At 73.1% G+C, this 57,671-nt stretch carries 44 protein-coding genes and 2 pseudogenes (2 of these 46 running past the window's edge); 29 read left to right on the top strand and 17 right to left on the bottom strand.

The window, feature by feature from the left end; all coding sequences use genetic code 11:
* Window positions 1–28: the beginning of a DUF3052 domain-containing protein gene (locus ACIQU6_RS09990; protein ID WP_274915884.1), read on the bottom strand. The gene continues 395 nt to the left of window position 1, outside the view; 28 of the gene's 423 nt are visible here — the first part of the coding sequence; its start codon is at window positions 26–28; its stop codon lies off the left edge, out of view.
* 517 nt (window positions 29–545) lie between these two features.
* On the opposite strand from ACIQU6_RS09990, the gene aceE reads away from it, so the two are divergent.
* Window positions 546–3,293, top strand: a complete 2,748-nt coding sequence (aceE, locus tag ACIQU6_RS09995) for a pyruvate dehydrogenase (acetyl-transferring), homodimeric type (protein WP_403481149.1) — start codon at window positions 546–548, stop codon at window positions 3,291–3,293.
* A gap of 98 nt (window positions 3,294–3,391) precedes the next feature.
* Here aceE and ACIQU6_RS10000 read toward each other — a convergent pair whose 3' ends face one another.
* Together ACIQU6_RS10000 and ACIQU6_RS10005 are read right to left on the bottom strand one after the other, a co-directional pair.
* Window positions 3,392–3,814 carry a peptidase inhibitor family I36 protein gene (locus ACIQU6_RS10000; RefSeq protein WP_403481150.1) on the bottom strand — a complete coding sequence of 141 codons (423 nt, stop codon included), beginning with the start codon at window positions 3,812–3,814 and terminating at the stop codon, window positions 3,392–3,394.
* Between the two features lie 712 nt (window positions 3,815–4,526).
* Entirely contained in the window at window positions 4,527–6,128 is a 1,602-nt protein-coding gene (locus ACIQU6_RS10005) for an MFS transporter (RefSeq protein ID WP_403481151.1), read from the bottom strand.
* 115 nt (window positions 6,129–6,243) lie between these two features.
* Between ACIQU6_RS10005 and ACIQU6_RS10010 the strand changes: the two genes are divergently transcribed.
* From ACIQU6_RS10010 to ACIQU6_RS10040, 7 genes are all read left to right on the top strand, one after another.
* Window positions 6,244–6,945 (top strand): TetR family transcriptional regulator, encoded by a 702-nt coding sequence (locus ACIQU6_RS10010; protein ID WP_403481152.1) that lies wholly within the window; start codon window positions 6,244–6,246, stop codon window positions 6,943–6,945.
* Window positions 6,946–7,118: 173 nt separating this feature from the next.
* On the top strand, window positions 7,119–8,333 hold the full coding sequence (locus tag ACIQU6_RS10015) for an alpha/beta hydrolase (RefSeq protein ID WP_403481153.1): 1,215 nt from the start codon (window positions 7,119–7,121) through the stop codon (window positions 8,331–8,333).
* Between the two features lie 198 nt (window positions 8,334–8,531).
* Window positions 8,532–9,410: a DUF4429 domain-containing protein gene (locus ACIQU6_RS10020; protein WP_403481154.1), complete on the top strand. Its 879-nt coding sequence runs from the start codon at window positions 8,532–8,534 to the stop codon at window positions 9,408–9,410.
* A 92-nt stretch (window positions 9,411–9,502) separates the two neighbouring features.
* Complete coding sequence (locus ACIQU6_RS10025) at window positions 9,503–10,918, top strand: sensor histidine kinase (RefSeq protein ID WP_403481155.1); 1,416 nt, start codon at window positions 9,503–9,505, stop codon at window positions 10,916–10,918.
* The gene (locus ACIQU6_RS10030) at window positions 10,915–11,595 is read left to right on the top strand and encodes a response regulator (protein ID WP_403481156.1); all 681 of its coding nucleotides are present in this window, start codon (window positions 10,915–10,917) and stop codon (window positions 11,593–11,595) included. Before ACIQU6_RS10025 ends, ACIQU6_RS10030 begins: the two co-directional genes overlap by 4 nt.
* 220 nt (window positions 11,596–11,815) lie before the next feature.
* A complete protein-coding gene (locus ACIQU6_RS10035) occupies window positions 11,816–12,982 on the top strand; it encodes an alpha/beta hydrolase (RefSeq protein WP_403481157.1) in 1,167 nt (388 codons plus the stop codon).
* A 169-nt stretch (window positions 12,983–13,151) separates the two neighbouring features.
* Window positions 13,152–14,480 (top strand): acyltransferase, encoded by a 1,329-nt coding sequence (locus tag ACIQU6_RS10040; protein ID WP_403481158.1) that lies wholly within the window; start codon window positions 13,152–13,154, stop codon window positions 14,478–14,480.
* 65 nt (window positions 14,481–14,545) lie between these two features.
* Here ACIQU6_RS10040 and ACIQU6_RS10045 read toward each other — a convergent pair whose 3' ends face one another.
* Entirely contained in the window at window positions 14,546–15,568 is a 1,023-nt protein-coding gene (locus ACIQU6_RS10045; protein WP_403481159.1) for an aldo/keto reductase, read from the bottom strand.
* Between the two features lie 7 nt (window positions 15,569–15,575).
* A complete protein-coding gene (locus tag ACIQU6_RS10050; protein WP_403481160.1) occupies window positions 15,576–16,088 on the bottom strand; it encodes a MerR family transcriptional regulator in 513 nt (170 codons plus the stop codon).
* 186 nt (window positions 16,089–16,274) lie between these two features.
* Here ACIQU6_RS10050 and ACIQU6_RS10055 point away from each other — a divergent pair, with 186 nt between their 5' ends.
* Entirely contained in the window at window positions 16,275–17,096 is an 822-nt protein-coding gene (locus ACIQU6_RS10055; protein ID WP_403481161.1) for a serine hydrolase domain-containing protein, read from the top strand.
* 29 nt (window positions 17,097–17,125) lie between these two features.
* Here ACIQU6_RS10055 and ACIQU6_RS10060 read toward each other — a convergent pair whose 3' ends face one another.
* The gene (locus ACIQU6_RS10060; protein ID WP_403481162.1) at window positions 17,126–17,797 is read right to left on the bottom strand and encodes a pirin family protein; all 672 of its coding nucleotides are present in this window, start codon (window positions 17,795–17,797) and stop codon (window positions 17,126–17,128) included.
* Window positions 17,798–17,855: 58 nt separating this feature from the next.
* Between ACIQU6_RS10060 and ACIQU6_RS10065 the strand changes: the two genes are divergently transcribed.
* The 5 genes from ACIQU6_RS10065 to ACIQU6_RS10085 all read left to right on the top strand — a co-directional run bounded on the left by ACIQU6_RS10065 (window position 17,856) and on the right by ACIQU6_RS10085 (window position 22,853).
* Window positions 17,856–19,040, top strand: a complete 1,185-nt coding sequence (locus tag ACIQU6_RS10065) for a PucR family transcriptional regulator (protein ID WP_403481163.1) — start codon at window positions 17,856–17,858, stop codon at window positions 19,038–19,040.
* Between the two features lie 89 nt (window positions 19,041–19,129).
* Window positions 19,130–20,086 (top strand): ACP S-malonyltransferase, encoded by a 957-nt coding sequence (locus ACIQU6_RS10070; protein WP_403481164.1) that lies wholly within the window; start codon window positions 19,130–19,132, stop codon window positions 20,084–20,086.
* 13 nt (window positions 20,087–20,099) lie between these two features.
* A complete protein-coding gene (locus ACIQU6_RS10075; protein WP_403481165.1) occupies window positions 20,100–21,134 on the top strand; it encodes a ketoacyl-ACP synthase III in 1,035 nt (344 codons plus the stop codon).
* A 107-nt stretch (window positions 21,135–21,241) separates the two neighbouring features.
* A complete protein-coding gene (locus ACIQU6_RS10080) occupies window positions 21,242–21,490 on the top strand; it encodes an acyl carrier protein (RefSeq protein WP_030286801.1) in 249 nt (82 codons plus the stop codon).
* A 76-nt stretch (window positions 21,491–21,566) separates the two neighbouring features.
* Window positions 21,567–22,853 carry a beta-ketoacyl-[acyl-carrier-protein] synthase family protein gene (locus ACIQU6_RS10085; protein WP_403481166.1) on the top strand — a complete coding sequence of 429 codons (1,287 nt, stop codon included), beginning with the start codon at window positions 21,567–21,569 and terminating at the stop codon, window positions 22,851–22,853.
* A gap of 84 nt (window positions 22,854–22,937) precedes the next feature.
* On the opposite strand, the gene ACIQU6_RS10090 is transcribed toward ACIQU6_RS10085, so the two are convergent.
* Together ACIQU6_RS10090 and ACIQU6_RS10095 are read right to left on the bottom strand one after the other, a co-directional pair.
* Entirely contained in the window at window positions 22,938–23,828 is an 891-nt protein-coding gene (locus ACIQU6_RS10090; RefSeq protein WP_403481167.1) for an NAD(P)-dependent oxidoreductase, read from the bottom strand.
* Window positions 23,829–23,937: 109 nt separating this feature from the next.
* Complete coding sequence (locus ACIQU6_RS10095; RefSeq protein WP_403481168.1) at window positions 23,938–24,432, bottom strand: DUF3145 domain-containing protein; 495 nt, start codon at window positions 24,430–24,432, stop codon at window positions 23,938–23,940.
* 326 nt (window positions 24,433–24,758) lie between these two features.
* Here ACIQU6_RS10095 and ACIQU6_RS10100 point away from each other — a divergent pair, with 326 nt between their 5' ends.
* Window positions 24,759–25,697, top strand: a complete 939-nt coding sequence (locus ACIQU6_RS10100; protein WP_403481169.1) for an SGNH/GDSL hydrolase family protein — start codon at window positions 24,759–24,761, stop codon at window positions 25,695–25,697.
* A 197-nt stretch (window positions 25,698–25,894) separates the two neighbouring features.
* The gene (locus tag ACIQU6_RS10105) at window positions 25,895–26,596 is read left to right on the top strand and encodes a DUF4097 family beta strand repeat-containing protein (protein ID WP_403481170.1); all 702 of its coding nucleotides are present in this window, start codon (window positions 25,895–25,897) and stop codon (window positions 26,594–26,596) included.
* Here ACIQU6_RS10105 and ACIQU6_RS10110 read toward each other — a convergent pair.
* On the bottom strand, window positions 26,583–29,168 hold the full coding sequence (locus ACIQU6_RS10110) for a beta-glucosidase (RefSeq protein ID WP_403481171.1): 2,586 nt from the start codon (window positions 29,166–29,168) through the stop codon (window positions 26,583–26,585). The two genes, ACIQU6_RS10105 and ACIQU6_RS10110, sit on opposite strands and share 14 nt — an antisense overlap.
* A gap of 170 nt (window positions 29,169–29,338) precedes the next feature.
* Here ACIQU6_RS10110 and ACIQU6_RS10115 point away from each other — a divergent pair, with 170 nt between their 5' ends.
* Window positions 29,339–29,977 (top strand): TetR family transcriptional regulator, encoded by a 639-nt coding sequence (locus ACIQU6_RS10115; protein ID WP_403481172.1) that lies wholly within the window; start codon window positions 29,339–29,341, stop codon window positions 29,975–29,977.
* A gap of 427 nt (window positions 29,978–30,404) precedes the next feature.
* Window positions 30,405–31,922, top strand: a complete 1,518-nt coding sequence (locus ACIQU6_RS10120; RefSeq protein WP_403481173.1) for a nitrilase-related carbon-nitrogen hydrolase — start codon at window positions 30,405–30,407, stop codon at window positions 31,920–31,922.
* A 263-nt stretch (window positions 31,923–32,185) separates the two neighbouring features.
* Here the strand turns inward: ACIQU6_RS10120 and ACIQU6_RS10125 are convergent, their stop codons facing one another.
* The 6 genes and pseudogenes from ACIQU6_RS10125 to ACIQU6_RS10150 form a co-directional block, all read right to left on the bottom strand.
* Window positions 32,186–33,121, bottom strand: a complete 936-nt coding sequence (locus ACIQU6_RS10125; RefSeq protein ID WP_403481174.1) for a ribokinase — start codon at window positions 33,119–33,121, stop codon at window positions 32,186–32,188.
* Window positions 33,122–33,354: 233 nt separating this feature from the next.
* Window positions 33,355–35,264, bottom strand: a pseudogene (locus ACIQU6_RS10130) (substrate-binding domain-containing protein).
* Window position 35,265: 1 nt separating this feature from the next.
* Entirely contained in the window at window positions 35,266–36,948 is a 1,683-nt protein-coding gene (locus tag ACIQU6_RS10135) for a sugar ABC transporter ATP-binding protein (RefSeq protein ID WP_403481175.1), read from the bottom strand.
* Between the two features lie 211 nt (window positions 36,949–37,159).
* A complete protein-coding gene (locus tag ACIQU6_RS10140; RefSeq protein ID WP_403481176.1) occupies window positions 37,160–38,161 on the bottom strand; it encodes a LacI family DNA-binding transcriptional regulator in 1,002 nt (333 codons plus the stop codon).
* A 309-nt stretch (window positions 38,162–38,470) separates the two neighbouring features.
* A complete protein-coding gene (locus ACIQU6_RS10145; RefSeq protein WP_403481177.1) occupies window positions 38,471–38,899 on the bottom strand; it encodes an organic hydroperoxide resistance protein in 429 nt (142 codons plus the stop codon).
* A 714-nt stretch (window positions 38,900–39,613) separates the two neighbouring features.
* Window positions 39,614–40,636, bottom strand: a complete 1,023-nt coding sequence (locus tag ACIQU6_RS10150) for an NADP-dependent oxidoreductase (protein ID WP_403481178.1) — start codon at window positions 40,634–40,636, stop codon at window positions 39,614–39,616.
* Window positions 40,637–40,724: 88 nt separating this feature from the next.
* Here ACIQU6_RS10150 and ACIQU6_RS10155 point away from each other — a divergent pair, with 88 nt between their 5' ends.
* Together ACIQU6_RS10155 and ACIQU6_RS10160 are read left to right on the top strand one after the other, a co-directional pair.
* Window positions 40,725–41,207: a MarR family winged helix-turn-helix transcriptional regulator gene (locus ACIQU6_RS10155; protein ID WP_403481179.1), complete on the top strand. Its 483-nt coding sequence runs from the start codon at window positions 40,725–40,727 to the stop codon at window positions 41,205–41,207.
* 179 nt (window positions 41,208–41,386) lie between these two features.
* Window positions 41,387–42,010 (top strand): disulfide bond formation protein DsbA, encoded by a 624-nt coding sequence (locus ACIQU6_RS10160; RefSeq protein WP_403481180.1) that lies wholly within the window; start codon window positions 41,387–41,389, stop codon window positions 42,008–42,010.
* Between the two features lie 15 nt (window positions 42,011–42,025).
* Here the strand turns inward: ACIQU6_RS10160 and ACIQU6_RS10165 are convergent, their stop codons facing one another.
* Together ACIQU6_RS10165 and ACIQU6_RS10170 are read right to left on the bottom strand one after the other, a co-directional pair.
* Window positions 42,026–43,222, bottom strand: coding sequence for a helix-turn-helix domain-containing protein (locus ACIQU6_RS10165; RefSeq protein ID WP_403481181.1), 1,197 nt, complete (start codon window positions 43,220–43,222; stop codon window positions 42,026–42,028).
* A gap of 12 nt (window positions 43,223–43,234) precedes the next feature.
* Window positions 43,235–43,381: a hypothetical protein gene (locus ACIQU6_RS10170; protein ID WP_403481182.1), complete on the bottom strand. Its 147-nt coding sequence runs from the start codon at window positions 43,379–43,381 to the stop codon at window positions 43,235–43,237.
* 343 nt (window positions 43,382–43,724) lie between these two features.
* Between ACIQU6_RS10170 and ACIQU6_RS10175 the strand changes: the two genes are divergently transcribed.
* From ACIQU6_RS10175 to ACIQU6_RS10215, 9 genes and pseudogenes are all read left to right on the top strand, one after another.
* The gene (locus tag ACIQU6_RS10175) at window positions 43,725–44,876 is read left to right on the top strand and encodes a DUF3068 domain-containing protein (protein ID WP_403481183.1); all 1,152 of its coding nucleotides are present in this window, start codon (window positions 43,725–43,727) and stop codon (window positions 44,874–44,876) included.
* Window positions 44,877–45,225: 349 nt separating this feature from the next.
* Complete coding sequence (locus tag ACIQU6_RS10180) at window positions 45,226–46,533, top strand: glycosyltransferase family 4 protein (RefSeq protein WP_403481184.1); 1,308 nt, start codon at window positions 45,226–45,228, stop codon at window positions 46,531–46,533.
* Window positions 46,534–46,540: 7 nt separating this feature from the next.
* Window positions 46,541–47,266, top strand: coding sequence for a class I SAM-dependent methyltransferase (locus ACIQU6_RS10185; protein ID WP_403481185.1), 726 nt, complete (start codon window positions 46,541–46,543; stop codon window positions 47,264–47,266).
* A complete protein-coding gene (locus ACIQU6_RS10190) occupies window positions 47,263–51,813 on the top strand; it encodes an alpha-(1->3)-arabinofuranosyltransferase family protein (RefSeq protein ID WP_403481186.1) in 4,551 nt (1,516 codons plus the stop codon). The genes ACIQU6_RS10185 and ACIQU6_RS10190 overlap by 4 nt, the downstream gene beginning before the upstream one ends.
* Window positions 51,810–53,516 carry a condensation protein gene (locus ACIQU6_RS10195; RefSeq protein WP_403481187.1) on the top strand — a complete coding sequence of 569 codons (1,707 nt, stop codon included), beginning with the start codon at window positions 51,810–51,812 and terminating at the stop codon, window positions 53,514–53,516. The genes ACIQU6_RS10190 and ACIQU6_RS10195 overlap by 4 nt, the downstream gene beginning before the upstream one ends.
* Complete coding sequence (locus tag ACIQU6_RS10200; protein WP_403481188.1) at window positions 53,513–54,256, top strand: class I SAM-dependent methyltransferase; 744 nt, start codon at window positions 53,513–53,515, stop codon at window positions 54,254–54,256. The genes ACIQU6_RS10195 and ACIQU6_RS10200 overlap by 4 nt, the downstream gene beginning before the upstream one ends.
* A gap of 347 nt (window positions 54,257–54,603) precedes the next feature.
* Complete coding sequence (locus ACIQU6_RS10205) at window positions 54,604–55,995, top strand: DMT family transporter (RefSeq protein WP_403481189.1); 1,392 nt, start codon at window positions 54,604–54,606, stop codon at window positions 55,993–55,995.
* Window positions 55,996–56,564: 569 nt separating this feature from the next.
* Window positions 56,565–56,759 (top strand): annotated as a pseudogene (locus ACIQU6_RS10210) (Trm112 family protein); the annotation flags it as partial.
* 161 nt (window positions 56,760–56,920) lie between these two features.
* Window positions 56,921–57,671, top strand: the 5' portion of a protein-coding gene (locus tag ACIQU6_RS10215) for an FkbM family methyltransferase (RefSeq protein ID WP_403481190.1). It continues 89 nt past the right edge of the window; only the first 751 of its 840 coding nucleotides appear in the window; its start codon is at window positions 56,921–56,923; its stop codon lies off the right edge, out of view.

A 57,671-nucleotide genomic window follows, 5' to 3' on the forward strand; every position in this document is an offset into this window, starting at 1 on the left:
CCTCCGCGTGGTCCGCGGTCGCGCTCACGGATTGCCTCCTGTCATGTTTCGGAAAGTACTCAGGGACTCCGCGCGTGCGCGGAGCATTGGGCGTAGTCCACACGTGCCGGGCGGATCGCGCAAGTACCCGGCTATCGAGACCGCCGAAACGGTGACGATCGACGGGCCTGCGACCGCCGCCCCGCCCCCATCAGGACACCATGAAGTGATACGCACCACAGCATTGTGCCGGGTATATGGGGTAGGGGGGAAGGAATGGCCCCCGCGCAGGGTATCGGAGCGTCTCGGCTCCGCCTCCGGGAGCCGTCCGACCGCACGCCGGCGCGTTCGCAGATGGGCGTATGGTTGCGATTTGGCCGACCGCAGGAGTCGGCCCTTTCAGCGCCCTCTCCCAGCGGGTGGTTACCCATCGGTAGAGGTGACGTATCCCAGTGGCTCGGTACACGATGGAAGACGGCGCGACACAAGGCACAACCCGCATTCGTTCCCGTGCGCAGCGGCAATAGCAGGCAGAGCACGACACGAACCGAACACGAAGGAACAGCGTGGCTTCCGGATCCGATCGAAACCCGATCATCATTGGCGGCCTTCCCAGCCAGGTCCCGGACTTCGATCCCGAAGAGACCCAGGAATGGCTCGACTCGCTCGACGCGGCCGTCGACGAGCGAGGCCGGGAACGCGCCCGCTACCTCATGCTCCGCCTGATCGAGCGCGCCCGTGAACGCCGGGTCGCCGTGCCCGAGATGCGCAGCACGGACTACGTCAACACCATCGCGACCAAGGACGAGCCGTTCTTCCCGGGCAACGAGGAGATCGAGCGCAGGGTCCTCAACGCGACCCGGTGGAACGCCGCCGTGATGGTCTCCCGTGCCCAGCGCCCGGGCATCGGCGTCGGCGGCCACATCGCCACCTTCGCCTCCTCCGCCTCGCTGTACGACGTGGGCTTCAACCACTTCTTCCGCGGCAAGGACGAGGGCGACGGCGGCGACCAGATCTTCTTCCAGGGCCACGCCTCCCCCGGCATCTACGCCCGCGCCTACCTCCTGGACCGGCTCTCCGACGCGCAGTTGGACGCCTTCCGCCAGGAGAAGTCCAAGGCCCCCAACGGCCTGTCCAGCTACCCGCACCCGCGGCTGATGCCGGACTTCTGGGAGTTCCCGACCGTCTCGATGGGCCTCGGCCCGCTCGGCGCGATCTACCAGGCCCGGATGAACCGCTACATGGAGGCCCGCGGCATCGCCGACACCTCCAAGTCGCACGTGTGGGCCTTCCTCGGCGACGGCGAGATGGACGAGCCGGAGTCGCTCGGCCAGCTGTCCATCGCCGCCCGCGAGGGCCTGGACAACCTGACCTTCGTCGTCAACTGCAACCTCCAGCGGCTCGACGGCCCGGTCCGCGGCAACGGCAAGATCATGCAGGAGCTGGAGTCGCAGTTCCGCGGCGCCGGTTGGAACGTCATCAAGCTGGTGTGGGACCGGAGTTGGGACCCGCTGCTGGCGCAGGACCGCGACGGCATCCTGGTCAACAAGCTCAACAGCACCCCCGACGGCCAGTTCCAGACCTACGCCACCGAGACCGGTGCGTACATCCGCGAGCACTTCTTCGGTGACGACCACCGACTGCGCGCGATGGTCGAGAACATGACCGACGACCAGATCCTGCACCTGGGGCGCGGCGGCCACGACCACCGGAAGATCTTCGCGGCGTACGCGGCGGCCAAGGCCCACAAGGGTCAGCCGACCGTGATCCTGGCCCAGACCGTCAAGGGCTGGACCCTCGGCCCCAACTTCGAGGGCCGCAACGCCACGCACCAGATGAAGAAGCTGACGGTCGAGGACCTCAAGCGCTTCCGCGACCGGCTGCACCTGCCCATCCCGGACAAGGACCTGGAGGACGGCCTGCCGCCGTACTACCACCCGGGTCGCAACTCCGAGGAAATCCAGTACATGCACGACCGCCGCAAGGGGCTGGGCGGCTATGTGCCGACCCGGGTCGTGCGCGCCAAGCCGCTGGCACTGCCCGGCGAGAAGGCGTACGCCACCGCCAAGAAGGGCTCGGGACACCAGAAGATCGCCACGACCATGGCGTTCGTCCGGATCCTGAAGGACCTGATGCGGGACAAGGAGATCGGCAAGCGCTTCGTGCCGATCGCCCCGGACGAGTACCGGACCTTCGGCATGGACGCGTTCTTCCCGTCCGCCAAGATCTACAACCCGCTGGGCCAGGCGTACGAGTCGGTCGACCGCGAACTGCTGCTGGCCTACAAGGAGTCGCCGACCGGTCAGATGCTGCACGACGGCATCACCGAGGCCGGCTGCACCGCGTCGCTGATCGCGGCCGGCTCCGCGTACGCCACCCACAACGAGCCGCTGATCCCGGTCTACGTCTTCTACTCGATGTTCGGCTTCCAGCGGACCGGCGACCAGTTCTGGCAGATGGCCGACCAGCTCGCGCGCGGCTTCGTGCTCGGCGCGACCGCCGGCCGCACCACGCTGACCGGTGAGGGCCTCCAACACGCCGACGGCCACTCCCAGTTGCTGGCCTCCACCAACCCGGCCTGCGTCGCCTACGACCCGGCCTACGGCTACGAGATCGGGCACATCGTCAAGGACGGTCTGCGCCGGATGTACGGCGAGACCGCCGACGGCCAGCCCGGCGAGGACGTCTTCTACTACCTCACCGTCTACAACGAGCCGATCGTGCACCCGGCCGAGCCGGAGGACGTCGACGTCGAGGGCATCCTCAAGGGTCTGCACCGGATCAAGTCGGGCGAGCAGGGCGAGCACCGGGCCCAGATCCTCGCCTCGGGCGTCGCGGTGCCGTGGGCCGAGGAGGCCCAGCGGATCCTCGCCGAGGAGTGGAACGTCAAGGCCGACGTGTGGTCGGCGACGTCCTGGAACGAGCTGCGCCGCGAGGCCGTTGAGGTCGAGCGCCACAACCTGCTCCACCCGGAGGAGGAGCAGCGCGTGCCGTACGTGACGCGCAAGCTCCAGGGCGCCGAGGGCCCGAAGGTCGCGGTCTCGGACTGGATGCGGTCCGTCCCGGACCAGATCGCGCGCTGGGTGCCGGGCACCTACCAGTCGCTGGGCGCCGACGGCTTCGGCTTCGCGGACACCCGCGGCGCCGCCCGCCGCTTCTTCCACATCGACGCCCAGTCGATCGTGCTGGCGGTGCTCACCGAGCTGGCCAAGGAGGGCAAGGTCGACCGCTCGCTGCTCAAGCAGGCGCTCGACCGCTACCAGCTCCTGGACGTGACGGCCGCCGACGCGGGTGAGGCCGGCGGCGACGCCTGACCCTCCCGCGGCCGACCGCCGCACCGTCTCCCCCGCGCCCCCCGACCGGCGAAGCCCGCCGGTCGGGGGGCGCGGCGCGTGTGCCGCGGGTGATCGGTTCAGTGCTCCCACAGCTTGAACGCCCTTACCTGATAGGGGGATCGGGGCACCCAGCTACCGCCGCCCGGGTAGGTGTCGAACTCGCCGGTCTCGGCGCAGACCGCGCTCTGGTAGGTGGTGACCGGCCGGCCGGTGCGGTTGGCGAGCGAGGCGGCGGTCATGCCCTTGGGCAGGGTCACGCAGCTTTCGAGGTCGGTGTCGGACAGTTCGTGGGTCTGCCGCCGACCGCCGTACTCCGGCCGCGCCCAGAGGCAGAGTTGGCCGGCCGAGCAGTCGCCGGCCGCGGGGGCTCGGCCGCCGCCGGTCGTGCGGGCGACCGGTGCACCCAGCGCGGACGGGGTGACCAGCACGGCGGCCAGCGCGGCGAGGCCGGTGACGAGTGCGGTGCTGCGAAGCGTGCGGGACGTGGTGTGGCTGCGCATAGGAGTCTCTCCCCCGTGTCGTGCCGTGGTGAGCCGCGCGGTCCTCGCGCGGGTCACGGCGGTGGCGTTCCGCTGCGGGCGGGTGCCCACGGCGGCTTCGGGTTCGAGCGTGCGGCGGAACGATCGCCTCCGCCAAGGCCGTGGCGACGGCTCCACCCGGATCAGGTATGGGGATGACTCGCCGTGCTCCAACCCGCGTTGGGGTGCGTCCCGTTGACACGTCCCGCCGCACTCCGGACGGGGCGCAGGAACCGTTCTTCCCAAGCCCGACAAGGGAGTTGGGCAACACCGTTGCCCAGGAGGAGCGGATGCCGCACGACGGTTCCCGATTCCGGCCACCCTAATGAGGGATGAGGGTCTCCGACGGAGGCCAACTGCCGCTTGGGGGAAGGGGAACGGTGACGGGCGACGGTCCACAGCGGACGTTGACGGCGAGGGGCGGCGCAGGGGTGGCGCAACGAATGCGTTCGGGGAGGAGGGAGGGGAGGGACGGTCGTCGGTTGGTCGGCGGGCGCGAGTAGCGGGTGGTGGACGGCTCGGGGCGGCGCGCGTCACAGCACGACCAACCGCCCCACCGGCCACATCCCACCTTCCCCCACGCCTCGCCCCCTCCCCCCAACGCGGCGACGCGCGGCCGGCCGAGGGAATGCCTCGGTCGGCCGCGCGTCGTTGGGTGACCCGGTGGTGTCGCGGAACTCCGGTGTGGCAGCGGTCAGATGTGGCCGACGCCGGCGCCCGCCTCGGCGTTCGCGCCGCGCTTGGTGAACAGCGCGACCACGGCGGCGAGGATCGCCACGCCGCAGGCGACCGTGAAGGCCAGGCCCATGCCGGAGACGAAGGTGTCGTGGGCGACCGCGGTGATCTTCTCGGCGAACAGCTTCGGGGTGCCGGGCGGCACCGGGGCGATGCCCGCCGAGACCGCGTCGGACGCCTGGGACAGCTGCTCGGGCTTGAGCGGCGGGAGGCCGGCTCCCTGCCAGTTGCCCGCCAGGTCGTGGTCGACGCGGGAGGCCATCACCGCGCCGAGCACGGCCGTGCCGAGGCTGCCGCCGACCTGCATACCGGCCTGCTGGAGACCGCCGGCGACGCCGGACAGCTCCAGCGGGGCGTTGCCGACGATGACCTCGGTGGCGCCGACCATGACGGGGGCGAGGCCCAGACCGAGCAGCGCGAACCAGACGGACATCGGGCCGGTGGTGGTGCCGGCGTCCAGCCCGGACATGCCGAACATCGCGACGGCGGTGACGACCATGCCGCCGACCAGCGGGATCCGCGGGCCGAACTTGGTGATCAGCGCGCCCGCGAGCGGCGAGCCGACGATCATCATGCCGGTCAACGGGAGCAGGTGCAGACCGCTCTGGACCGGGCTCATGCCGTGGACGTTCTGGAGGTAGAACGTCACGAAGAACAGGCCGCCCATGAAGGCGAAGGCCATCAGCACCATCAGGACGGTGCCCGCGGTCAGCGGCACCGAGCGGAACATCCGCAGCGGGATCAGCGGCTCGCGGACCTTGGTCTCCAGGAAGGCGAAGAGCCCGAAGAGGACGACCGCGCCGATCAGGAAGCCCCAGGTCGTCATGGAGCCCCAGCCCCACTCCGTGGCCTTGATCAGCGGCCAGATGAGGCAGAACATCGCGCCGGACAGCAGCACGATGCCGGGGATGTCAAAGGACTTGGGGGCGTTCTCCGCGCGGTGGTCCTTGAGGATCACCAGGCCGAGGACCAGGGCCAGCAGGCCGACCGGCACGTTGATGAAGAACACGGACTGCCAGCTCACGTGCTCGACCAGCAGTCCGCCGACTATCGGGCCGCCGGCGGTGGAGGCGCCGATGACCATGCCCCAGATACCGATGGCCATGTTGAGCTTCTCGGCGGGGAAGGTGGCGCGCAGCAGGCCCAGCGCGGCGGGCATCAACAGCGCGCCGAACACGCCCTGGAGCACGCGGAAGAAGATCACCAGCGCGACCTGGCTGGAGAATCCGATGGCGGCGGAGGAGGCGGCGAAGCCGAGGATGCCGATGAGGAAGGTCTGGCGGTGGCCGAAGCGGTCACCCAGCTTGCCGGCCGTGATCAGCGAGACGGCCAGGGCGAGCATGTAGCCGTTGGTGATCCACTGCACGTCGGCGAGCGACGCGTTCAGGTCTTGCTTGATGGCCGGATTGGCGATGGCGACGATCGTGCCGTCGAGCGCCACCACCATCACGCCGATGGCGACGGAGAAGAGGGTCAGCCAGGGGTGGCCCCGCAGCCCCTTGCGAGGCTCCGGTACGGGGAGTTCCGGTGCGACGTCGGCGACCGGGGTCTGTGAGCTCATGCTTCGAGGCTAATGTCAGCCACTGACAGTTGACAAAGCAATTCATGAGTCGGTAACTGTCATTTACCTCACAGGTATCCTGATCAGCGAGAACACCACCGAAAGGCGGCGCAGGATGGCGGACCCGACGCCGCAGACACCCCCCTCCAGCGGGCTGCGCGAACGTAAGAAGCAGCGCACCCGGGACGCCCTGATCCGCGCGGCGCTGGAGCTCTTCACCGAGCAGGGCTACGAGGCCACGACGATCGACGAGATCGCCGAGGCCGTGGAGGTCTCCCAGCGCACCTTCTTCCGGTATTTCGCCAACAAGCAGGAAGTGGTCTTCGCCGTCCAGGACATGGTCGAGGCCCGCTTCCTGGAGAAGCTGCGCGCCCGCCCGGCGGACGAGCCGCCGCTGACGGCGCTGCGCAGCGCCGTGATGATCGCCTGGGACGAGATCGGCAGCGCCATCACGTCGGTGATCCCGGTGGACCTGCACATGCGCGCGTTCCGGATGATCGAGTCGACGCCGGCGCTGATCGCCGTATACCTGCGGCGCTCCACCGAACTGGAGGAGCAGATCGCCCAGTTGATCGCCCAGCGCGAGGGGGTGGACGTGGACGCCGACCCCCGCCCGCGGGTGGTGGTCGCGGCGTTCAGCGGGGTGATGCGGGTGGCCGGCAAGGTGTGGGGCGAGGGGCACGACTGCAGCGTGGCGTCGATCCGCGAGGTGACCCGGTCCTACCTGGACCACATCGGGCCGGCGATCGAGGCCGACTGGCGCCCGAGTCCGATCGCCGTCAGCGTCGACCGCACACACGCCCACGACCAGGCGTAACGGCCCCTGTACGGGGGCGTGATCGGTTACTGCGCGAACGCGATCGACCCTGCACGACCAGTCACGGGACACCTTTGCGTTATGTCCGTTTTGGCGCAAATACCCTGTCCGAAACGTGAGATGCCTCACGGGGGTCGTCGGGCACCCTTCCCCGTCTCCTAGGGTGGCCCGCGGTGAATTCTTTCCCGGGCCTCGGCCCCTCCTCCGGTTTTCTGCAGTCCACCGCATGGCGCGGCTCGCTCGCCCTGCTGGTGGTGTTCGTGATGCTCGCCCTGACGGGCTGGACGGCCATCAGAAGCACCAAGGAGGACGCCAACCCGCTGGCCACGGCGAGAGCCGCCTGGCGGCACGCCACGTTCCACGGGCGGCCGCTGCCCAACCCCGACGGCGCGCCGGCCACCCTCCGCGCGTTCTTCGCCAGCCTCGACCGGGCCGAGCGCCAGCAGTTGGCGACCCGTTATCCGCTGGTCGTCGGCAACATGGGCGGCGCCCCCGTCTCCTTGCGGTACAGCGCCAACCGATCGGCGATCGACGACGCCCGCAAGATCGAGAAACGGCGCATGGGCGACCACCGGCTCACGCCCGTCGGCCGCCAGGAGGCGGGCCGGCTGATGCACCGCATGGAATCGCTGATGAGCCCCGGCCGGCAGATCCTGGCCTTCGACCCGGCGGGCGACGGCCGGGTCGCGGAGGTCTTCGGCGACCTGACGACGGCCGACCGGGTCTCGGTGGTGGTGCCCGGCGTGGACACCAACCTGTCGACCTTCGAGCGCACCGCCAGGGCGACCGCCGCCCCCGTGGGCATGGCGAAGTCCCTCTACGGCGCCGAGCGGAGCGCCCGTCCCGGCGTCCGTACCGCGGTGATCGCGTGGGCCGACTACACCACGCCGTCCGGGCTCGGCGTCGAGGCGGTCACCGGGCAGCTCGCCGAGGCCGGCGCGGTCCGGCTGCGCGCCCTGGTGAACGCGCTGCCGTCCGGCGACTCGGTCTCGCTGTTCTGCCACAGCTACGGGTCCGTGGTCTGCGGGCTCGCGGCCCGCGAACTGCCCGACAACGTCACCGACATCGCGGTGGCCGGCAGCCCCGGCATGCGCGCCGGAAACGTGTCGGCCCTGGGCACCCGCGCCCGGGTCTGGGCGATGCGGGACGCCGACGACTGGATCCAGGACGTGCCGTACCTGGAGGTCGGTGGGCTCGGCCACGGTGCCGATCCGGTCGACCCGTCCTTCGGCTCGCGGGTCCTGTCCGCCCAGGGGGCGGACGGGCACGCCGGTTACTTCGCGCCCGGCACCCAGAGCCTGCGCAACTTCGCACTGGTCGGGGTCGGCGCCCTCGGCTCGGTGGACTGCTCGGCAACCGACCCCCGGTGCAGCGCGGACCTGGCCTGACGGCCGGTCGCACCGGAACGGTCGCCGCGGGATACGGCCCGGCGCCCGGGGACGGGCCGTGCCCCGCGGGAACCGGGGCCGGGCCGGGTGACGTGAACAGGGCAAGGGCGGCCGCCGGTCACCGGGGCGTCCCTTGGCACGGAGCACAGGTGTCCGGAAGGGGGACGGGCGGGCAACCACCCGCATACGATGAGCCACATGGGTGATGTGCTGGCCGGTTTTCACGCCGTCTGGGAGTTCGACTCGGACTCCGTACTCATCCGCTTCGAACGGGGGATCCGCAGGCCGAGGCTGTTCCAGGCACTGGGCGAGCGACGCATTCCCTACGAGGCGCTGAGATCCGTCGAGGTCTCGCCGGGCCGGCGCGGCACGGTGGTGCTGCACGCCGTGCCGCGGCAGGGCGCCGACCCCCTGATGGAGGCGGCGAACGGACAGCTCAAGGAGGACTCCGACCCCTACCGCCTGGTGCTGCCCGCCGAGCGCGAGGCGCTGGCCTCGTACTACGCCGACGAGCTGCGCAGTACTTTGGGGCCGGCCGCCAAGGAGCCCGCCGAGCGCCATCTGGTGGCCGCGCCGGATCCCCCGCTGCACTTCAAGGCGTACGACGGCAAGGCGTCCTTCGACGGCAGTTCGGTGGCCTTCCGCTGGTTCTGGACCGGCGCCTCGTCGGCGAAGTGGAAGAGCGGCGACCAGACCTTCGCGGTCGGCGGGCTGTCCGGTGTGGAGTGGCGCTCGCCCGAGGTCCTCAACGGCTATCTGCGGCTGCTGGAACGCGACGTCCCCGAGGCGCGGTCGGGCGAGGCGGACCAGGACCCGGCCGCGGTGGTCTTCGGGCTCGGCTACGGCCCGGTCCACGAGTCCCTGCCGTTCGCGGCCGCCGTCCTCCAGGCCGTGCGGGCCACCGAGGCGGCGCCGGAGGGTCCTGAGCGGGCGTCGGCGCGGCGCTCCTCCGGCACGGGCCGGGCCCCCGCCGACATCGCCGACCGGATCCGGCACCTCGGCGAGCTGCACGAGGCGGGCCTGCTGACGGACGCCGAATTCAGCGCGAAGAAGGCGGAGTTGCTGGCGGAGCTGTAGCCGGCCGCCGGCGTCATACCGTGGTACGGGAGCGAAGCCCGCACCACGGTATGACGCCGGGGTCCGGACGGTCCGCTTACATTGATCGCGCGATGTCCACACGATCTTTCACCCCCGAAGACGACCCGACCGGCGACGACGGACGCCGGTCGGGCCGCGCTCAGGCCATGCGCGTCGCCCGCCGGGTGCTGCGGATGGCGCGCCCCCCGCTGCGCATGCTCGCCGCCGAGCTCGGCACGCCGTACCGCCCCGGCGTCCCGCTGTTCGGCAGCTCCCCGCGCCGCTGGGTGCGCCTCCTGCCGTACGCGGTGGCCTTCGTGTTCGCGGTGACGCTGCTGCCGACGGGGATCAACATCCTGCACAACGACTACGGCCTGGCCGGCGGCCTGGCCGGCGCGCTGGCCACCGCGCAGAGCGTGCCGCTGCTGCTGGCGGTCACCAGACCGCTCCAGGCGTGGTGGGTGATCTTCGCCGCGGACGTCGTCTGCGCGGGCGTGCTGAGCGGGCTCGACGGCGTCGTCGGCCGCCCCTGGCCGTGGCCGCCCACGGTGATCGTCGGCTATCTCGCGCTGATGGTGGCGCTGTCGATGCGCGAGCGCCGGCGCACCCTGATCGCGGTCTGGCTGTCGACCGGGGCGGCGGGCGTCCTCTTCAAGGCGGTCGTCCCCGCCGGCAGCCAGAGCTCCTGGGTGCTGATGTTCGTGCTCGCCGGCGTGGTGCTGCTGCTCGGCGGCGCGCTGCGGGAACGGGGCGACGCCCAGCGGAGGTTGCGGGAGCAGGAGACCATCAGCGAGGCGGAGCGGGCCCGGCGCACCCTGCTGGAGGAGCGCACCCGGATCGCCCGCGAGCTGCACGACGTGGTCGCCCACCACATGTCGGTGATCACCGTCCAGGCCGACAGCGCCCCGTACCGCATCAGCGGGATACCCCAGGAGGCCCAGGAGGAGTTCGGGGCGATCGCGGCGAGCGCCCGCGAGTCGCTGGCGGAGATGCGCCGGCTGCTCGGGGTGCTGCGCAGCGAGGAGACCGAGCGACAGGGCGCCCCGGAGAAGGCCCCGCAGCCGGGCGTCGGCCAACTGCGCAAGCTGGTCGAGGCGACCGTACGGGCCGGTGTGCCGGTCGAGTTGGTGCTGCCGGACGAGCCGGTGGCGCTCGAACCGGCCGTGGACCTGTCGGCGTACCGCATCGTCCAGGAGGCGCTGGCCAACGTGGTGCGGCACGCCCCGGGCGCCCCGACCAGGGTGTCGGTGACGACGACCGGCGACGGCACCCGGCTGACGGTGCTGGTGGTCAACGAGCCGCCCGCCCCGCCCGTTTCCGCCCCGCTGGAGACCAGCGGCACCGGGCACGGCCTGGTGGGCATGCGGGAGCGGGTGCGCCTGGTGGACGGCACGCTGGACACCGGGCCGCTGCCCGACGGCGGCTTCCGGGTCGCCGCCCAACTCCCCCTGTCCGCACCGCCCGCAACGCCCACGCCCCCCTCAGCGAAGGACTCCGAAACCCCATGACGACCCGCGTGATCATCGTCGACGACCAGGCCATGGTGCGGGCGGGCTTCGCCGCGCTGCTCGCCGCGCAGAGCGACATCGATGTGGTGGGCGACGCCGCCGACGGTGTGCAGGGTGTGGAGTTGAGCCGGCGGATGCACCCCGATGTGGTGCTGATGGACGTCCGGATGCCGGAGATGGACGGGCTGGAGGCGGCCCGGCGGCTGCTCGACCCACCGGTCGGGGTCACCCACCGGCCGAAGGTGCTGATGCTCACCACCTTCGACGTCGACGACTACGTCTACGAGGCGCTGCGCGCGGGCGCGTCCGGGTTCCTGCTCAAGGACGCGCCCCCGGCCGATCTGATCGCCGCGGTCCGGGTGGTGGCGGCCGGCGAGGCGCTGCTCGCGCCGTCGGTGACCCGCCGGCTGATCGCCGACTTCGCCCGCCAGCGCCCGGCGCCCCGCACGGACCGCACCGCGCTGCGGCTCAACGGCCTCACCCCGCGCGAGACCGAGGTGTTGGAGCTGATAGCCCGGGGGCTGTCCAACCAGGAGATCGCCGAGCGGCTGGTGCTCGCCGAGCAGACGGTGAAGACCCATATCGGCCGGGTGCTGGCCAAGTTGGAGCTGCGCGACCGCGCCCAGGCCGTGATCTTCGCCTACGAGTCGGGGTTGGTCTCGCCCGGCGAGCGGTGAGCGGTACCACCCGCGTTTCGGGTTGTCCGCACCCGGCCTTCGGGATAACCCCACCGACCCTGTGAGGGCAGCCCCCGACCCGTCCTCCCCGGGTACGACGGCCGGCCGTCACCCCCTACCCCGGTATCACCCGGGAGTTGGCTCCGCGGTGTGACGCCGCCCCACCCGCCGGCTTTCTACCTTTCCCTCCGCCACACCGTTGGAAGAGGGAGAGACCATCATGACCGTGCTGCGGAACGCCGTCCGGCGCAGCAAGCGGACGCTCACCGCCGCCGTCCTCGCGCTCACCGTCGTTGCGGGGACCGGGGGTTGGGCGGCCGGTTCCGCGCAGACCGCGGTCACCGGCCCGGCCCCCGGCGCCGCCGCCTGGCGCGCCGACCACGCGCTCGGCGCCCGGCTGCCGGACCCGGCGAGCGCCTCCCCCGCCGAGGTCGCCCGGTTCTTCGCCGGCCTGACCGACGCCCAGCGGCAGGCGCTCGCCGCCCGGCACCCGCTCACCGTCGGCAACCTCGACGGGGCCCCGATCGCCCTGCGGTACGAGGCCAACGCCCGTGCGCTGCGCGTGGAACGGGACCATGAGCTGGCCCGGGCCACCGACCCGGCCGGCACCCTCCAGGACCACCAACAGGCCAGGAAGGCGGCCGCGCGCTATGCCGCGCTGCTCGCGCCGGGTCGCCGGATCCTCGCCTTCGATCCCCGCGGGCGCGGCCAAGTGGCCGAGGTCCACGGCGACTTGGCGACCGCGCAGCGGACCGCGGTGATCGTGCCGGGCTCCGACATCGACCTGGCCACGTTCGACCGCACCACCGACCCGTACGGCACGCCGACCGGGATGGCCACGTCGCTGCGCCGGCAGATGACCGCCGAGGCGCCCGGCGTCCGGACGGCGGTGATCGCCTGGGTCGGGTACACCACCCCGGTCGGCCTCGGCCCGGACGCCGCGACCGGCCGGCTCGCCGAGGCCGGCGCGCCCCGGCTGACCCGCTTCCTGGCCGGCCTGGCCGCCACCGGCACCCCCGCACCGGCCGTGCTCTGCCACAGCTACGGGTCGGTGGTGTGCGGCCTGGCCGTCCCGCACGCGGGCCGCGGTCGCCTCGCCGACCTGGTGGTCTTCGGCTCGCCCGGGATGCGCCGGGACAACGTGGCAGAGCTGCACACCACGGCCCGGGTCTGGGCGGCACGGGACGCCTCGGACTGGATCGGCAACGTCCCGAACGTCGAGCTGCTGGGGCTGGGCCACGGTGCGGACCCGACGGACCCGGCGTTCGGCGCCCGCCGGGTGCCCGCCCAGCGGGCCGAGGGCCACACCGGCTACCTCGCCCCCGGCACGGACTCCCTGCGCAACTTCGCCGCGATCGCGCTGGGGCACTACGGCGCCGTGCGGTAGGGCGCCGCCCCACCGGCGGGGCCCCGCCGACGGCGGCCGACCGCACCGCCCCACCGCTCACCCCCACCCCGAACAGTCCCCTCAGCACGCACTCTCCCCATCGGCCCCACGGGCCACACGGGCCCCAACGGCCCATCCGTGCAAGGAACTTCGGACTCAAGGACGCCCCATGACCACCGAGCACCTCGCTCCTGCCAGCAGACCCGTCAGTCCCACCAGCCCTGCCCAACCCGCCGGCCCTGACGGCACCGCGCGCCACCGCCCCCGCACCGCGCTCCGCCCCCTCCGGGCCCGAGCCGGCGCCGCCGTCCGCGCCGTCGACGCCCGCACCCCCGCGCACCGCGACCGGGCCCTCGACGGGCTGCGCGCCCTCGCCCTGCTCTCCGTCCCCACCGGGCACTGGCTGCTCGGCGGCTTCGCCCGCGACGCCGACGGCACGCTGCACAACGCCAGCCCGCTGACCGCCCTCGGCTTCCTGGCCCCGGCGAGCTGGCTGCTCCAGATGCTCGGCGTCTTCTTCCTGGTCGGCGGCCACGCCTCGGTGCGGTCCCTGCACCGGGCCCGCGCGCGGGACGACTCGACGGCCGGGTGGCTGGCCGGCCGGATCGCCCGCCTGGGTCGCCCGGTGCTGGGCGTGACCGCCGTCTGGGCCACGCTGATCCCGCTGCTGCACGGGCTGGGAGTGCCCACCGCGACGCTGCGCACCGGGGCGACGCTGGTCATCCAGCCGCTGTGGTTCGTCGGCGTCTATGCGGTGGTCACCGCGCTCACCCCGTATTGCGCCGCGGCCGCACGGCAGTTGGGCATCTGGAGCGCGGCGCCGCTGCTGGTGGCGGTCGCCGTCGTGGACTTCCTGCGCTACGGCCCGTTCGCCGCGGCCGTGCCGTCCTGGCTGGGCCTGCTCAACCTGCTGCCCGGCTGGCTGTTCGCCTATCAGCTCGGGGTCTGCTGGGGCGAGCGGCGGCTGGGCCGGCGCACCGCATGGGCCCTCCTGCTGGGCGGTGCCGCGCTCTTCGCCGCGCTGCTGCTGTTCTTCCACTACCCGGCGAGCATGGTGGGCGTCCCCGGCCAGGACCGGACCAACTCCCATCCGCCGTCGCTGCTGGTCCTGGCGCTGGCCGCGGCCCAGTCCGGCGCGGCGGTGCTGCTTAGGGACCCACTGGCCGCGCTGCTGCGCCGGCCCGCCCTGTGGGCGCCGGTGGTCGTGATCAACCTGTCCGCGATGACGATCCTGTGCTGGCACCAGACGGCGATGTTCGCGGCGGCCGTGCCGGCGTCGTTCGCGGGCGCCGTACCGGGCCTCACCACCGTGCCGGACGCGCCCGGCTGGGTCCTGGCGCGGCTGGCCTGGATACCGGTCTTCGCGGTCCTGCTCGTCCTCGTCGGGCGGGTCACCCGTCGCTTCGAGGCGCCGTGGACGGGGGCCGGGCGGGCCCTCCGGGCGTCCGCGGCGGTGCTGGCGACGGCCTTCGCGCTGTTCGCGCTGGGTTATGCCTGACGGGCGCGGGGCGCCACGGCGGGCGGTACCCGCCGCGGCGCCCCACGGTCTCCTTCGTCGCCGCCCTACTCGCGCCCGGCGGAGGTGAACGTCATGTCGGCGTAGCGGTCCCCCGCCACCTTGCCGGCGATCGGCTCCAGCTGCGCCAACTCCTCCTGGCTCAGCGTGATCCGGGTGGCGGCCGCGTTCTCCTCGACCCGGCCGGGCTTGCGGGTGCCGGGGATCGGCACCACCGCCAGCTTGCGCACCGCGGCCTGCTGCTGCACCCACGCCAGCGCGATCTGGCCGAGCGTCGCGCCGTGCGCCTGCGCGATCGCGCGGACCGGCTCCAACAGGGCGGCGTTGGCGGCCGCGTTGGCGCCGGTGAAGCGGGGCTGCTGGCGGCGGAAGTCGTCCTCGGTCAGCTCCTGGTCGGCGCGGACGAAGGAGCCGGTGAGGAAGCCGCGGCCGAGCGGCGAGTACGGGACGAGGGCCACGCCCAGTTCCGCGGCGACCGGCACCACGCCGGCCTCGATGTCGCGGCTGAACAGGGACCACTCGGACTGCACCGCGGCGATCGGGTGGACGGCCTGGGCGGTGCGCAGTTCGGCGCCGGTCACCTCGCTCAGCCCCAGGTACTTCACCTTCCCCTCGGCCACCAGCTCGGCCATCGCGCCGACCGTCTCCTCCAGGGGGACGCGCACGTCGCGGCGGTGCATGTAGTAGAGGTCGATCTGCTCGACACCCAGGCGCCGGAGGCTGCCCTCGACGGCCTCGCGGAGGTAGGGGCGGTCGTTGCGGATGACGCGCTTGGACGGGTCCTTCGGGTCGGGGCCCAGCGCGAACTTGGTGGCCAGGACGACCTCTTCGCGGTGCGCCCGGACGAAGGGCCCGATGAACTTCTCGTTCTCGCCGGAGCCGTAGACGTCGGCGGTGTCGAGGAGCGTGATGCCCAGTTCCAGCGCGCGCTCCAGGGTGGCCCGCGCCGCCTCGGGGTCCTCCGTGGGGCCGTAGGCCCAGCTCATGCCCATGCAGCCCAGGCCCTGGACGCCGACCTGCGGGCCGTCGGTGCCCAGCCGGACGGTGTCGATCTTCGTGTCGTTCGCCATGAGTTACTCAGACCCTCTCGGACGCCCGACGGGCGTCGGCGTAGATACCGATCTTGTAGTCGAGGACGTCGAGCGTGCTCTCCAGCTCGGCGATCCGCCGGCGGACGTCCTCGCGGTGCCGGGTGAGCAGCAGCTCGCGCTCGGCGAAGGTGCCCTCGCCCTCCCGCACCAGCTCCGCGTACCGGACCATGTCGGCGACCGGCATCCCGGTCAGCCGCAGTTTGCCGACCAGGTCCAGCCAGTCCAGGTCGCGGTTGGTGAAGCGGCGCTGCCCGGTGTGCGTGCGGTCCACGTGCGGCATCAGCCCGATCCGCTCGTACCAGCGCAGGGTGTGGGCGCTGAGCCCGGTGTGCTGGGCGACCTCGCTGATGGTGTACCGGTCGCGGCCGGTCGGCTGCGGGTGGGCGACGGGCGTGCTGCAGCCCAGGGCCGTGGCCGGCCGCGGCCGGGGAAGCACCGCCCCGGGCGGGCAGGTCACGATCGAGCCGCTGATCACCGGTTCGCTCTGGGTCACCGTCATGCCGCGTCTTCCCCCTACTCGTCCCCGGGGCACGCGCCACCGGACGTCGTCGCGCCGCCGGACGTCCCGCCGGCGCCTTCGACCTGCACAACGCTAGAGAGTTGGAGTGCACTCCAAGCAAGCACCGGTCTCCGGCAGCCTTGACCGGAATTTGAAGGCGTGGGGGCACACCGTAGGCTCGGGGCCATGCAGAGCCTGGGGATGATCGAGAACTGGCCGGTGCCCACCGCCGCGGCGGCCGTCGTACGGGCCGACGGCTCGGTGGCCGGAGCGCACGGCCCGTTGGAGCACCGCTTCCCACTGGCGTCGGTCACCAAGCCGCTGGCCGCCTACGCCGCGCTGCTCGCCGTCGAGGAGGGCGCCGTCGAACTGGACGAGCCCGCCGGCCCGGAGGGCGCCACGGTCCGTCATCTGCTCGCCCACACCTCGGGGCTGGCCTTCGACGAGGCGCGCCAGGTGGCCGCCCCCGGTAGCCGCCGGATCTACTCCAACGCCGGCTTCGAGGCGCTCGGCGACCACCTCGCCAAGGCCACCGACATCCCGTTCTCCCAGTACCTGCACGAGGCGGTGCTCGCCCCGTTGGGCATGACGTCGACCGAACTGGCCGGCTCGCCCGCCAAGGACGGCGTCTCCACCGTCGCCGACCTGATCCGCTTCGCGGCCGAGCTCCAGGCACCGCGGCTGCTGGCGCCGGAGACCCTCGCCGCGGCGACGCGGGTGGTCTTCCCCGGCCTGACCGGCGTGCTGCCGGGCTACGGCCACCAGAAGCCCAACGACTGGGGCCTGGGCTTCGAGATCCGCGACGGGAAGGCCCCGCACTGGACCGGCGCCGGGTCGTCGCCGCGCACCTTCGGGCACTTCGGGCAGTCCGGGACGTTCCTGTGGGTGGACCCCGTCGCCGGGGCGGCCTGTGTGGCGCTGACCGACCGGGCCTTCGGCCCCTGGGCCATCGAGGCGTGGCCGACGTTCACCGACGCGGTGCTGGCCGAACTGGCCGGAAACCACTGACCCGTTGGCACCGGAGCCGGCGCGCGCGCTCACCCGTGGACCGGCTCCGCCCCCATCTCCCACACCAGGCACTCCGCGCCCGCGGGGGCCACCAGTTCCAGCCCTTTTCCGTCGCTGATCCGGCCCGCGTCCCCGGCCGCCAACTCCTCGCCCCCGAGCCGCACCGCGCCCCGTACGACGCGGACATGGACCCGGGCGGCCTCCGGGACGGCGGTGCGCCCGCCCGCCCGGAGGCGGTGCACGCGCAGCGTGGCGCCGGCCCGCGGCAGCGCGTAGGGCGCGCCCTCGGGGAGTCCGCGCACCACCTCGTACTCCGGCTCGCCGCCCGGGGTGTGCGGCGTCAGCCACATCTGGACGAAGCGCAGCGGCGTCGCGCCGTCGTTGCGCTCGACGTGCCGCACCCCGCCTGCGGAGCTGAGCCGTTGCAGGTCGCCGGGGCGTACGGTCGTGGCATGGCCCGTCGAATCGCGGTGGGTCAACTCGCCCTCGACGACCCAGGTGACGATCTCGGTATCCCGGTGCGGGTGTGCGTCGAACCCGGCGCCCGGCGCCAGGCGCTCCTCGTTGCAGGCGATCAGCGCGCCGAACCGCAGGTTGTCCGGGTCGTAGTGGGACCCGAAGGAGAACGCATGCAGCGACTCGATCCCGGCGTCCGCGTCGCCGCCCCGATACCGTTCCTCGCCCCTGCGCACCTGAATCATCGGGCCACCGTAGCCCCACCGCTCCACCCCCTCATCCCGATAGGGCAGGCTTGGTCCCGTGTCTGAACCCGCATCGCGCGACGCGCACCCGCACTCCGCGACCCTCCGACGGCTGGAGAACTCCTCCGGCAAACTGGCGGCCGCGGCGATCTCCCGTATGGACGCCACACTGCCGTGGTACCGCGCGATGCCCCCGGAGAACCGTTCGTGGATCGGCCTGGTGGCACAGGCCGGCATCGCCGCGTTCACCGAGTGGTTCCGGCATCCCGAGACGCCGCAGGCGATCAGCACCGACGTCTTCGGGACGGCGCCGCGCGAGCTGACCCGGGCGATCACCCTGCGCCAGACCGTGGAGATGGTCCGCACCACGATCGAGGTCATGGAGGCCGCGATCGACGAGGTCGCGGCGCCGGGCGACGAGTCCGTGCTCCGCGAGGCGCTGCTGGTCTACGCCCGCGAGATCGCCTTCGCCACCGCCCAGGTCTACGCCCAGGCCGCCGAGGCGCGCGGCGCCTGGGACGCCCGCCTGGAGTCCCTGGTGGTCAACGCGGTGCTCTCCGGGGAGGCCGACGAGGGCGCGGTCTCCCGGGCCGCGGCGCTCGGCTGGAACGCGCCGGAGCACGTGTGCGTGGTGCTGGGCACCGCGCCGGACGGCGACAGCGAGTTGACCGTCGAGGCGATCCGGCGGGCCGCCCGGCACGCCAAGCTCCAGGTGCTGACCGGCGTCCTGGGCAGCCGGCTGGTGGTCATCGCGGGCGGCTCGGACGACCCGCTCAAGGCGGCCAAGGCGCTGATCGGCCCGTTCGCCGCCGGCGCCGTGGTCGCCGGCCCGGTGGTCGGCGACCTGCTCGCCGCGACCCGCTCGGCACAGGCCGCGGCCGCCGGGCTACGGGCCTGCGCGGCCTGGCCGGACGCCCCCCGCCCGGTGCTCGCCGACGATCTCCTGCCGGAGCGCGCGATGGCCTCCGACCCGGTGGCGCGCGAGCAGTTGGTGGAGGAGATCTACAGACCGCTGGAGGAGGCGGGGTCGGCGCTCCTGGAAACGCTGAGCGTCTATCTGGAGCAGGCCAGCAGCCTGGAGGGCGCCGCCCGGATGTTGTTCGTCCACCCCAACACCGTGCGCTATCGGCTCCGACGTGTGACAGACGTCACCGGCTGGTCACCGTCCGATGTGCGCTCCGCGTTTACGCTGCGTATCGCACTGATCCTGGGGCGCCTGGCTGACGGTGAGGCACAACCCTAGACTTTTGTCGGACATCAACAATTCCCCCGATGGTTCTTCGTCCCTGTCCCCACGGGCGGGCGGGACCTCCCACAAGAGAGAGTGTGAGGGTGCTCGTACTCGTCGCTCCCGGCCAAGGCGCTCAGACGCCCGGCTTCCTGATCCCCTGGCTCGACCTCCCCGGAGTCGAGGACCAGCTCCGCGAATGGTCCGAGGCCCTCGACCTGGACCTCGTCCGCTACGGCACCAAGGGCACCGAGGAGGAGATCCGCGACACCGCGGTGGCCCAGCCGCTCCTCGTGGCGGCCTCCCTGATCTCCGCGCGACAGCTCTTCCCGACCGTCGACGACGTCGCCGCCCGCACCGGCGCGGCGGCCGGCCACAGCGTCGGTGAGCTCGCCGCCGCGGCCCTGACCGGCACGCTCTCCGACGCCGAGGCGATGTCCCTGGTGCGCCGCCGCGGGCTGGCCATGGCCGAGGCCGCCGCGGTCACCGAGACCGGCATGGCGGCGCTGCTGGGCGGCGCCGAGGACGTCGTGCTGCCGCACCTCGAAGAGCTCGGCCTGACCCCGGCGAACGTCAACGGCGCCGGCCAGATCGTCGCCGCCGGCACCGCCGAGCAGATCGCCGCGCTGGTCGAGAACAAGCCGGAGGGCACCCGCCGGGTCGTGCCCCTGAAGGTCGCCGGCGCGTTCCATACTCACCACATGGCCCCCGCCGTCTCGGCCCTGGAAGCCGCGGTCACCGAGCTGTCCCCGGCCGACCCGCGCACCCGTTACGTCTCCAACAAGGACGGCCGGGTGGTCACTTCCGGCCAGGACCTGGTGCAGCGGATGGTCGGCCAGGTGGCCAACCCCGTGCGCTGGGACCTGTGCATGGAGACCTTCAAGGAGCTCGGGGCCACCACGCTCATCGAGGCCGCCCCCGGCGGCACCCTCACGGGCCTGGCCAAGCGCGCGCTGCCCGGCGTGCGGACGCTGGCCCTGAAGACGCCCGACGACCTCGACGCGGCCCGAGAGTTGATCGCCACCGCAGCGGACGCCGCTCCCGCAGCCCCGGCCGAATAGGAGTCCGTAGCGCATGACCTCGAAGATCAAACCCTCCAAGGGCGCCCCGTACGCACGGATCATGGGCGTCGGTGGCTACCGCCCGACCCGGGTCGTCCCCAACGAGGAGATCCTCAAGCACATCGACTCGTCCGACGAGTGGATCCGCTCGCGCTCGGGCATCGCCACCCGCCACTGGGCGGGCCCCGAGGAGACCGTCGCGACCATGTCGGTCGAGGCGTCCGGCAAGGCCATCGCGGACGCCGGCATCACGCCCGAGCAGATCGGCGCGGTGATCGTCTCCACCGTCTCGCACTTCAAGCAGACCCCGGCCATCGCGACCGAGATCGCGCACCTCGTCGGTGCCGGCAAGCCGGCCGCGTTCGACATCTCCGCGGGCTGCGCCGGCTTCGGCTACGGGCTGACGCTCGCCAAGGGCCTGGTCACCGAGGGCTCCGCCGAGTACGTCCTGGTGATCGGCGTCGAGCGGCTCTCGGACCTGACGGACCTCAGCGACCGCGCCACGGCCTTCCTGTTCGGCGACGGCGCCGGCGCGGTGATCGTGGGCCCGGCCAAGGAGCCGGCGATCGGCCCGACCGTCTGGGGCTCGGAGGGCGACAAGTCCAACACCATCATGCAGACCGTCGCCTGGGACAGCTTCCGCATCGGCGACGTCGCCCAACTGCCCGTCGACAGCGAGGGCAACGTCAAGTTCCCCGCCATCACCCAGGAAGGCCAGGCGGTCTTCCGGTGGGCGGTGTTCGAGATGGCGAAGGTCGCCCAGCAGGCGCTGGACGAGGCCGGAGTCAGCCCGGACGACCTGGACGTCTTCATTCCGCACCAGGCCAACATGCGGATCATCGACTCGATGGTGAAGACTCTGAAGCTGCCGGAGAGCGTCACGGTCGCCCGCGACGTGGAGACCACCGGCAACACCTCGGCCGCCTCGATTCCGCTCGCCATGGAGCGGCTGTTGGCGACCGGGCAGGCCAAGAGCGGGGACACCGCGCTGGTCATCGGCTTCGGGGCGGGTCTCGTGTACGCCGCGACGGTCGTTACTCTCCCCTAGGCAAGATCTGCACGGACCGGCGCCGCGACCAGGTGCCGCCCGCCGTGCAAAGCTTCGCCGCTTCACCGCAAAACAAGCAGTTTTCCGCTAATCGAAGGAGCGCCATCATGGCCGCCACCAAGGAAGAGATCGTCGCCGGTCTCGCTGAGATCGTGAACGAGATCGCCGGTATCCCCACCGAGGACGTCCAGGTGGACAAGTCCTTCACCGACGACCTGGACGTTGACTCGCTGTCCATGGTCGAGGTCGTCGTCGCCGCCGAAGAGCGCTTCGACGTGAAGATCCCGGACGACGACGTCAAGAACCTCAAGACCGTCGGCGACGCGACCGACTACATCCTCAAGCACCAGTCCTGATCTGGCGCAGCGCATGTCGCCACCCGGCGGTGGCGCCGTCGATTCAGACCCCTCTACCCGTGGAGTAAGAATTCCCGTGAACGCGACCAATCGCACCGTGGTCGTCACCGGTATCGGCGCAACCACACCGCTGGGTGGCGACAGCGCTTCGACCTGGGAGGGCCTGCTCGCCGGCCGTTCCGGCGTCAGCCCCCTTGAGCAGGAGTGGGCGGCCGAGCTGCCCGTCCGCATCGCCGCGCAGGCAGCGGTCGACCCGACCGAGACGCTGCCCCGCGCCCAGGCCCGCAAGCTGGACCGCTCGGCGCAGTTCGCGCTGATCGCGGCCCGTGAGGCGTGGGCGGACGCCGGCTTCACGGCGAAGGCCGGCGAGCCGGACACGGCCGCCGGGCCGGCCGGTTCGGTCAACCCCGACCGGCTCGGCACCGTCATCGCCTCCGGCATCGGCGGCGTGACCACGCTCCTGAGCCAGTACGACATCCTCCGGGAGAAGGGCGTCCGCCGGGTCTCCCCGCACACCGTGCCGATGCTGATGCCCAACGGGCCGTCGGCCAACGTCGGTCTGGACGTCAACGCCCGCGCCGGCGTGCACACCCCGGTGAGCGCCTGCGCCTCCGGCTCCGAGGCCATCGGCTACGCCATCGAGATGATCCGCACGGGCCGCGCCGACGTCGTCGTCGCGGGCGGTACGGAGGCGGCCATCCACCCGCTGCCGATCGCCGCGTTCGGCAACATGATGGCGATGTCGAAGAACAACGAGGACCCGCAGGGCGCCTCCCGCCCCTTCGACACCGAGCGCAACGGCTTCGTCCTCGGTGAGGGCGCCGGCGTGATCGTCCTGGAGTCGGCCGAGCACGCCACCAAGCGCGGCGCCCGGGTCTACGCCGAGGCGGTCGGCCAGGGCATCTCCGCCGACAGCCACGACATCGTGCAGCCCGAGCCCTCCGGCAACGGCATCGCGCACGCGCTGCAGAACCTCCTCGACAACAGCGACCTCGCCCCGTCCGAGATCGTGCACGTCAACGCGCACGCCACCTCGACCCCGCAGGGCGACCTCGCCGAACTGAAGGCGCTGCGCAAGGTCTTCGGCAGCGACGTGGACCACATGGCGGTCTCCGCCACCAAGTCGATGACCGGCCACCTCCTGGGCGGCGCGGGCGGCGTGGAGACGGTCGCCACCATCCTGGCGCTGTACCACCGGACGGCCCCGCCGACCATCAACATCGAGAACCTCGACCCCGAGGTGGAGGTGGACATCGTCCGCGACGAGGCCCGCCCGCTGCCCGCCGACGGCCGGCTCGCGGCGCTGAACGACTCGTTCGGCTTCGGCGGCCACAACGTGGTCCTCGCCTTCCGCACGGTCTGACGTCACGCCCCGTAGGACGGACGCACAAGGGCCCGCCCGGTCGTTGGGACCGGGCGGGCCCTTGTGCTTCCCTGTGGCGGCCGATCAGCCGTCGAAGCTGGCGAAGTACGCGGCCACGCCGTCCTCGCCGCCGTGGCCCTGCTCCTCGGCCCGGCGGAGGCGCTCCGCGGTCGCGGCCGCCAGGTCCATCCGCACGCCGGCCGCCTCTCCGGCCTCGTTGATCAGCCGGGTGTCCTTGCGCGCGGCGGAGACCGTGAAGCTGGGCTCCAGGTCGCCGGTGAGGAGCAGCTCCGACTTCATCCGCAGGTAGGGCATGTCGAGCGAGCCGCCGCCGATCGCCTCCAGGAAGGCCCGCGGGTCCACGTCCAACCCCTTGGCGAGTGCCAGGGTTTCACCGGTACCGCCGATGATGGTGAGCACCCAGCTGTTGACGACCAGCTTGAGGCGGCTGGCGGCCCCGCTCGCGGCGTCCTCGCCGACCCACTGGGTGCGGCCGCCGACGACGTCGAGGACCCGCCCGGCGCGCTCGCGCAGTTCCTGGGGCCCGGCGGCGAGGACGATCAACTGCCCTTTCTCGGCGGGCGCCTTGGTGCCCAGTACGGGGGCGTCGACGATCCGGAGTTCCCGTTCACCGGCGAACCGCACGAGCGGTTCCAGGGCGGCGGGTCCGACGGTGCTCGTCTGGAGCCAGAGGGTGCCGGGCGCGAGCCGCGGGGCGGCCCGACGCATGGCGTCGAGGACGGCGGGACCGTCGAGCAGCATGGTGAGCACGGTGTCGGCGCCGTCCACCGCCTCGGCGGGGGTGTCGGTGACCCGTACGCCGTCGGCGGCCAGCGGTTCGGCCTTGGCGCGGGTGCGGTTCCAGGCGCGGACGTCCAGCCCGGCGCGGGCGAGGTTGCGGGCCATCGCCGCACCCATGATCCCGGTGCCGAGGACGGCGACCGAGTTGGCGGGGGAGGTGTTGTTGTCAGCCATGCCGGCACGCTAGGCGTTGGAGCGGACTCACGGTCAACCGCGCGCCGCGGTGTCGCGGGACCATCCGCCACAAGGCTCCGTACGGCCGCGCACGGCCTCGTACGGGTCGTCAGACGACCTGGTGGAGCCAGCGCACCGGGGCGCCCTCGCCGGCGTACCGGAAGGGCTCCAACTCGTCGTCCCAGGGCTTGCCGAGCAGCTTGGCGACCTCGGCGGCGAGTTCGGTCTCGCCGCGTGCGGAGCGGTCGACGGCGGCGCGCAGCCGGTCCTCGGGGATGAGGATGTCGCCGTGGATGCCGGTGACGGCGTGGAAGATGCCCAGGTCGGGGGTGGCGCTGTAGCGCTCGCCCTCGGCGGTGGCGCAGGGCTCGGCGGTCACCTCGAAGCGCAGCAGGTGCCAACCGCGCAGCGCGGAGGCCAGCTTGGAGGCGGTGCCGGCCTCGCCCTGCCAGGAGAACTCGGCTCTCCAGGTGCCGGGCGACGCCGGCTGGCGGATCCAGTCGAGGTTGACGCGCACCCCGAGGACGCCCGCCACTGCCCATTCGACGTGCGGGCACAGCGCGCGCGGAGCGGAGTGGACGTACAGAACTCCACGTGTCGTCACCGGGACCTCCCGTGCGGATCGAGGTTCGCCTTCCCCAGCGGCCTCGTGCCCGTTCCGGTCGCGGCCGGGACAGCTATCGACATTCTGCCCCAGTGATCACTTCGGCACCAGCATGCGAGGTGACCTACAGTAAACACCACCAGGCGGAATTTGCCGCAAAAGGGACAGGAAATGACGTGTTGTCATTTGTCTGTGCCGACTGCACGTACTACTTCGGGTCACCACCCGGCAGGCGCGGGGCAAAACTACCGCGCGGCGACAAACCCGAAGTGACGTACCGTCGATACCCGAAGAGATATCACTCGCACGCCGGAGGGGGACAGAGGATGACGACGATCGATCGGCCCGTTCGCCCTCGGCGGCACCGCCTCGTCGCCCGCGCCGCCCTCGCCTCGGCGACGGCCTGCGCGCTGCTGGGCGCCCTCACCGCCTGTGGCAACGCCGCCGCACCGCACGACGGCGCGTCGGCGAAGCCCACCGCGAAGCCGACGCCGGCCTGGCGGACCGACCCCCGCTCGATCGCGGCGCTGGGCGACTCCATCACCGCCGGCTTCGACGCCTGTACGGTGCTCTCCGACTGCCCGGAGGTCTCCTGGTCCACCGGCACCAGCCCCAAGGTCAACAGCCTGGCCCGGCGGCTGTTGAAGGAGAACCCGGCCGCCCACAGCTGGAACTACGCCAAGACCGGCGCCCTGATGAGCGATCTGCCGCAGCAGATCACCGAAGCCGCGGCCCGTCGGCCGGAGTTGGTCACGGTCCTGATCGGCGCCAACGACGCCTGCCGCAGCGACGTCCGCGCCATGACCTCACCGGCCGCCTTCCGCACCGGTTTCGAGCGGTCCATGAAGGCGCTGCGCAGGTCCCTGCCGCACACCCAGGTGTATGTCGCGGCGGTGCCGGACCTGTTGCGCCTGTGGTCCGAGGGGCGCAAGAACCAGCTCGGCAAGCAGGTGTGGAAGCTGGGCCTGTGCGGGTCGATGCTGCGCGACCCGGACGATCTGACGAAGCCGGCGCAGGACCGGCGGGCGCTGGTCCAGGAGCGGGTGCGGGACTACAACACGGCACTGGCGGAGGTCTGCGCCGAGGACGCGCTGTGCCGCTTCGACCGGTCGGTCTTCGACTACCGCTTCACCGGCGAGCAGTTGAGCACCTGGGACTGGTTCCACCCGGGGCTGCGCGGTCAGCAGGAGCTGGCGGAGCTGGCGTTCCGGACGGTCACCCGCAAGGAAAACCCCCTGAAGAGTGAGGCCGCTTCCGGCGGGTGAGGCGTCCACCCTCACGCCCTCTCAGGGAAACCCTTAAGGGCGCGGTGGTGCGGCTCATACCGTGCGGGGACGTGGAAGGTCATACCGTGCGGCGACGTGCGCGGGGTGCGGAGGGGGGAGGATGAAGGTCGAGCGGGTCCGACCCGGTCCGCTCGCTTTTGTACCGACCGCTCGCCACTGCCTCCGGGGGAATCACCATGGCCCGTCTCCGTGCCGCCCATCTCATCCTGCCCTGCGCGGCGTTGACCCTGCTGACGACCGGCTGCTCCCTGGTGGTGGGCGGCCCGCAGAAGTCCGCCGAGCGGAGCTACGACGTCGACGGCACGGTCAGATCGCTGTCGGCGACGACGCACGGCGGGAACATCGAGATCGTGCCGGTGGACGCCGGCGGGACGGTCAAGGTGACCGAGAAGCTCAAGTACGACGACGCCAAGCCGGAGACCGGCCACACACTCAAGGACGGGCGGCTGACGCTGACTTCGGAGGACTGCTCGACCGGGCACCGCTGTGAGGTGGGCTACCGCGTGCTGCTGCCGCGCAACGCCTCGGTCGATCTGCACACCAGCGGCGGGGACGTCACCGTCCGCGGCGCCGGCGGCGGGATCACCGCGGAAACCAGCGGCGGCGACGTCACCGTCGAGGACACCACGGCCCGCACGGCGAAGCTGAAGACCAGCGGCGGGAACGTGGAGGCCACGCTCGGCGCGGTGCCCGACGACGTGTCGGCCCGCACCAGCGGGGGCGACGTCACCGTCCGCGTTCCGAAGGGCAGTTACGCCGTCGACGCGGGCACCAGCGGCGGGAGCCGGAAGGTGTCCGTCGCCACGGACGAGGGCTCGGCGCACAAAATATCCGCGCGGACCAGCGGCGGCGACGTCTCGGTGCTCACTCAGCAGTGACCCGCGCGGTCAGCCGGAGGTCGGTACTGCTGCGGCCGACCTCGACGGCGTAGGTGCCCGGGATCCGGCGCCAGCCGCCGTCCGGTTCCGACCAGACCTCGAAGGCGCGGCCCGGCAGCGGGATTTCGGTCTCCGCGCTCTCGCCGGGGCCCGCCTCGACGGTGGCGAAGCCGGCCAGCCAGCGCACCGGGCGCTCCGGCGCATCGGGGGTGTCGCCGGTCGGCGCGAGGTAGATCTGGACGACCTCGCACCCGGGACGGTCACCGGTGTTGCGCACGCGGACGCGGACGGAGTCGGGGGTGGTGTCCACGCACTCGTACTCCCAGTCGGTGTAGCCGAGGCCGTGGCCGAAGGGGTAGGCGGGCGCGACCGTGGTGCGCTGCCAGGCGCGGTAGCCGATGAAGAGCCCCTCCGCGTAGTCGAGCGTGCCGTCGGTGGGGGTGACGGTGGTGACAGGGGCGTCGGCCAGACGGGCCGGCCAGGTGGTGGGAAGGCGGCCGCCCGGTTCGTGGGCGCCGAGCAGGACGTCGGCCAGCGCGGCCCCGGCCTCCTGGCCGGGGAACCAGCTCAGCAGCACGGCGGGCACCTCGTCGCGCCAGGGCATCTCCACCGGGGAGCCGGAGTTGACCACCACGACGGTGCGGGGGTTGACGGCGGCGACCCGGGCGACCAACTCGTCCTGCCGGCCCGGAAGTCGGAGGTCGGTGCGGTCGAAGCCCTCCGACTCGACCTCCTCGGTGGTCGCCACGACGACGATCGCGGCATCCGCGCCGGCCGCCGCACGGACCGCCTCCGCGATCTCGGCGTCGTCGTCGAGCTGCGGTTCGCTGTGGCCGAGGGCGAAGTTCAGGGCGTCCATGCCCTCCCCCGGGCCGCGGCTGTGCGGCACGAACCGCAGGGTGAGCGCCAGTTCCTGACCGGCCGCCAGGTCCGCGCTGATCCGGTGTTCGCCGGGCTGCATGAACGCCTCGAAGGGGTCGGCACCCACCAACTTGGCGCCCTCGCCGTCGAAGAGGACCGCGTCGCCCACGGTCAGCCGGAGCCAACCGGTGCCGGCCACCGTCAGGGTGTGGGTGCCGCTGGTCCGCGGGGTGAAGCTGCCGGTGAGTTCGACGGCGTGCAGGTCGCGCTGGGTGACGCCGTCGGGGAAGCTGCCCAGCGCCTGGACGTGACCGTCGAACTGCGGCGTCCGGGCGAGCAGTCGACCGTCGGCGGCGAGGTAGCGGGCGGTCAGGGTGAAGCCGTCCCGGGCGTGCGGGACGCGGGTGCGCGGGTCGGCGCCGGTCGCGAAGACCACCTCGACGTCGTCGGGGAGCGCGGCGCGCAGGCCCGCGAGCGGGGAGACGATCTGCGCGGGGAAGACGGTGGCGGAGCCACCGCCGAGCACCCGGGCGTCGCGGGCCGCGGCGCCGATGACGGCGACCCGGCGGAGCCCGGTGGCATCGAGCGGCAGCACCGGCCGGGCGCCACCCTCGGGTGCCTGCACCGCCGGCTCGTTGCGCAGCAGGACGACGGCGCGGCGGGCCAGTTCGCGGGCGACGGCCCGCCCGTCGATGCCCCGGGGCGCCTCGGCCGGGTCCACCGCGGGCGGCGCCCCGTCCAGCGCGCCGGCCCGGGCGGCGAGCAGCAGTACCCGGCGCACCGCGGCGTCCACCTCCGACTCGGCGACCTCGCCCGCGCGGACGGCCGCCGCGAGCGGGGCGCCGAAGACCGTGCGGGGCCCCGGCATCGCCACGTCCAGACCGCCGCGCAGGGCCCGGACGGTGTGCCGGGCCGCCGTCCAGTCGGAGACGTTGACGCCGTCGAAGCCCCATTCCCCGCGCAGGACTTCGGTGACGAGGTGGTGGTGCTCGGTCATCGTCGTGCCGTTGACCTTGTTGTAGGCGGTCATGACGCCCCAGGGGCGGGCGTGGCCGACGATGTGCTCGAAGGGGGCGAGATAGAGCTCGCGCAGCGGGCGCGGGGCGATGCGGTTGTCGACCGTGAAGCGGTCGGTCTCGGCGTCGTTGCCGACGAAGTGCTTGACCGTGGTGCCGACGCCGCCCTCCTGCACGCCCCGCACATAGCCCGCGCCGATCACGCCGGTCAGCAGCGGATCCTCCGAATAGCACTCGAAGTGCCGGCCGCCCAGCGGTGAGCGGTGCAGATTGACCGTGGGCGCGAGCAGGACGTGCACGCCCTTGCGGCGGGCCTCCTGGGCGAGCAGATGGCCGGCCCGGCGGGCCAGTTCGGGATCCCACGTGGCGGCCAGGGCGGTGGGGCTGGGCAGCGCCACCGACGGGTCCTCCGCGCTCCAGTACCGGCCCCGGACCCCGATCGGCCCGTCCGACATCACCAGCGACCGCAACCCGATCGCCGGCACCGCAGGCAGGCTCCACATGTCCTGCCCGGAGAGCAGTCGGACCTTGGTGTCCAGGTCGAGTGCCCCGAGCGCCCGCTCCACCACGGCGGAGTAGTCGCGGGAGCAGGGGGCGGAGGCAGGGGTGGTGTTCGCGCTGGCATTGGCGTGGAGGCCGGGGGCGGGGTGGGGAGCGCTGGCGGTGGTGGGGCGGGTGGGCGGCTGATCGGTCATGTGCGGCGCTCCCTCGCGTCGTCCGTCGTGCGTCCTGCGTCGTGTACCGGAATGCGGCCCCCGGCCGCATTCTGGCCGCCATACCGGACGGGAGGTAGGCATCGTTATTCCTCCGTTATTCGAGAGTCGAGGGCAACGGGAGGGCGGGGCAGCGGGGTTACGCTCGGCCGGTGAGTGCACGGGAGCAGGACGCGGCCGGTGGCTCCCGCCGTGCCAAAGGCGGGCGGGCGGCCCAGCGCGCGGAGCGGCGGGCGGCGATCCTGGAGGCCGCCACGGCGCTGATCGCCGAGCGCGGTTACCGCCGGACGTCGCTCGCCGCCGTCGCCGAGCGGGCCGGGCTCACGCAGCAGGGCCTGTTGCACCACTTCCCGACCAAGGAACTGCTGCTGGTCGGGGTCCTGGAGGCGCGCGACCGCTGGGACACCACCGCTGCCGCCTCCGGCAGTTGGCGCACCGGCAGCCTCGCCCAACTCGTCGACTACAACGCCGCCCGCCCCGGCATCGTCCAGGCGTACACCGTGCTCTCCGCCGACAGCGTCACCGAGGACCACCCGGCGCGCGACTTCTTCGAGGCCCGCTTCCGTACGGTGCGCGAGTCCCTGTCGGCAGCGCTGCGGGCCGAGTTCGGCGACACCCTCCCCGGCGGGCTCACCCCGGAGCGGGCGGCACCGCTGCTGGTCGCCGTACTGGACGGACTCCAACTGCAATGGCTACTGGACCCGGAACAGGTCGACATGCCGGCGTCGTTCCGGGACTTCCTGGCCCTGTTGGGGAGTGGGGAGCGGGCCCGGGGGACGGGCGCGGAGTAGGGCCGTATCCGTAGCCAGGTCGGTGGGTGGATGAGTGGCCGCGAGTGGGTCAGGGTGGAGGTCCGGTGCGGGTGGTGGGGTACTGGATGGGCGTGGGCCCTGCTGGGGTTGGTGGTGATGCTGGGGCTGGGGCTGGGGCTGGCTGAGTAGGCGACGCGTGCCGGTCTGTTCCGGCTCTTCCCGGCCTTCCCTCTTGGATCGACTTATCGATAACACCCTGTCAGTGAAAGGTGGTTGGGGCAGGAGGACAGGCGGGCGGCCGGCTTGGAGGGGGTGGTCGGGTGCGGGTGCTTTCGAGGCGAACCTCGATCGGCCAGGCGGTCGCTCGGCCGGATGGCCGGGCGGGCGGGGCGTCGGGTTTTGTGGGGCCGGACGGGGTTATCCACAGGGCGCCGCGAGCGGAGGGTGAGGCGGGCATCATGGGTGAATGATCATCGCAGCCGCACAACTCCCCTCCGTAGCAGGAGATATCGCCGCCAACGCCAGGCGGATGGCCGGGCTCATCGCGGAGGCAGCCGAGCGCGGCGCCGGGCTGGTGGTCTTCGCCGAGCTGGCGTTGACCCACTACGACCTCCGGCTGTTGGCCGCCGACCCGGCGGGGCTGACGGTGCTGCCGGACGACCCCCGGCTGGCGCCGATACGCGACGCGTGCCGGGCGGCCGGCGTCGCGGCGGTGGTCAACGGCCCCGGGGGCGGCCCCGAGGGCGGCGCGAAGCCCACCATCGCCAGCTTCGTCTACGGGCCGGACGGCACCCTCCTCACCCGCTACGACAAGCGGCATGTGCACCAGACGGAGAGCCCGACGTTCGCACCGGGCAGCGGGCACGGCCGGTTCACGCTCGGCGGGATCCGGTTCGCGCTCGCCACCTGCTTCGACAGTTCCTTCGCCGAGATGCCGGAGCGGGCCGCGGCGGACGGCTGCGGGGTGTATCTGGCCAGCGCCTTCCACAGCGAGGCGGAGCGGGTGGCGCGGTACGGCGAGTTGGCGCGTCAGTACGGGTTGCACGTCCTGTTGGCGAACGGCATCGGGGTCGGCAGCCCCGGGCCGGCCATCGGGCTCAGCGGCTGCTGGCTGCCGTCCGGCGAGCGGGCGGGGACCCCCGCGGCGGGACCGGCCGGCGACGGCGCGGAGTTGGTGCTGAGCGACGTCCGGGACGCGATCACGTTGATGGCCGACCCGGCGGTGGCCGCGGTGCCGGTCCGGGAGTGCGGTGAACCGCTGGTGGACGTGCGCACCGCGGCGCCCCGGCTGCTGGCGGACGACGTCACCGGCGAGGAGGCGGGTGCGGACGGGGCTGGCGCGTTCACGTATCTGCGGGAAGGGGTGTTGCGGCGGCTGTTGGCGGCGCAGGAGGCGTTGCCGGACGGGCTGCGGTTGCGGTTCGTGGAGGGCTACCGCCCGCCGGCGCTCCAGCGCCACTACTTCACGCGGTACGGGGACGAGCTCCGCGCCGCCCATCCCGACTGGGACGACGCGCGGGTCCACCGGGCGGCCAGCCGCTTCGTGTCCCCGCCGGAGATCGCTCCGCACAGCGCGGGCGGCGCGGTGGACCTCACCCTGGTCACGGCGGACGGCACCGAGGTCGACATGGGGACACCGATCGACGCGTCCCCGGAGGAGAGCGGTGGCGCGTGCTACACCTCCGCGCCCGGCCTGACCCCCGCGGTCCGCGCCAACCGCCGGCTGCTGGCCACCGCGCTGCGCGGGGCGGGCCTGGTCAACTACCCGACCGAGTGGTGGCACTGGTCCTACGGCGACCGCTACTGGGCATGGGCGACGGGTGCGGAGCACGCGCTGTACGGACCGCGGGAGCTCGGGGCGGGGCCCGGGTCCGGGAGCGCGTACGTCAAGGACGGCACGTACCGCGAGGAGATCGGTGCCGGCGGCGGTGGCGGCGACGGGGACGGCACGAGCGCCGTGTTCAACGTGGGAGTCGAGCGGTGAGGCACGGGTGGCGGGGCCGGCGGGGCGAGGCGGCGCGGCGTTCAACCGCCGTACCGCACCGCCTCGTTGGCCCCGCCCGCCCGCGGCCCATCGGGGCGTCCACAGTGACGGGACGGGGCTCGCCCTGCCCGGCCGGCTCGGCCAACTCCCCCGCCCTGCTCGGCCCGGCCGGCTCAGCCAACTCCCCCGCCCTGCTCGGCCCGGTCGGCTCCCCCGCCCCGCCCGACTCGGTCAGCTCGCCCGTGCCGCGCGGCTCGGTGCTCTTAGCGCTGCGTCGGGTCCGACTGCTCGGACGGCTCCGGGAACTGGGACAGTTCCTCGGTCGTGGGGTACGACGGTTGGGCGCCGGGCTTGGTGACGGCGGCGGCGCCGACGCGTACCGCGAAGCGGGCCGCCTCGGGGAGGGCGGCGCCCGCGGCGAGCCGGGTGGCCAGGGCGCCGGTGAAGGCGTCGCCGGCGCCCGTGGTGTCCACGGCCGCGACCCGGATGCCCGGGACGGTGGTCGTCCCCGAGGCGTCCAGCACCAGCGCGCCGTCGCCGCCGAGGGTCACCACGACGGAGCGGGCGCCCCGTTCGCGCAGTGCGGCCGCCCACTCGGCGGGGCTGCCGTCGGTGCGGCCGGAAAGCTGCCGGGCCTCGTGCTCGTTGACCACCAGCGGGTCGGCGACGGCCAGGAGTTCGGGGGCGAGGCCCTCCGGTGCCGGGGAGGGGTTGAGGACGACACGGGTGCCGGCCTCCTCGGCGGTCGTGGCGGCCGCTTGGACGGTCTCCAGCGGGATCTCCAGTTGCAGGGAGACCACCGAGGAGGCCGCGATGACGTCCTTGGCGGCGGCCACGTCGTCCGGGGTGAGGGCGGCGTTGGCGCCGGGCGAGACGACGATGCTGTTGTCGCCGTCCGGGCCGACGACGATCATCGCGGTGCCGGTGCGGGCGTCCTCGTCCACGATGACGGGAGCGACGTCGGTGCCCGCCGCGCGCTGGGCGGCCAGCAGCAGTTCGCCGTAGGCGTCCCCGCCGACCCGGGCCAGCAGGGCGGTGCGGCCACCGATCCGGGCCGCCGCGGCCGCCTGGTTGGCGCCCTTTCCACCGGCCGATTCCACCAGGTCCGTGCCGAGCACGGTCTCCCCCGCGCCGGGCCGTCGGGTCACCCGCACGGTCAGGTCCGCGTTGGCCGAGCCGACCACCAGGACGTCGTACATGCGCCGTTCCTCTTCTTCTCTGTCCGGCCGATCCGGTCTCTCTCCGGCCGGCCTGTCCCGTTCTCCGCCCGGCTTGTCCAGGCTGCCCGATCCGTCCGACCGGTTCGGTCCGGCCGGCCCGCCCGGGCGTCGTTCCGTTGCGTCCACACGCCGCCCGTCGTTCCGTCGTCCAGTCCGCCGGCGGCCGGTGGGCACCGGCGGCGGGCCGTCCGACCCGGTGCCCGCCGGGGCCGTCAGCCGCCGAAGGCAGCCGCGTTGGCCGCCGTCACCAGCACCACCGGCACCTTGACCGTCCGCGGCAGCGTCTCACCGCGGGCCGCCTTCAGCGCCCAGTCCACGGCCTGTTTGCCGAGCAGTTCGGGCTGCTGGGCGACGGTGGCGGTCAGGGTGCCGGCGCGGACGGCCCGGACCCCGTCCGGGGTGCCGTCGAACGCCACCACCTTCACGTCCTTGCCGGAGCGGGCCCCCAGCGCCTTGGACGCGCCGAGCGCCATCTCGTCGTTGGCGGCGAACACCCCACCGATGTCGTGGTGCGCCTGGAGCATATTGGACATCACGTCCATGCCCTTGGTCCGGTCGAAGTCCGCGGGCTGTCGGGCGACGACCTGGATGCCGGGGTACCGCTTGATGCCCTCCTCGAAGCCCTGGCCGCGTTCCCGGGCGGCGGAGGTGCCGGGCTGGCCTTCGAGGAAGGCCACCTTGCCCTTGCCGCCGAGCGCCTCGGCCAGGGTCTTCGCGGCGAGCCGGCCGCCGGCGACGTTGTCGGAGGCGATGGTCGAACCGACCTGTCCGCCGTTGACACCGCGGTCGATGGAGATCACCGGCACCTTGGCCCGGTTGGCGACGCCGACGGCCGGGACGGCGGCGTCGGAGTCCACCGGGTTGATGATGGTCGCCCTCACCTGCTGGCTGGTGAAGGTCTCCATCTGGTTGATCTGCTGCATCGGGTCGTTCTGCGCGTCGGTGATGTTGATGTGCAGTCCGCGGGCGTCCGCCTCGGCCTGCGCTCCCTCCTTGATGCCGACGAAGAACGGGTTGTTCATGGTCGACAGGGCGAGTCCGAGGTCGGTGTCGCCGCCGCGGTCGCAGCCGGTCAGGGCCAGGGCGCCGACCGCGAGGGCCGCGCCGAACAGTGCCGTGCGCCGCCTCATCGCGCGCTCCGGCGCCGCAGGGTGTCCAGGAGGACCGCGAGCGCGATCACCAGACCGGTGGCGACCTGCTGCCAGAAGGCCGAAACGCTCAGCAGGTTCAGGCCGTTGCGCAGCACCGCGAGGATCAGCGCGCCGATCAGGGTGCCGGACGCCTTTCCGGAGCCGCCGGAGAGGCTGGCCCCGCCGATGACGACGGCGGCGATCGCGTCGAGTTCGTAGCCGCTCGCGGCCTGCGGCTGGGCGGAGGTCAACCGGGCCGCCAGCACGATGCCGGCGACGGCGGCGAACAGCCCGGACAGCGCGTAGATCACCAGCTTGCGGCGCTTGACGTCGATGCCGGAGAGGCGGGCCGCCTCCTCGTTGCCGCCGATGGCGAACATCGCGCGGCCGGTGTACGTGCGCGCCAGGACCAGCGCGGCGATCAGCCCCATGGCGATCATCACGAGGACGGGGACCGGCAGCCAGCCGCCCAGGGTGTCACCGAGGGCGTTGACCGCGCCGGGGAAGGGGATCGGCGAGCCGCCGGAGATGACCAGGGCCAGACCACGGCCGACCGACAGCATCGCCAACGTGGCGATGAAGGCGGGCAGTCGGCCGTAGGCGACCAGGGCGCCGGAGAGCAGGCCGGAGGCCGCGCCGACCGCGAGGCCGAGCAGCACCGCGAGCCAGACCGGCAGTCCTTCGTGGGTGGCGGCCCAGGCGACGACGGTGGCGGACAGCGCGGCGACCGAACCGACCGACAGGTCGATACCGGCCGAGACGATCACGAAGGTGACGCCGAAGGCCAACACCGCGGTGACCGACGCCTGCACGCCGACGTTGAGGAGGTTCTGCCCGTTGAGGAAGTCCCGGGACAGCACCGCCATCACCACGACCAAGGCGATCAGCCCACCGAGCGGGCCGTTGCGCAGGACGGCCCGGGAGAACCACGGCCCGAAGCCGTCCGGGGCCGGGCCCCCGTCCGTCGCCCCCGGGGCGGTTGCGGTCTTCACCTCAGCGGACATCGGAGCCCTCCATTGCGCTCTCGTTCGTGTGCATCTCGCCGGTGGCGCCGTGCGGGGACTGCAGCGCCAGCTCCATCACGGCGTCCTGGGTGGCCTCGCCGGCGAGCAGTTCACCGGTCAGTCGGCCCTGGGCCATCACCAGCACCCGGTCGCTCATGCCGAGCACCTCGGGCAGATCGCTGGAGATCATCAGCACCCCGCAGCCGGCCGCGGTCAGTTCGTTGATGAGCTGGTAGATCTCGACCTTGGCGCCGACGTCGATGCCGCGCGTCGGCTCGTCCAGGATCAGCAGCCGGGTCTCGGCCAACAGCCACTTGCCGATGACGATCTTCTGCTGGTTGCCGCCGGAGAGGGTGCGGGCGGACTGCCCCAGGCCGCTCATCCGGACCTTCAACTGCTCGGCGACGGCGGCCGCTTCGCGCCGCTGGCCACGCCGGTCGACCAGTCCGCCGCGGGTGTCCCGGTCGAGCCGGGCCAGCGTCAGGTTGTCCTGGAGCGAGGCGTCCAGGACCAGGCCCTGGCCCTTGCGGTCCTCGGGCACCAGGCCCAAGCCGGCCCGCATCGCGGCCCGGACGTCCCCGCCGGCCAGCAGCTCGCCGGAGACCTCGACGGTGCCGGCGTCGTAGCGGTCCACGCCGAAGACGGCGCGGGCGACCTCGGTGCGGCCGGCGCCGACCAGTCCGGCCAGTCCGACCACCTCACCGGCCCGGACCTCGAAGTCGATGGTGTCGAAGACCGGTCGGGCGGGGCCGCCGCCGGTGCCCTTGGCGCCCTTGCGGGTCAGGCCGCGGACCCGCAGCAGGGGCGCGCCCGGCGCGTGGGGGCGGCGCCGGGGGTACTGCTCGGCGATGTCCCGGCCGACCATCAGCCGGATCAGCTCGTCCTCGTCGGTGGCGGCGGGCACCTCGTCGACGGAGCGGCCGTCGCGCAGCACGGTGACCCGGTCGCCGAGGGCGCCGATCTCGTCGAGGTGGTGGGTGATGAAGATGATGCCGACGCCGGCGTCGCGCAGTTCGCGAACGATGCCGAAGAGCGTCTCCACCTCCTCGGCGGTGAGCACCGCGGTCGGCTCGTCCATGATCAGGACGCGGGCGTCCAGGCTGAGCGCCTTGGCGATCTCCACCATCTGGAGCCGGGCGATGCCGAGTTCGGCGACCGGGGTGTTCGGGGAGACGTCCAGGCGCACCCGGCGCAGCAGTTCGGCGGCGCGGGCGCGCATGGTCTTCTTGTCGACCAGGCCGAGCGCGGTGCGCGGCTGGCGGCCGAGGAAGATGTTTTCGGCCACGGTCAACCCGGGGACGAGGTTGAACTCCTGGTAGATGGTGGCGATGCCGAGCCGTTCGGCGTCCTGCGCGGAGCGGATCTGCACCTCGCGGAGCCCGTCGGACACGCCGCCGCCGGCCGGTGCCGGGCGGGGGTGCTCCCGACGGTTACCGAGCCCCTCGTCGTCGCTTACGAGGATGCGGCCGCCGTCCGGGCGGTGGGCGCCGGAGAGCATCTTGATCAGGGTGCTCTTGCCCGCGCCGTTCTCGCCGAGCAGCACGTGCACCTCGCCGGCGCGCAGGCTCAGGTCGACGCCGTCCAGCGCGCGGACGCCGGGGAACGCCTTGGTCACCCCCTCGACGCGCAGCAGTTCGCGGCCGTCCGGTACGTCGTCGTTGACGCCGGTCATGCGCTGCCCCTCTCTTCCTGGGTCGGTTACCTCGGCTGGCTGGTTCTCGCCGGGTGGGGTGCCCGGCCGGTCGTCGTACGGCGGGCCCGGTGGTGCGGGTCGTGCGGTCCGTACTGTCCGTGCGGTGCGGTCGGGCCGATTGCGGGTGCGGATCCGGTTCCGGCTGCGGTTGCGGTTTGCGCGGGCGGGTGCGGTCGGTGGGCGGGTGCGGTCAGTGGGCGGTGGGTTCGCCGCAGGAGTGGCGCGGCACCAGACGGGCGGGCAGCAGCACCGACCCGGTGGAGCGCCCCTCGATGCGCTCCAACAGGGTGCGGACGGCGGCCCGGCCGAGTTCGCGGGTGGGCTGGGCGATGGCGGTCAGCGGCGGGTCGGTGTGCGCGAACCACGGCACGTCGTCGTAGACCACCAGCGCCATGTCGTCGGGGACGCGCAGGCCGCGGGCGCGGAGTTCGTCCATCGCGCCGAGCGCCATCAGGTTGTCGGTGGCCAGCACGGCGTCCGGGGGTTCGGGGAGGTCGAGGAAGCCGCTCATCACCCGGCGGCCGCCGGTGGGTTGGAGGTCGGGGGTGGCGCCGACCCGCTCGTCGGGCACGGCGATGCCGTGCTCGGCCAGGGCCGTGCGGAAGAGTTCCAGCCGCTCGTCGCCGGTGGGGGTGCCGGCCGGGGCGACGATGATCGCGGGGCGGCGGCGGCCGAGCGCGGCGAGGTGGGCGGCGAGGTCAGTGAGCGCGGCCCGGCCGTCGGCGCGGACGCAGGGCGCCTCGATGCCGGGGACCGCGCGGTCCAGCAGGACGAGGGGGGTGCCGGAGGCGACGACCTCGCGGAGCATCGCCGAGCCGGTGCCGGCGGAGCTGACCAGCAGACCGTCGATCCGGCGGTCCAGCAACGTGCGGATGTAGTCGTCCTGTTGGGCGGGGCGTTCGCCGGCGTTGCCGATGACGAGGCTGTAGCCGAGGCCGCGGGCGGCGTCCTCGACGGCGTCGGCCAGCTCGGTGAAGAACGGGTTGGTGAGGTCGCTGATCACCAGGCCGAGCGTGCCGGTGCGGGCGGTGCGCAGGGCGCGGGCGACGTTGTTGGGGCGGTAGCCCAGCTCCCGCACGGCGGCGAGCACCCGCTCGCGGGTCTCGGCAACGGGGCTGTTGCCGTTGAGGACCCGGGAGACGGTGGCGACGGAGACCCCCGCCCGCTCCGCCACATCCTTGATGTTCGCCATGGCACCGTTGCCGTTCCGCTGTCGTGTAATCGATTACGCCTGCTGTGTGGGGGCTACGAAATCGATTACATGGCCGGGACGTCAAGAGTCCGTGAATGTTGGCTGCGTCACAGGGGCGGGAGGAGTGGGGCGGCCGCGGGGACGGCGGAGGGCCGCGCCCTGGGGTGGGTGCGGCCCTCGTGGTGGCGGTGCCGATGCCGGCGCCTGTCGGGCCGGCATGGTCGGCCTGGTTGACCGTCCGGCCGGCTCAACTGGCCCGGTCAACCTGGCCGTTGAGGCGCCTGAGCGACCTCAGTCGCCCCGGCCGTCTCAGGCGACGGTCAGCGTGACCTCGATGTTGCCGCGGGTGGCGCGGGAGTACGGGCACACCTGGTGCGCCTTCTCCACGAGGTCCTTGGCGGTGGCCGCGTCGACGTTGGGGATCGAGGCGACGATCTCGACCGCGAGGCCGAAGGCGCCTTCCGGGGTCTTGCCGATGCCGACCTTGGCGGTCACCCGGGAGCCGGAGACATCGGCGTTCTCCCGGCGGGCCACGACGCTGAGCGCGCCCTGGAAGCAGGCGCCGTAACCGGCCGCGAAGAGCTGCTCCGGGTTGGTGCCGGCGCCGCTACCACCCTGCTCCTTGGGCGGGTTGACGACGACGTCCAGCTTGCCGTCATCGCTGGCGACGCGGCCGTCGCGGCCGTTCTCGGCGGTGGCGACGGCGGTGTAGACGACGTCGACGGTCTGGATGGACATACCGAATCCTCCTGTGGTTCGCCGCGACTCGCGCCCACTCATCGCGACGGCTTGCCGCCGAGCCTAACCGGCGGAGGCGCAACGGCGGGAGACGAGTCTCACAGTGCGGAGGGCCGTCGGCGCCCGGTCGAGCGGTGGGCGACCGGAGGTGCCACGGGCGATCGGAGCTGTCGCGAGCGGCCTGTGCCGGGGTTCCTCGCGGAGCCGTGGTTCTTCGCGGAGCCTTGGGGCGGCGCGGAACCGTTGCTGTGGGCCTTGCCCGGGTCCGCCCGGGCCCGCGACGACGCCGCTGGCAGGCCACCGCCCGGGGCACCCAGGACCGCCCGGGGTCACCTCGGGGGCACCTGGCGGCTCCGGGTCGGGTGCACCCGGTCCGCGGCGACGCAGTCACCAGGTGCCCCTCCAACACCACTGCCACCACGGGACGTTCGGCACGCCGCTTCCCCTTCCACCTCCGCTTCCCCTTCCGCCTCCGCTTCCGGTTAGTTCCCGGTTAGTTCACAGAAGAGGCGCTGGGCCACAGGGGCGTTGAACCGTGGGGCCGTCGGACCTCGGGAACGTCGGACCGCACGGATCGTTGAGCTGCGAGGACGGGCGAGGCGAGGCGGCGCCGTCGAGCGCCGAGGCGCACGGGACACGCCACGCGCCGGACGATGCCCAGGCGCTGCGGCGCGCCCGGTGACGCCCCGCCCGTCAGCCCGCGCTGCTCCGTCCTCAGCCCTCCAAACTCACGATCATCTTCCCCGTGTTGGCGCCGCGGAGCATGCCGAGGAACGCCTCGACGCCGTTCTCGATGCCGGAGACCTTGGTCTCGCCGTACTTCAGCTCGCCGGAGCGGATCCAGGCCGAGACCTCCTCGACGAACTGCGGCTGGAGCGCCTGGTGGTCGGAGACCAGCAGGCCCTCCAGGCGGAGGCGCTTGCCGATCACCAGCGGGAGGTTGCGCGGGGCGCAGCTCGGCTCCGTGGCGTTGTACATCGAGATCATGCCGCAAATGGCCGCCCGGCCATGGACGTTGAGCGCGCTGATGGCGGCTTCGAGGTGCTCCCCGCCGACGTTGTCGAAGTAGACGTCGATGCCGTCGGGGGCGGCGGCCTTGAGCTGCTCGGTGACGTCGCCGTTCTTGTAGTTGAAGGCGGCGTCGAAGCCGTACTCCTCGGTCAGCAGGCGGACCTTCTCGTCGGAGCCGGCGGAGCCGATCACCCGCGAGGCGCCCTTGAGCCGGGCGATCTGGCCGACCTGGCTGCCCACGGCGCCGGCCGCGCCGGAGACGAAGACGGCGTCGCCCTCCTTGAACTCGGCGACCGCCAGCAGGCCCGCGTACGCGGTCAGGCCGGGCATGCCGAGGACGCCGAGGTAGGCGGTGAGCGGGGCGAGCGAGGCGTCCACCTTGCCGGCGCGGGTGGCGTCGAGGACGGCGTGCTCGCGCCAGCCGAGGCCGTGCAGGACGTGGTCACCGACGGTGAAGCCCTCGGCGCGCGAGGCGAGGACCTCGCCGATCGCGCCACCGTCCATCGGCTGCCCCAACTGGAAGGGCGGGACATAGGACTTGACGTCGTTCATCCGGCCGCGCATGTACGGGTCGACGGAGAAGTGGAGGTTCTTCACCAGGATCTGGCCGTCGGCGAGCTCCGGCAGCGCGACCTCGCGCAGCGCGAAGTCGTCGGGGGTGGGCCAGCCCTGCGGGCGGGCGACGAGGTGCCATTCGCGGCTGGTGGTCGGCAGCGGTGCGGACATGAGCGTGATCCTCCAAATGTTTCAGGTACTGAAACAATGATGCTGCTGAATATTTCAGCTTGTCAAGCAATTGGGTATCCTGGTGTGTATGACCCCGCGTCCAGACCCGCTGACCGTCGAGGTGGTCGAGCTCATCGGCACCGTCGTCGCCCGCTACCACGAGGAGTACGAGCGCGCCGCGGCCGACCACTCCCTCACCGGGGCCCAGGCCCGGCTGCTGCGCCTGCTGGCGATGGAGCCGATGCCGATGCGCCGGCTCGCCCAGTGCCTGAAGTGCGAGCCGTCGAACGTGACGGGCATCGTGGACCGCCTGGAGGCCCGCGGCCTGGTGGAGCGCCGCCCCGATCCGGCCGACCGCCGGGTCAAGCTGGCCGTGCCGACCGACGAGGGCCGCGCGACGGCCGAACGGCTGCGCACGTCGCTGGACTTCGCCGGCGAGCCGCTGGGCCGGCTGACGGCCGCCGAGCGCACCCTGCTCAAGCAGTTGCTCCAGCGGATGCTGGGCCTCGGGGAGGAAGCGGCCGAGGAGATCACCAAGCCGGGCGAGGCCCGGGCGGAGCCGGGCCGATGAGCCACGGACGCCTCGGGTCGGCAGGGCACGGAGGCACCGGGCCGATGGGTCACGGAGGCGCCAGGTCAACGGGGTGCGCAGAGGCCCACCCGGCGATCGACCGGTGACGGAATTGGCCCAAGGTCGGCGCGGCGGAGTGTCCCGGGCGGACGGTCCGGTGGCGCCTTAACCTGGTCCCCATGACGCACCAGAGCCCCACCCGCCACACCGTCGACTTCTATTTCGACCCCATCTGCCCGTTCGCCTGGATCTCCTCCCGTTGGATCCTGGAGGTGGAGCGCCTCCGGGACCTCGACCTGCGGTTCCGGGTCATGAGCCTGTCCGTGCTCAACGAGGGCCGCGAGGACCTCTCCGAGAAGTACCGCGAGCTGTTGGACACCGGCTGGGGTCCGGTCCGGGTGTGCATCGCGGCCGCCCAGGAGCACGGCGAGGAGGTGCTGCGCGACCTGTACACCGCGCTCGGCACCCGGATCCACAACGAGGGCCGGGAGGACACCGCGGCCGTCATCGAGGAGGCCCTCGCCGAGGTCGGACTGCCGGCCGAACTGGCCCGCGCCGCCGGGCAGAACACCTACGACGACGCGCTCCGCAAGAGTCACCACGAGGGCATGGACCCGGTCGGCGAGGACGTCGGCACGCCCACGATCCACATCGACGGGGTGGCGTTCTTCGGCCCGGTCCTGATGTCGATCCCCCGGGGCGAGGACGCGGTACGGGTCTTCGACGGCGCCCGGCTGCTCGCCGGCTACGACCGGTTCTTCGAGCTGAAGCGGACCCGCACCGGCGAATTCGACTTCAGCTAGCGTCGGTTGAGGGCGTCAGCCGAGCTCGCCGCGGAGGCGGCGGGCGCGGAGGACGAGTTCCAGTTCGAAGCGGCGGTCGGGGTCGTCGAGTTCGCCGTCCCAGAGTTCGCGGATCTGGCGGAGGCGGTAGCGGACGGTCTGGGGGTGGACGCCGAGGCGGGTGGCGATCTCGGGGGCGCCGCCGCGGGTCTCCAGCCAGGCGAGCAGGGTCTCGGCGAGCCGCCGGCCGTGGGTCGGGCCGCAGTGCGCCAACGGGGCGAGCCGGCGGCGGGTGAGGTCCTCGATGAGTTCGCCGGGCGGCAGCAGGACCAACGCCTCGGTGTGCTCGGTGCACTGGAGGAGTTCGCCGGCGGGCAGCAGTCCGCGCTCCATCAGGTCGACCGCGGAGGCGGCCCAGCGCAGCGACTTCGCCGCGTCCAACGGGGGCACGGCGGGCCCGATGGCGCCCGACCAGCCGGCCGCGGCGCGGGCCAACAGCTCCCGGCGCCCCGGCGCCTCCGGGTCCGGCACCACCAGCCGGGGCCGTTCGCACTCCATGTCCAGCAGGATCCCGTCGGCCACCGCGGGCGCCACGGCCTCCCGGTCCGGGCGTAACAGGACCGCCACCGCGACCCGTTCGGGCAGCGGCCAGCCGAGCAGCCGGGCCCGTTCGGTGAGCAGGGGGTGGTCCGGTTCCGCGAACAACTGGTCCATCAGGCGGCGTTGCATCCGGAGGCGTTCACCGGCCTGGCGGGCGGCGGCCTCCGCGTAGCCGCGGACGGACTCGGCGACCAGCCCGTCGAGGTACTCGAAGCCGGACTCGGCCAGTTCGTACATCGCGGGGGCGGGGATGGCGACCTCCTGGCCGATCTCGGCCAGCCGCCGCCAGGCCAGCCGCACCCCCAGCCGGTAGATCGCCTGGAGGACGTCCAGGCTGCGGCCCTGGATGCCCTCGCCGCGGCCGAACTCCTGGAAGACCCGTGGGTGGACGAGCGGCCGGTCCATCCCGTTGGTGAGGTGCGCGACGAAGTGCTCCAGGGACTGCCGGATGCCCACCAGGGCCCGCGGTTCGCCCGACTCGTCGAGGATCAACGGGAGTTGGGGGTACTCGTGGCGGATCTCCCGGAAGATCTCGTGCGCCAGGGAGGGCACCTCCGCCAGGGCCAGGGTGGCGAACCGGTGCACCTGTTGGGGCGGGACCTCCCGCCACGCCGAGCGGACCGCGATCACCACGACGGCACCCCCTCAGGCGCCGGGCCGGCCGAAGGTCACCAGCGGCACGTTCGGCTGCGCGGGCGTGGCCTCCAGGGTGGCGACGACGGCCAGCGCGACGGCCACGGCCAGGGCGGCGGCGGCCAACGCGGTCAGCGCGGCGGCGAGGGTGCGGTGCATGGCGCGGCGGTCCCTTCGTCGGCGGTCGGTACCGGGAGCGCGGCACGCGCCGGCACCGGAGAGCGGCACAGGAGGAGCGGCGGCACGTCGCCGCGCGGGCGGTCGCGGGGCGGACGCCTGCGGCCCTGCGCCCGGTGCCCCACAGGGGCCGTGACGGCTCGGGAGACCGGCGGCGGTGCCGCGTTCCCACCGCGCGGCGCCGCTTCGGTCGCGGTGCCTGCCGAGTGTGGAAGGGCATTGACGCGCTGTCAAGGGTTCGCTTACGTTCCCGGCCCATGACGCCGCGTCGCGGCGCCGCACGTGCACCAGGGCGTGTTCCCTCACCGCTTCCAGGAGTGCTCGTATGCGTCAGCTTCCCCCTTCCGGCCAGCAGCCCGGGCACGAGGGTCACCCCAGAACCGCCGGTCGTTCAGGCCCTGTTGACCCTGCCGCTCCCGCCGGTCCTGCTGGTCCCGCCGGACCTTCCACGGCCGCGGACACCGTCCCCATCGACCCCATCGCCCCCGTTGCCCCCATCGCCCCCACCAGATGCGTCCACCGCCCGGCCACCCCGCTGTCCCTGGCGCTGTTCGGGGTCGGCGTGTTCCTGCTGGTGTTGGCCCCGTTGCTGGTCTGGTACGTGGCGCCGCGGGCCGCGGTCACCCCCGTCGACGTCGACGTCACCACGGTCTTCACCGGCACCGGCAGCTACTTCGACACCGGCGCGCTGACCACCCGGGACCGGCAGCGGATCACCCTCACCCGGCACGTGGTGGGCGACGTCGCGGCGAGCGAGCAGAGTGGGCGCGCGGTCTGGGACGTGTCCACCACGGTCGACACCCCGCGGACGCTCCCCTTGGCGGACCCGCGCAAGGCGCTCCAGTGGACCACCGGCCGTTGGGTCACCGACCGGCGCAGCAACGCCCCCGTGCACTGCTGCGGTGAGGCCCCCACCCAGTACGACGGGGACGCCTACCTCAAGTTCCCCTTCCACGTGGCGAAGCGGACCTACCGCTGGTGGGACGACACCCTCGGCGCGGCCGTCCCGCTCCGCTTCGCCGGCACCACGCGCCGGGCGGGGATCACCGGCTACCGCTTCACCGGGACCGTGCCGGCCACCCGGACCGGCACCCGGCAGGTCCCCGGCCGGCTCGTCGGCCGCCCCGGGCAGGGGCAGATCCAGGCCGAGGAGTGGTACGCGAACACCGGTATCAGCCTGGTCGTCGAGGAGCGCACCGGCCGGATCGTCGACGCGTCGATCTCGCCGGTCAAGACGCTGCGGGCGCCCGGTGGCCGGCGGGACGCGGTGGTGTTGCTGCGCGCCCGGAACCTCGCGTTCACTCCCGCCACCCGGCGGGCGCAGAGCGCCCTGGCGCGGGCCGACAGCGGGAAGTTGGCGCTGGTCGGCCGGACGCTGCCGGCCGTGTCCGTGGCGGCCGGTGCCCTACTGGCGCTGGCCGGCGGGGTGTTGCTGGCCCGGGGTGGGCGGCGGGGTGGCCGGTTCTCATCGGTGTGACGAAACAACGACCCGGTCCGGAGCGGATTTTGTCACCCCGGTGAGTAGCCGGGGGCGCGTCGGGGCGCGAACACTGGCCCTCCAACCGGACGCCCGCCCCCACGCGCACCACAGTTCCACCCCCACAACCGGAACACGCCCCCTGTCGCACGCCCCACCGACCGCTCACCCCAGTCACACCCCGCGCGACCCCCACAACCGCGCACCCCTCGCACGCCCCCACAGCACCCGCACCCCTCACCCCCACGCAAGCACCACACGAGCCGCACGAGCCGCACAACCCGCACGACTCAGCACGCAGTACGTCCCCCACCGTAGGTACCGCACCCTGAGACGAGTTGGATCCCACATGCCTCAGCATGTACCCCCGTCCCCACCGCTGCCCCCGTCCCCACCGCTGCCCGCGTCCCCGGCGGCCGCGCCCGCTCCCCTCGAACCACCCGCACCACCGGCGCCCCGCACGCCGTCCACGGTCACCGCTCCGGCCACGTACCCGTCCCCGGCCGCGGACGAGCCCCCGCGCCCCCGCCGGATCGTGTTCCTGGCCCGCCGCGACCTCGCCAACCCGGCCGCCGGCGGCTCCGAATTGCTGGTGGACCGGATCGCCGCCGGGCTCGCCGCGCACGGGCACGAGGTCACCCTGCTGTGCGGCGGCCCCGCCTCCCCGGCGGGCCCGCCCCCCGCCGAGGCCCCAACCGCCCCCGGAGGCACGGGCGTTCACGAGGGCGCCCCCGCCTACCGCGTCCTGACCGCCGGCGGCGACGCCGGCCACTTCCTGCGTGTCCCCCGCCAGGTGACGCACCGCGCCGGCGGCTGTGACCTGCTGGTCGAGGTCTGCAACGGCATGCCGTACCTCGCGCCCCTCTGGCACCGCGGCCCCACCCTGTGCCTGGTCAACCACGTCCACACCGACCTGTGGCGGATGCGTTACCCGGCGCCCGCGGCCCGGCTCGGCCGCCGGCTGGAGCACTGGGCGCTGGCCGGCACCCACCGCGGCAACCTGATGGTCGCGGTCTCCGACTCGACCGCCGCCGCGCTGGCGGACCTCGGCGTCGCACCGGACCGGATCCGGCTCGTCCACAACGGAGTCGAGGAACCGGGCCCGCTCCTTTCCGAGGCCCCCGAGCCGCTGTTCCTGGCCATGGGGCGGCTCGTCGAGTACAAGCGGGTCGACCTGCTGCTGCGGCTGTGGGAGCGGGTCCGCCCGGTCACCGGCGGCCGGCTGGTGATCGTCGGCGACGGCCCGGAACGCGACCGGCTCGCCGCGCTGGCCGGCCCCGACGTCGTCTTCACCGGCCGGATCTCCGAGCGGCGCAAGCACCAACTCCTGTGCTCCTCCTGGCTGCTGCTGCACCCCTCCCTGGTGGAGGGGTGGGGCCTGGTGGTGATGGAGGCCGCCGCGCGGCGCACCCCCACCGTCGGCTTCGACATCCCCGGCCTGCGGGACTCCGTCGAGGACGGCACCACCGGGCTGCTGGCGCGCGGCGAGAGCGCCTTCGCCGCCCACTGGTGCACGCTGGCGCTGAGTGCCCGCCGGCGGCACGCCCTGGGCGCCGCGGCCGCCGACCGCGCCGCCCGCTTCAGATGGAGCCGGACCGTCCGGAGCTTCCGGGCGGTCGCCACGGAGGCATACCTCCGGCCGCTCGCCGGGCGGTGACCGGCCCGTGCGCGACCCCTCGCTGGGCAGGTCCCTCGCCCTCTTCCGCGCCTTCCTGAACGAGCCCACCGACCCCGACCACTGTTACCGGCTGCTCGCCCGGGACGCCGCCAACCAGGTCGAACGCTACGCCCCGTTACGCGGCGCGGTGGTCGTCGACGTCGGCGGCGGCAGCGGTCACTTCACCGAGGAGTTCCGCCGCCGCGGCGCCCGCGGCTACCTCTTCGAACCCGACACCGCGGAACTGGCCGCCCGCGGCCGGATCACCGACGGGGCGGTGCTCGCCGACGGCTACCTGCTGCCGCTCGCCGACGGCACCGCCGACGTCTGCTTCTCCTCCAACGTCCTGGAACACGTGGCCGATCCGCAGACCTTCCTCAGCGAACTGGTGCGGGTCACCCGCCCCGGCGGCCTGATCTACGTGGCGTTCACCAACTGGCTCTCCCCCTGGGGCGGCCACGAGACCGCGCCCTGGCACTACCTCGGCGCCGAACGGGCCCGCCGCCGCTACCAGCGCCGCACCGGCCGCCCCGCCAAGCACACCCTGGGCCAGAACCTCTTCCCCGTGCACATCGGCCGCACCCTGCGCCAGGTCCGCGCCCGGGACGACGTCGCGCTCGTCACCGCCCGCTCCCGCTACGCGCCGTTCCTCGCCGAGGCCATCCCCCGCCTCCCCGGCGTCCGCGAGATCGCCACCTGGAACCTCCTCCTCATCCTCCGGCGGTTGCCATGACCCAGACGCTGCAGAAGTCCCCGTCCCCCGGAGCGCCCGACGCCGGCGGCACCCCGGCCACCGCCCCCGCCCCGCCGCCCGACGAACCCCGGCGCAGGCGCTGGCTGTTCGCCTTCTGGGCGGCCGTCCTGGTCGCGTTCCTGGCCCCGTCCCCGGGGAAGACGACGTTCGAGACGAAGCTGGGGGTGGCCGTCGACCCCTGGCGCTTCCTCACCGACCTCGGGCAGTTGTGGCACGACCGGGCCGGCTTCGGCGGCCTCGCCGACCAGTACATCGGCTACGCCTTCCCCGCCCTCCCGTATTACGGCACCGCCCACGCGGTGCACCTGCCGGTCTGGCTCGCCGAGCGGCTGTGGATGTCGCTGATCGTCACCACCGCCTTCTGGGGCGCGCTGCGGCTCGCCGAGCGGCTGCGCATCGGCGGACCGCGCAGCAGACTGCTGGCGGCCGCCTGCTACGCCCTGTGGCCCGCCTTCACCATCGTCGTCGGCTCCACCTCCGCCGCCGCGCTGCCCGGCGCGCTGCTGCCCTGGGTCCTGCTGCCGCTCACCGACGGGCGGCTCACCGCCCGTACCGCGGCGACCCGTTCGGCACTGCTGATCCCCCTCATGGGCGGCGTCAACGCGGCCTCCACCCTCGCCTCCCTGTTACCGGTGCTGCTGTACGCGCTGTCCCGTACGGGAGCGCGCCGCCGCACCCTGCTCGCCTGGTGGCTGCCGGGCGTCGTCCTGGCCACCGCCTGGTGGACGGTGCCGCTGCTCCTCCTGGGCCTGCACGGCGAGAACTTCATGCCGTACATCGAGCAGGCCGACACCACCACCGCCACCATGTCCGCCACCGAACTGCTGCGCGGCGCCGGCAACTGGGTCGGCTACCTCAACTTCGGCAAACCCTGGCTGCCGGCCGGCCAGACCATGACCGGCAACGCCTTCGCGGTGTTCGGCTCCGGCCTCGCCGCCGCCCTGGGCCTGGCCGGCCTGGCCCGCCGCAGCCTGCCCGAACGGCGCTGGCTGCTGCTGACCGTGCTGACCGTCGCGCTCATCGGGCTGGCCGGCTACGGCGGCGCCCTCGGTGGCCCGCTGCACGCCACCTGGCAGGAGTGGCTGAACGGCTGGCTGCGCCCGTTCCGCAACATCTACAAGTTCACCCCGGGCCTCGGCCTGGCGCTCGCCCTGGGCCTGGCCCACCTGCTCGGCACCCTCCGCTGGACGGGAACCGGGCGGCGCGCCGCCCGCCTGACCGCCGGCCGCCTGCCCACCGCGGCGGCCGCGGTGCTCGTCCTACCGGCGCTGGCCCTGCCCTACCTGGGCGGCACCGTCCTCCAACCGGGCGCGTTCCGCCAACTCCCCACCTACTGGCAGCAGACCGCCTCCTGGCTCAAGGACCACACCCACGGCAGCCGCTCCCTGGTGGTCCCCGCCACCGCGCACGGCCTGTTCACCTGGGGCTCGCCCATCGACGACCCCATGGACGTGCTCGCCCGATCCCCGTGGGCGCAGCGCGACTTCGTGCCCTTCGGGACGCCCGGATCCCGCCGCGCCCTGGACGCCGTCGAACAGGCCCTGCTCACCGGCGCCGAGGTCCCCGGCCTGCGCGACTACCTGCACCGGGCCGGCATCCACGACGTCGTCGTCCGCAACGACCTCGACCCCGACCAGATCGGCTACGTCCCCCCGCAGACCGTCGAACGCACCCTGGAGGCGTCCGGCTACCGCAAGGCCGCCGCGTTCGGCCCGCTCACCACCGCCGGCCGGATCCCCGCCGAGACGCCCGTCCAGATCCAGGGCCTCTACCCGCGCCAGCGCTCCGTGGAGATCTACCGGCCACAAGGGGTCGCCGAACCCGGCCCCGTCACCGCCCCCGCCGCCGCGGACACCGCCCAACTCAGCGGCGGCCCCGAGGCCCTGCTCCAACTCTCCGCCGACCCCGCACTGCGCGACCGCCCCACCGTCCTCACCGGCGACCGCCACCCCGGCGTCGACGCCCTGCCGCTGCAACTCACCGCCGACGGCCTGCGCCGCGCCGACACCCGCTTCGGCCTGGTGGGCAGCAACACCTCCTACACCTACACCGCCGACGAGACCAACCTGCCCGGCAGCCTCCAGGACCCCGGCCGCCCACCCCGGCAGATCCTGCCGACCTCCGGCATCCGGCACCAGACCACCGCCGTGCTCCGCGGCGCCGCCGCCGTCACCGCCTCCTCCAGCGGCAACTGGCTCTTCCACCTGCCGCAGTACGACCCCGTCAACGCCTTCGACGGCAACCCCGACACCGCCTGGGCCGAGGGCAGCGCCGGCAACCCCGTCGGCCAGTGGATCCGGATCGCCTTCGCCACGCCGACCGACATCCCCGCCAAGCTCTCCGTCACGCCCCTGCCCGGCGACGGGCTGCGCGCCGCCCCCACCTCCGTCCGCATCCAGACCGACCGCGGCCGCGCCGACAGCCAACTCCGCCCCGACGGCTCCCGTCAGCAGATCAAGGCCCCGCCCGGCAAGGCGACCTGGCTCCAACTCACCATCCTGGGCACCCAGACCCCGCGCGCCGGGCTCTCCGGCGCCGGCTTCACCGAGATCTCCATCCCCGGCGTCCAGGTGTCCCGACTCCTTCAACTCCCCACCGACGCCCGGCATTCCGACGCCCCGTCGCAGATCGTCTCCCTCCACCGGGGCAGCGACCCCGGCGGCCTCTCGCCCGTCTCCGCCGAGGTCGGCCTGCACCGCCAGTTCGACACCGGCCGCACCGCCCCGTACGCCGTCTCCGGCACCGCCCTCGCCGTCCCCGGCCCCGCCCTCGACCGGCTGCTGGACCGGGTCGCCCCCGACCAGAAGGACCGCATCACCGCCACCGCCGACTCCACCAGCTTCGGCTTCGGCCAGTCCCTCAGCCCCCGCAACCTCGTCGACGGCGACCTGACCACCGCCTGGATCGCCGGCGCCAAACCCACCATCCACCTGCGCTGGCCCGGCAAGAAGAAGCTCGACCGGATGGTGCTGGCAGCCGCCGGCGGCATCTCCACCCGCCCCGAGCAGATCCAGCTCAACTCCCCCTACGGGGCGGCCACCGCGGCCGTCGACGAGAACGGGCTGGCCCGCTTCGACCCGATCACCACCGACCGCCTCGACATCACCATCAGCAAGGTCAAGGAGCTCTCCCTCAGCAACCCGGTCGCCGGCCAGGCACTCCAACTCCCCGTCGGCCTCAGCGAGATCTACATCCCCGCCCTCGACGCCTACCGCACCCCGCCCCCGGCCCCCGACCGGCGCTTCGCCCTCCCCTGCGGCCAGGGCCCCCCGCTTGCCGTCGACGGCATCCTCTACGCGACGCAGGCCAGCGGCTCCGTCCGCGACCTCACCGAACGCCGCCCCGTCACCGTCCGCCCCTGCGGCCCCGCCGTCACCGACGGCCAGATCCTCCTGCGCGCCGGCCAACACCGCGTCGAGACGGGCGACCAGGGGCCGTTGACGATCACGGACGTGACGCTGAGCACGGGTGCGGGGACCGGGAACGAGGGCGCCAACGGGCCTGACGCCGGCACGCGGCCCACCGCTGCGACGGACGGTACGGCCGCCTCCGCCGCTCGCCCGCTCGCCCCGGCCCGCTCCGTCACCGTCAAACAGTGGTCCGGCGACCACCGCACCGTCACCGTCGGCGCCGGCCGGGCCGCCTACCTCCAACTCCACGAGAACGCCAACGACGGCTGGCGCGCCACCCTCAACGGCAAACAGCTCACCCCGCTCCGCGTGGACGGCTGGCAACAGGCGTTCCTCGTCCCGGCCGGCGCCGCCGGCACCGTCGAACTCAGCTACGCGCCGGCCACCTTGTACCACCTCGGCCTCATCGGCGGCATCCTGGGCATCGCCCTGCTCATCGCCTCCGCCCTGCTCCGCCGCACCCCGCGCACCCCACCAACGGCACCGCAGCAACCCCCCGCCCCCTCCCGGGTCCTGGGCACGCTCGCCCTGACCGGGGTGGTGGCCCTGGCCGCCGGCCCGTACGCACTGATCGTCCCGCTCCTGGCCCTGGTGGCCCGCCTGCGGCCGCGGGCGCTGGCACCACTGGCCGGCACCGCGATGCTCGCGGCCGGCATCACCGCGGCCCTCGGCGCGGGCCACCCGCTCGCCGACAACTCCGGCGCCTTCAGCGCCCTCGCCCAGGCCCTCGCCCTCCTGGCCCTCACGGCGGCGGTCGTCACCTGGCCGACCCGCACCGGGAGCGGCGCTGGGCCTGGAGCCGGCAGCGGCCCGGGGTTCCCGGGGATGGGCAGTGGACCGGGCGGTGGCGCGAACGAGGGCAGCCAGCAGGGGAGTTCGAGGGAGGGAGACGGGCCCGGCGCCCCGTCGGCCACTCCGACGACCCCGGCCTCTTCAGGCACTCCCACCGCTTCGACCACTTCAGGCACTCCACCTGCTCCCGCCGCTCCGGCCACGGGTGGCGCACCTGACGGCGGAACCGCGCCACCGGCCCGTACACCGCACCGGGACGCGGGGGCCGACCCCACGACCCCCCTCCGCCCGCCGCCCACCACCCCCGAGGACACCCCGCGATGACCGCCCTCCAACCGGCCCGGCACGACCCACCGGACGGGCGGGACACCCTCGCGCGGGAAGGCCGGGCCCCCACCACCGGGCCCGGCCCCACCCCCCGCGTCCGCTTCCCCCTCGTCGACGAGATCTCCCGCCACTGCCTGGAGGACGACGAACCGGAGACCGTCCACGTAGAGGTGCACCTCCCGGGCCGGCTCGACCACGCCCGGCTGCGCACCGCGTTCCACCGGGCGCTCGCCCGCCACCCCCGCGTCCTGATGCGCCAGGCGCCGGCCCGTTGGTGGCACCGCCACTACAGGTGGCAACTCACCCCCACCCCCGACACGGACCCGGTCGTCTTCCCGCCCCCGGGCCCCGACGCCCTCACCCGCGCCCGGGACCGGGCGCTCACCGACTGCCCTCCCCTGGACGCCGCGCCACCACTGCGCCTAGAGGTCATCGAACCCACACACCCCACCACGACCGACGTCCAACTCGCCCCACCCCAGGGCACGGTGCTCCTGCTCACCGCCCACCACACCGCACTCGACGGCCCCGCCGCCCTCCGCATCCTCGCCACCACCGCCGAACTCTACGGACACACCCGCCCCTCCCCACTCACCACTCCCCCTCCCCACCACACCCCTCGCCTCTCCGCCCCCCTCCCCCACCACAACCCCCTCACCCGCCCCACCCACATCGCCCCCTCCCTCCTCCACCAACACCCCACCAACGAACCCACAAAGCCCACAAAGCCCACAACGAAGCCTCGCCGTTCTCACACCCCCCTCCCCGGCAACGGCATGCTCCTCATCCACCTCCCCCTCCCCACCCGCCCCCCACACCCCGCCGGCACCCCAGCCCCCTACACCATCAACGACCAACTCCTCGTCGCCACCTACCTGATGACCACCCGCTGGAACGCCCAGCACAACCACCCCACCGCCCCCGTCGTCATCGCCATGCCCATCGACGACCGGCCACGAGGCCCCCGGATGCCCATCGGCAACGGCACCCGCCTGGCCCCGGTCCACTTCCCCTCCCCACCCAGGGCCACCGCCGCCCCCACCCCGTCCCGCCTCCTCCACCAGACGGCCGCCCACACCCGGGCCCTGAAGTCCACCCCGAGCCCACAACTCGGCCTGGCCGGAACCCTGTTGACCGCCCTCCCGCTCCCCATCGGCGCACGCCGCGCCCTCACCCGAGCCCTACGCGCCCTCGCCACCCCCTGGGCGCCCACCGCCCTCCTCTCCAACATCGGCCGCGTCCCCTACCCCCTGGACTTCGGCGACGAGGGCGGCCGGGCGACCGCGGTGTGGTTCTCCGCCCCGGCCCGGATGCCCCGCGGACTGAGCGTCACCGCCGCGGCCACCAGCGGCGGCGACCGCATCCACCTCGCCCTCCGCTGGTCCCGCGCCCTCCTCGACGACGCGGCCGCCGCCCGCCTGCTGGACCTCTTCCGCTCCTCCCTCGCCACCACCGCCCGGCCCCCCGAACCGGAAGCCAACTGGTCCTCACCGGAACCCACTTGGCCGCCACCCCCGGAAGCCGACCAACCACCACCGGACTCCACTCGACCCCCAGCCCCGGAAGCCGCCCGGCCCACACCGCCACCACCACAAACCGCGTGGCCACCACCGACACCAGACCGGCCGCAACCGGAATCCCCATCCAACCGGTCACCCGCGGAAGGCGCCGGCCCACCGGCCGAAGGAGCCACCCCATGACCGCGCTGCAGAACTTCTACGAGAACCCCGCCGTACCGGTCGCCTCCGGCCCCGCCCGCAGCCGACGCCAGGCCCGACTCCTGGCGCGCGCCCTCGGCCCGGTACGCGACGGGGCGCCGCCCGCCACCGTCCTGGACATCGGCTGCGGCGACGGCACCGCCGCAGCCACCGCCGCGGACACCCTCGGGGGCCACCGCATCATCGGCGTCGACTGGTCCCAGGACGCCCTCCGTCGCGCCACCACCCGCCTCCACCGCGTCGTACGCGGCGAACTCACCGACGGCGGGCTGCCGTTCGCCACCGGCTCCGCCGACGCCGTCCTCTTCAGTGAGGTCATCGAGCACCTGGTCGACCCGGACGCCGCCCTGGACGAACTCCGCCGCGTCCTCCGCCCCGGCGGCCACCTCCTGCTCTCCACCCCGAACCTCGCCGCCTGGTACAACCGCGGCCTCCTGCTCGCGGGCGTCCAACCCGTCTTCTCCGAGGTCAGCCTGCGCGCCATCCACGGCCGCCCCGGCACCCAGGTCGTCGGCCATCTACGCCTCTACACCGCCCGCGCGCTCCGCGCCTTCCTCACCGCATCCGGCTTCGACGTCATCCGCATCGCCGGCGCCCCGTACCACGACGTCCCCCGCCCCCTCCGCCCCCTCGACCGCGCCGCCTGCCACGCCCCCTCCCTCTCCTCCATCCTCCTGGCCCACGCCCGCCCCACCACTCCCGTCCCCACCCCCCGTCACTAATCACGCCCCATAACAATCCGTGGGAACAAAACCACCCTCCGTAATCGTTGCCGAAACAGCAAGGAAAGAGGCCCCCGCAAGGCGCACCCGGCCCCGCCCCAACACCCCCACCCACCAAGCAAGTCCCCCCACCCCCCTCAACCACCCCCCTCAACCACCCAAAGCCCAGCGGGCGCAGGAGCAGGAACACAGGAACAGCCACAGCCACAGAGACAGGGACAGGGACAGGGAGGAACACCGAGCAGGACAGCCAAACAATCCAGGAAGCAGCAATCCAGCCCGGAAGCAGCAGAAACAGAAACGAGTAACCCAGCAAGTACCCCAGGAAGCAGGAAGGAGGCAGGCCCATGCTCTGGTGGGGCGTGGCATCCGCGCTGCTCGCCAACGTCCTCTACAGCACCGGCTTCGTGCTGGAGAAACGCGCCCTCGCCGCACTCCCCCCACTCAGCACCCGCCGCCCCGCCCGGCTCATACGCCACCTCCTCAGCAGCCCCCTGTGGCTCGCCGGCTCACTCACCCTGGCCGCGGGCTTCGCCGCCCAACTCGCCGTCTACCGCACCCTCCCCATAGCCGCCGCCCAAGGCATCTTCATCTCGGGCCTGGTCCTGCTGCTCCTCATGTCCTCGGTGGTACTGGGCGAACGAACCAGCGGCCGCGAGCGGCAGAGCATAGCGGCGATCCTGGTCGCCCTCGGCCTGGTCGTCGCCTCCCTCCGGAACGAGGACGCCCAGGCCATCGCCCGCACCGCGCCCCCCGCAACCCTGCTCGCGATAGCCGTGCCGTCCCTCACCGCGGGACTCCTCCTGTACCGCTCGGCGGAACTCCGCGCCCGACGCTGCCACCGCCAACCCACCGCCGGCGTTTCCTACGGGGTGGCCATCGGCCTCCTCTACGGCGTCAGCTCCCTGGCCATCAAGGGCGTCTCCGGGCTGCTCACCTTCCACGACATTCCCGCCGCCACCCTGGCCCTCCTCCGTTCCCCCTACCCCTACCTCCTCCTCGTCACCGGGGCCACCGGCCTGGTCCTGTCGCAAACCGCCCTCCAGCGCTGCCGGGCCTCGGTGATCGTTCCCGTCTGCACCACGGTGACCTGCGTCTTCACCATCGCCTGCGGCACCCTCGCCTTCGGCGAGCCCCTGCCCGACGCCCCCCTCCGCCTCGCTCTACGCCTCGGCGGCACGACCCTGGCGCTGACGATCCTCCTGATCCTCCCCCGCCACGAGAACCACTCACGCCCCGACCGCACCACCCCCGCCCTGCCGGGCCCGCCCACCACCCCACTGACGCCCCCTCGCCTCTCGCAACTCCCGTCTCCAGCAGTCCCACACGCCCTCGCGCCAGTGCCCCCGCCCGCCCCCAATCCGCCACCTCCGCGCGCACCCGTGCGCACCCCCGCGCTGCCGCCGTCGCCGCACATGCCCGCACTACCGCCGACCCGTGCGCCGGAGCCGCCACCCCGCCCGCCCAAGCCGCCAGCCCACCGCGCACCCGGCCCGCCGATTCCCCACACCCGCGCGGTGCCGAACGGCGCAGCAGCGCACCCAACGTCACCTCCAGCATCAAGGGCCACGCCCAGACCTGCCCCAAAGCCCGGGCCCAGGCCCCCGCCCGTACCGCCCAAGACCACCGGGCCCTGCGTCAGAGACGGCCAACCTCCCAACACGCCAACCAGCCGCCAGGCCAGGCAATTAGGCGGTCGAAAGGGACAGTTAGCGCAGGAGGATCCGCGTGACGCCTGAGAGGTGCAAGAGAGGTGAGCGGTGCAAGAACGGTGAGTGGTGCAAGAGCGGTGAGTGGCACAGGAGAGGTAAGCGGTGCGAGAGATGTGAGAGGGGCAAAGGAAGTGGGAGGTGTGAGCGACACGAGAGACAGAAATCTCGTCACGGGAAGCACGGGAAGCACGGGAAGCACAGGAAGCACAGGAAGCACGAGAAACGCGAGAAAAACGACAGACAACGCGCGCCGGGAGAAGCCATGAGAGGCCGCGAGACGCCATGAGAAGGAAAGGAAGCGTCAGGCAGATGAGAGGTGCCGGCCAGGGATCAGGCGCGGCCCAACCCGGCACGCGGTGCGGGCAGTTGGTCGCGGAACCCTTGGTGCGTCGAGCGCCACTCAAGTCGACCATCGAGCGAGCGAGGACGAACGAGGATGAGTAAGGACAAGTGAGGACGAGGTGAAGACGAGTGAAGACGAGCTAAGACGAGTGAAGAAGGAGCTGATTGATCGATGGTGAGGTTGTTGAGGATGGCGTGGCTGTGGTGGGGGTCGGTGTGGTCGAGCGGGGAGTGGGCGGGAGGAGGGGTGCGTCGTGAAGGCTGACGATCCGCTGTTGGAGATTCTTGCGTGCCCGATCGACAAGGGGCCGTTGATGTTGCTGGCCTCCGAGGAGGCGCTCTACAACCCGCGGCTGCGGCGGCGCTATCCGATCCTCGACGGGATTCCGCAACTGCTGCCGTCCTCCGGCGAACAGGTCTCGGACGCGGAGCACGAGCGGCTGGTGCGCGGCGTACGGGCGCGTGAGGACGAGGCGTCCCGAGTGGCATCCGCGGCACGGACCGGGGCCCGCACCGAGTCAGGGACCGGCACCGCGGCCGGGAGCAGGACCGGGCCGGGGGTGGCACACGGTTCGGGCTCGGGGGCGGGGTCGAGCCCGGGAGCAGGGTCATGACGCTTGCGGCGAGGGTGGGGCGCTGGTTACCGGGGCGTCTGGTGTCGGCGCTGGCGGCCGGGCTGTACCCGCGGTTCGAACCGGAGTTGGCGCGGCTGGACGACTTCTGTCCGGCCGGCGGCACGGCCGTGGACGTCGGGGGCTGGTACGGCCCGTGGACCCGGCGCCTGGCGCGACGCGCGGACCGCGTCGTCACCGTCGAGCCCGTCCCGCACCTGGCCCGCCTGCTCGCCTCCGTCACCCCCGCGCACGTCGACGTCGTATCCGCCGCGGCCACCGACCACACCGGTTGCGCCACGCTCTGGTTGCCCCCGGACGGCCGCGGCGACCGCGGGGTCTCCTCGCTCGTACGCCGCGAGGTGCACTCCGTCACCCTGGACGTGCCCTGCCTCCCCCTGGACGCGCTGAAGCTCACCGCCGTCACCCTCATCAAGATCGACGTGGACGGCGGAGAACTGGCCACCCTACGCGGCGCGGCACGCACCATCGAGCGCGAACGCCCCGCGCTGTTCGTGGAGTTGGAGACCCGCATCCAGGCGCTCGCGCCCGTGCTGGAGTGGACGGCCGACCGCGGATATCGCGGCTGGGTCCTGCCACGCGACCGCTGGCTGCCGCTGGCCGACTTCGATCTGTCCACCCATCAGTCCCACACCTCCCACCTCGCCGAACACGGCCTGCTGCGGCGCTCCCTCGCCCCGCACCGCCGCTACGTCAACTCCGTGCTCTTCCTCCCCGACGGCGCCCGGC

The organism is Streptomyces sp. NPDC090442, from assembly GCF_044769405.1.
Taxonomy (GTDB): Bacteria; Actinomycetota; Actinomycetes; order Streptomycetales; family Streptomycetaceae; genus Streptomyces.

What these genes read in the sequence shown, in the direction of transcription:
- ACIQU6_RS10000 (WP_403481150.1), bottom strand. Translation starts at nt 3,814, where the DNA reads ATGCGCAGCCACACCACGTCCCGCACGCTTCGCAGCACCGCACTCGTC.
- ACIQU6_RS10005 (WP_403481151.1), bottom strand. Translation starts at nt 6,128, where the DNA reads ATGAGCTCACAGACCCCGGTCGCCGACGTCGCACCGGAACTCCCCGTA.
- ACIQU6_RS10010 (WP_403481152.1), top strand. Translation starts at nt 6,244, where the DNA reads ATGGCGGACCCGACGCCGCAGACACCCCCCTCCAGCGGGCTGCGCGAA.
- ACIQU6_RS10020 (WP_403481154.1), top strand. Translation starts at nt 8,532, where the DNA reads ATGGGTGATGTGCTGGCCGGTTTTCACGCCGTCTGGGAGTTCGACTCG.
- ACIQU6_RS10025 (WP_403481155.1), top strand. Translation starts at nt 9,503, where the DNA reads ATGTCCACACGATCTTTCACCCCCGAAGACGACCCGACCGGCGACGAC.
- ACIQU6_RS10030 (WP_403481156.1), top strand. Translation starts at nt 10,915, where the DNA reads ATGACGACCCGCGTGATCATCGTCGACGACCAGGCCATGGTGCGGGCG.
- ACIQU6_RS10035 (WP_403481157.1), top strand. Translation starts at nt 11,816, where the DNA reads ATGACCGTGCTGCGGAACGCCGTCCGGCGCAGCAAGCGGACGCTCACC.
- ACIQU6_RS10040 (WP_403481158.1), top strand. Translation starts at nt 13,152, where the DNA reads ATGACCACCGAGCACCTCGCTCCTGCCAGCAGACCCGTCAGTCCCACC.
- ACIQU6_RS10045 (WP_403481159.1), bottom strand. Translation starts at nt 15,568, where the DNA reads ATGGCGAACGACACGAAGATCGACACCGTCCGGCTGGGCACCGACGGC.
- ACIQU6_RS10050 (WP_403481160.1), bottom strand. Translation starts at nt 16,088, where the DNA reads ATGACGGTGACCCAGAGCGAACCGGTGATCAGCGGCTCGATCGTGACC.
- ACIQU6_RS10055 (WP_403481161.1), top strand. Translation starts at nt 16,275, where the DNA reads ATGCAGAGCCTGGGGATGATCGAGAACTGGCCGGTGCCCACCGCCGCG.
- ACIQU6_RS10060 (WP_403481162.1), bottom strand. Translation starts at nt 17,797, where the DNA reads ATGATTCAGGTGCGCAGGGGCGAGGAACGGTATCGGGGCGGCGACGCG.
- ACIQU6_RS10075 (WP_403481165.1), top strand. Translation starts at nt 20,100, where the DNA reads ATGACCTCGAAGATCAAACCCTCCAAGGGCGCCCCGTACGCACGGATC.
- ACIQU6_RS10080 (WP_030286801.1), top strand. Translation starts at nt 21,242, where the DNA reads ATGGCCGCCACCAAGGAAGAGATCGTCGCCGGTCTCGCTGAGATCGTG.
- ACIQU6_RS10090 (WP_403481167.1), bottom strand. Translation starts at nt 23,828, where the DNA reads ATGGCTGACAACAACACCTCCCCCGCCAACTCGGTCGCCGTCCTCGGC.
- ACIQU6_RS10100 (WP_403481169.1), top strand. Translation starts at nt 24,759, where the DNA reads ATGACGACGATCGATCGGCCCGTTCGCCCTCGGCGGCACCGCCTCGTC.
- ACIQU6_RS10105 (WP_403481170.1), top strand. Translation starts at nt 25,895, where the DNA reads ATGGCCCGTCTCCGTGCCGCCCATCTCATCCTGCCCTGCGCGGCGTTG.
- ACIQU6_RS10110 (WP_403481171.1), bottom strand. Translation starts at nt 29,168, where the DNA reads ATGACCGATCAGCCGCCCACCCGCCCCACCACCGCCAGCGCTCCCCAC.
- ACIQU6_RS10120 (WP_403481173.1), top strand. Translation starts at nt 30,405, where the DNA reads ATGATCATCGCAGCCGCACAACTCCCCTCCGTAGCAGGAGATATCGCC.
- ACIQU6_RS10125 (WP_403481174.1), bottom strand. Translation starts at nt 33,121, where the DNA reads ATGTACGACGTCCTGGTGGTCGGCTCGGCCAACGCGGACCTGACCGTG.
- ACIQU6_RS10135 (WP_403481175.1), bottom strand. Translation starts at nt 36,948, where the DNA reads ATGACCGGCGTCAACGACGACGTACCGGACGGCCGCGAACTGCTGCGC.
- ACIQU6_RS10140 (WP_403481176.1), bottom strand. Translation starts at nt 38,161, where the DNA reads ATGGCGAACATCAAGGATGTGGCGGAGCGGGCGGGGGTCTCCGTCGCC.
- ACIQU6_RS10145 (WP_403481177.1), bottom strand. Translation starts at nt 38,899, where the DNA reads ATGTCCATCCAGACCGTCGACGTCGTCTACACCGCCGTCGCCACCGCC.
- ACIQU6_RS10150 (WP_403481178.1), bottom strand. Translation starts at nt 40,636, where the DNA reads ATGTCCGCACCGCTGCCGACCACCAGCCGCGAATGGCACCTCGTCGCC.
- ACIQU6_RS10155 (WP_403481179.1), top strand. Translation starts at nt 40,725, where the DNA reads ATGACCCCGCGTCCAGACCCGCTGACCGTCGAGGTGGTCGAGCTCATC.
- ACIQU6_RS10160 (WP_403481180.1), top strand. Translation starts at nt 41,387, where the DNA reads ATGACGCACCAGAGCCCCACCCGCCACACCGTCGACTTCTATTTCGAC.
- ACIQU6_RS10170 (WP_403481182.1), bottom strand. Translation starts at nt 43,381, where the DNA reads ATGCACCGCACCCTCGCCGCCGCGCTGACCGCGTTGGCCGCCGCCGCC.
- ACIQU6_RS10175 (WP_403481183.1), top strand. Translation starts at nt 43,725, where the DNA reads ATGCGTCAGCTTCCCCCTTCCGGCCAGCAGCCCGGGCACGAGGGTCAC.
- ACIQU6_RS10180 (WP_403481184.1), top strand. Translation starts at nt 45,226, where the DNA reads ATGCCTCAGCATGTACCCCCGTCCCCACCGCTGCCCCCGTCCCCACCG.
- ACIQU6_RS10190 (WP_403481186.1), top strand. Translation starts at nt 47,263, where the DNA reads ATGACCCAGACGCTGCAGAAGTCCCCGTCCCCCGGAGCGCCCGACGCC.
- ACIQU6_RS10195 (WP_403481187.1), top strand. Translation starts at nt 51,810, where the DNA reads ATGACCGCCCTCCAACCGGCCCGGCACGACCCACCGGACGGGCGGGAC.
- ACIQU6_RS10200 (WP_403481188.1), top strand. Translation starts at nt 53,513, where the DNA reads ATGACCGCGCTGCAGAACTTCTACGAGAACCCCGCCGTACCGGTCGCC.
- ACIQU6_RS10205 (WP_403481189.1), top strand. Translation starts at nt 54,604, where the DNA reads ATGCTCTGGTGGGGCGTGGCATCCGCGCTGCTCGCCAACGTCCTCTAC.